47 protein-coding genes are annotated in these 49,848 nt (G+C 72.7%); 15 read left to right on the plus strand and 32 right to left on the minus strand.

The window, feature by feature from the left end; all coding sequences use genetic code 11:
• The 3 genes from AB8Z75_RS02270 to AB8Z75_RS02280 all read left to right on the plus strand — a co-directional run.
• Nucleotides 1-1,382: MFS transporter (locus tag AB8Z75_RS02270; RefSeq protein WP_369199629.1), on the plus strand; the 1,382-nt coding region annotated here is incomplete at its 5' end.
• Nucleotides 1,383-1,544: 162 nt separating this feature from the next.
• Nucleotides 1,545-2,756, plus strand: coding sequence for an MFS transporter (locus tag AB8Z75_RS02275; RefSeq protein WP_369199630.1), 1,212 nt, complete (start codon nt 1,545-1,547; stop codon nt 2,754-2,756).
• Nucleotides 2,757-3,069: 313 nt separating this feature from the next.
• A complete protein-coding gene (locus AB8Z75_RS02280) occupies nt 3,070-3,630 on the plus strand; it encodes a TetR/AcrR family transcriptional regulator (RefSeq protein ID WP_369199631.1) in 561 nt (186 codons plus the stop codon).
• Here the strand turns inward: AB8Z75_RS02280 and AB8Z75_RS02285 are convergent.
• Together AB8Z75_RS02285 and AB8Z75_RS02290 are read right to left on the minus strand one after the other, a co-directional pair.
• Nucleotides 3,599-4,861, minus strand: coding sequence for an MFS transporter (locus AB8Z75_RS02285; RefSeq protein WP_369199632.1), 1,263 nt, complete (start codon nt 4,859-4,861; stop codon nt 3,599-3,601). The two genes, AB8Z75_RS02280 and AB8Z75_RS02285, sit on opposite strands and share 32 nt — an antisense overlap.
• 36 nt (nt 4,862-4,897) lie before the next feature.
• Entirely contained in the window at nt 4,898-5,320 is a 423-nt protein-coding gene (locus AB8Z75_RS02290; protein ID WP_369199633.1) for a MerR family transcriptional regulator, read from the minus strand.
• A gap of 511 nt (nt 5,321-5,831) precedes the next feature.
• On the opposite strand from AB8Z75_RS02290, the gene AB8Z75_RS02295 reads away from it, so the two are divergent.
• Complete coding sequence (locus AB8Z75_RS02295; RefSeq protein WP_369199634.1) at nt 5,832-7,460, plus strand: BCCT family transporter; 1,629 nt, start codon at nt 5,832-5,834, stop codon at nt 7,458-7,460.
• 563 nt (nt 7,461-8,023) lie between these two features.
• Here the strand turns inward: AB8Z75_RS02295 and AB8Z75_RS02300 are convergent.
• Nucleotides 8,024-8,464 (minus strand): MarR family winged helix-turn-helix transcriptional regulator, encoded by a 441-nt coding sequence (locus AB8Z75_RS02300; RefSeq protein ID WP_369199635.1) that lies wholly within the window; start codon nt 8,462-8,464, stop codon nt 8,024-8,026.
• A 70-nt stretch (nt 8,465-8,534) separates the two neighbouring features.
• On the opposite strand from AB8Z75_RS02300, the gene AB8Z75_RS02305 reads away from it, so the two are divergent.
• Nucleotides 8,535-8,909, plus strand: a complete 375-nt coding sequence (locus AB8Z75_RS02305; protein WP_369199636.1) for a cupin domain-containing protein — start codon at nt 8,535-8,537, stop codon at nt 8,907-8,909.
• A 109-nt stretch (nt 8,910-9,018) separates the two neighbouring features.
• Here the strand turns inward: AB8Z75_RS02305 and AB8Z75_RS02310 are convergent, their stop codons facing one another.
• Together AB8Z75_RS02310 and AB8Z75_RS02315 are read right to left on the minus strand one after the other, a co-directional pair.
• Nucleotides 9,019-10,473 (minus strand): MFS transporter, encoded by a 1,455-nt coding sequence (locus AB8Z75_RS02310; protein ID WP_369199637.1) that lies wholly within the window; start codon nt 10,471-10,473, stop codon nt 9,019-9,021.
• A complete protein-coding gene (locus AB8Z75_RS02315) occupies nt 10,470-11,417 on the minus strand; it encodes a nucleoside hydrolase (RefSeq protein WP_369199638.1) in 948 nt (315 codons plus the stop codon). The genes AB8Z75_RS02310 and AB8Z75_RS02315 overlap by 4 nt, the downstream gene beginning before the upstream one ends.
• A gap of 220 nt (nt 11,418-11,637) precedes the next feature.
• Here AB8Z75_RS02315 and AB8Z75_RS02320 point away from each other — a divergent pair, with 220 nt between their 5' ends.
• Nucleotides 11,638-12,714 carry a LacI family DNA-binding transcriptional regulator gene (locus AB8Z75_RS02320; RefSeq protein ID WP_369199639.1) on the plus strand — a complete coding sequence of 359 codons (1,077 nt, stop codon included), beginning with the start codon at nt 11,638-11,640 and terminating at the stop codon, nt 12,712-12,714.
• Nucleotides 12,711-13,616, plus strand: a complete 906-nt coding sequence (gene rbsK, locus AB8Z75_RS02325; protein ID WP_369199640.1) for a ribokinase — start codon at nt 12,711-12,713, stop codon at nt 13,614-13,616. The genes AB8Z75_RS02320 and rbsK overlap by 4 nt, the downstream gene beginning before the upstream one ends.
• A 25-nt stretch (nt 13,617-13,641) precedes the next feature.
• Here the strand turns inward: rbsK and AB8Z75_RS02330 are convergent, their stop codons facing one another.
• Entirely contained in the window at nt 13,642-14,016 is a 375-nt protein-coding gene (locus AB8Z75_RS02330; RefSeq protein WP_369199641.1) for a hypothetical protein, read from the minus strand.
• Between AB8Z75_RS02330 and AB8Z75_RS02335 the strand changes: the two genes are divergently transcribed.
• Complete coding sequence (locus tag AB8Z75_RS02335) at nt 14,015-14,158, plus strand: hypothetical protein (RefSeq protein WP_369199642.1); 144 nt, start codon at nt 14,015-14,017, stop codon at nt 14,156-14,158. The two genes, AB8Z75_RS02330 and AB8Z75_RS02335, sit on opposite strands and share 2 nt — an antisense overlap.
• Before the next feature lie 104 nt (nt 14,159-14,262).
• On the opposite strand, the gene AB8Z75_RS02340 is transcribed toward AB8Z75_RS02335, so the two are convergent.
• Complete coding sequence (locus tag AB8Z75_RS02340; RefSeq protein WP_369199643.1) at nt 14,263-14,670, minus strand: pyridoxamine 5'-phosphate oxidase family protein; 408 nt, start codon at nt 14,668-14,670, stop codon at nt 14,263-14,265.
• 109 nt (nt 14,671-14,779) lie between these two features.
• Nucleotides 14,780-16,183: a sugar porter family MFS transporter gene (locus tag AB8Z75_RS02345; RefSeq protein ID WP_369199644.1), complete on the minus strand. Its 1,404-nt coding sequence runs from the start codon at nt 16,181-16,183 to the stop codon at nt 14,780-14,782.
• 163 nt (nt 16,184-16,346) lie between these two features.
• Between AB8Z75_RS02345 and AB8Z75_RS02350 the strand changes: the two genes are divergently transcribed.
• The 4 genes from AB8Z75_RS02350 (at nt 16,347) to AB8Z75_RS02365 (ending at nt 19,608) form a co-directional block, all read left to right on the plus strand.
• The gene (locus AB8Z75_RS02350) at nt 16,347-17,060 is read left to right on the plus strand and encodes a GntR family transcriptional regulator (RefSeq protein WP_369199645.1); all 714 of its coding nucleotides are present in this window, start codon (nt 16,347-16,349) and stop codon (nt 17,058-17,060) included.
• Complete coding sequence (locus AB8Z75_RS02355; protein ID WP_369199646.1) at nt 17,057-18,085, plus strand: ROK family protein; 1,029 nt, start codon at nt 17,057-17,059, stop codon at nt 18,083-18,085. The genes AB8Z75_RS02350 and AB8Z75_RS02355 overlap by 4 nt, the downstream gene beginning before the upstream one ends.
• A gap of 163 nt (nt 18,086-18,248) precedes the next feature.
• Nucleotides 18,249-18,935 carry an N-acetylmannosamine-6-phosphate 2-epimerase gene (locus AB8Z75_RS02360; RefSeq protein WP_369199675.1) on the plus strand — a complete coding sequence of 229 codons (687 nt, stop codon included), beginning with the start codon at nt 18,249-18,251 and terminating at the stop codon, nt 18,933-18,935.
• Between the two features lie 187 nt (nt 18,936-19,122).
• Entirely contained in the window at nt 19,123-19,608 is a 486-nt protein-coding gene (locus AB8Z75_RS02365; protein WP_369199647.1) for a hypothetical protein, read from the plus strand.
• A 64-nt stretch (nt 19,609-19,672) separates the two neighbouring features.
• On the opposite strand, the gene AB8Z75_RS02370 is transcribed toward AB8Z75_RS02365, so the two are convergent.
• From AB8Z75_RS02370 to AB8Z75_RS02385, 4 genes are all read right to left on the minus strand, one after another.
• Entirely contained in the window at nt 19,673-20,257 is a 585-nt protein-coding gene (locus tag AB8Z75_RS02370) for a TIGR03086 family metal-binding protein (RefSeq protein WP_369199648.1), read from the minus strand.
• Between the two features lie 62 nt (nt 20,258-20,319).
• Nucleotides 20,320-20,640, minus strand: coding sequence for a ferredoxin (locus AB8Z75_RS02375; RefSeq protein WP_369199649.1), 321 nt, complete (start codon nt 20,638-20,640; stop codon nt 20,320-20,322).
• Nucleotides 20,640-21,821, minus strand: coding sequence for a Rieske 2Fe-2S domain-containing protein (locus AB8Z75_RS02380; RefSeq protein ID WP_369199650.1), 1,182 nt, complete (start codon nt 21,819-21,821; stop codon nt 20,640-20,642). Before AB8Z75_RS02380 ends, AB8Z75_RS02375 begins: the two co-directional genes overlap by 1 nt.
• A 139-nt stretch (nt 21,822-21,960) precedes the next feature.
• On the minus strand, nt 21,961-23,478 hold the full coding sequence (locus tag AB8Z75_RS02385) for an FAD-binding protein (protein WP_369199651.1): 1,518 nt from the start codon (nt 23,476-23,478) through the stop codon (nt 21,961-21,963).
• 182 nt (nt 23,479-23,660) lie between these two features.
• On the opposite strand from AB8Z75_RS02385, the gene AB8Z75_RS02390 reads away from it, so the two are divergent.
• A complete protein-coding gene (locus AB8Z75_RS02390) occupies nt 23,661-24,275 on the plus strand; it encodes a TetR family transcriptional regulator (RefSeq protein WP_369199652.1) in 615 nt (204 codons plus the stop codon).
• A gap of 161 nt (nt 24,276-24,436) precedes the next feature.
• On the plus strand, nt 24,437-25,222 hold the full coding sequence (locus tag AB8Z75_RS02395; RefSeq protein ID WP_369199653.1) for an SDR family oxidoreductase: 786 nt from the start codon (nt 24,437-24,439) through the stop codon (nt 25,220-25,222).
• 3 nt (nt 25,223-25,225) lie between these two features.
• Here AB8Z75_RS02395 and hsaA read toward each other — a convergent pair whose 3' ends face one another.
• The 13 genes from hsaA to AB8Z75_RS02460 form a co-directional block, all read right to left on the minus strand.
• A complete protein-coding gene (gene hsaA, locus AB8Z75_RS02400; protein WP_369199654.1) occupies nt 25,226-26,392 on the minus strand; it encodes a 3-hydroxy-9,10-secoandrosta-1,3,5(10)-triene-9,17-dione monooxygenase oxygenase subunit in 1,167 nt (388 codons plus the stop codon).
• A gap of 71 nt (nt 26,393-26,463) precedes the next feature.
• Entirely contained in the window at nt 26,464-28,083 is a 1,620-nt protein-coding gene (locus AB8Z75_RS02405; protein WP_369199655.1) for a FadD3 family acyl-CoA ligase, read from the minus strand.
• A 4-nt stretch (nt 28,084-28,087) separates the two neighbouring features.
• Complete coding sequence (locus AB8Z75_RS02410) at nt 28,088-28,882, minus strand: SDR family NAD(P)-dependent oxidoreductase (RefSeq protein WP_369199656.1); 795 nt, start codon at nt 28,880-28,882, stop codon at nt 28,088-28,090.
• A 165-nt stretch (nt 28,883-29,047) separates the two neighbouring features.
• The gene (locus tag AB8Z75_RS02415) at nt 29,048-29,980 is read right to left on the minus strand and encodes a 3-oxoacyl-ACP reductase (protein WP_369199657.1); all 933 of its coding nucleotides are present in this window, start codon (nt 29,978-29,980) and stop codon (nt 29,048-29,050) included.
• A gap of 182 nt (nt 29,981-30,162) precedes the next feature.
• Nucleotides 30,163-30,975, minus strand: a complete 813-nt coding sequence (locus tag AB8Z75_RS02420) for a MaoC/PaaZ C-terminal domain-containing protein (protein WP_369199658.1) — start codon at nt 30,973-30,975, stop codon at nt 30,163-30,165.
• Complete coding sequence (locus AB8Z75_RS02425) at nt 30,972-32,153, minus strand: lipid-transfer protein (RefSeq protein WP_369199659.1); 1,182 nt, start codon at nt 32,151-32,153, stop codon at nt 30,972-30,974. The genes AB8Z75_RS02420 and AB8Z75_RS02425 overlap by 4 nt, the downstream gene beginning before the upstream one ends.
• A gap of 16 nt (nt 32,154-32,169) precedes the next feature.
• Nucleotides 32,170-32,607, minus strand: a complete 438-nt coding sequence (locus AB8Z75_RS02430) for a MaoC family dehydratase (RefSeq protein ID WP_369199660.1) — start codon at nt 32,605-32,607, stop codon at nt 32,170-32,172.
• Nucleotides 32,604-33,713 (minus strand): acyl-CoA dehydrogenase family protein, encoded by a 1,110-nt coding sequence (locus AB8Z75_RS02435; protein ID WP_369199661.1) that lies wholly within the window; start codon nt 33,711-33,713, stop codon nt 32,604-32,606. The genes AB8Z75_RS02430 and AB8Z75_RS02435 overlap by 4 nt, the downstream gene beginning before the upstream one ends.
• On the minus strand, nt 33,713-34,744 hold the full coding sequence (locus tag AB8Z75_RS02440) for a bifunctional MaoC family dehydratase N-terminal/OB-fold nucleic acid binding domain-containing protein (RefSeq protein ID WP_369199662.1): 1,032 nt from the start codon (nt 34,742-34,744) through the stop codon (nt 33,713-33,715). The genes AB8Z75_RS02435 and AB8Z75_RS02440 overlap by 1 nt, the downstream gene beginning before the upstream one ends.
• Nucleotides 34,741-35,907: an acyl-CoA dehydrogenase family protein gene (locus AB8Z75_RS02445; RefSeq protein WP_369199663.1), complete on the minus strand. Its 1,167-nt coding sequence runs from the start codon at nt 35,905-35,907 to the stop codon at nt 34,741-34,743. Before AB8Z75_RS02445 ends, AB8Z75_RS02440 begins: the two co-directional genes overlap by 4 nt.
• Before the next feature lie 205 nt (nt 35,908-36,112).
• On the minus strand, nt 36,113-37,780 hold the full coding sequence (locus AB8Z75_RS02450) for an AMP-binding protein (RefSeq protein ID WP_369199664.1): 1,668 nt from the start codon (nt 37,778-37,780) through the stop codon (nt 36,113-36,115).
• A gap of 11 nt (nt 37,781-37,791) precedes the next feature.
• Nucleotides 37,792-39,027, minus strand: a complete 1,236-nt coding sequence (locus AB8Z75_RS02455) for an NADH:flavin oxidoreductase (protein WP_369199665.1) — start codon at nt 39,025-39,027, stop codon at nt 37,792-37,794.
• A 142-nt stretch (nt 39,028-39,169) separates the two neighbouring features.
• A complete protein-coding gene (locus AB8Z75_RS02460) occupies nt 39,170-39,931 on the minus strand; it encodes an SDR family NAD(P)-dependent oxidoreductase (protein WP_369199666.1) in 762 nt (253 codons plus the stop codon).
• A 249-nt stretch (nt 39,932-40,180) separates the two neighbouring features.
• On the opposite strand from AB8Z75_RS02460, the gene AB8Z75_RS02465 reads away from it, so the two are divergent.
• Entirely contained in the window at nt 40,181-41,827 is a 1,647-nt protein-coding gene (locus AB8Z75_RS02465) for a class I adenylate-forming enzyme family protein (protein WP_369199667.1), read from the plus strand.
• A gap of 90 nt (nt 41,828-41,917) precedes the next feature.
• Here AB8Z75_RS02465 and AB8Z75_RS02470 read toward each other — a convergent pair whose 3' ends face one another.
• From AB8Z75_RS02470 to AB8Z75_RS02500, 7 genes are all read right to left on the minus strand, one after another.
• Complete coding sequence (locus AB8Z75_RS02470) at nt 41,918-42,535, minus strand: PaaI family thioesterase (protein ID WP_369199668.1); 618 nt, start codon at nt 42,533-42,535, stop codon at nt 41,918-41,920.
• 47 nt (nt 42,536-42,582) lie between these two features.
• Nucleotides 42,583-43,455 (minus strand): MaoC/PaaZ C-terminal domain-containing protein, encoded by an 873-nt coding sequence (locus AB8Z75_RS02475; protein ID WP_369199669.1) that lies wholly within the window; start codon nt 43,453-43,455, stop codon nt 42,583-42,585.
• Nucleotides 43,456-43,470: 15 nt separating this feature from the next.
• Nucleotides 43,471-45,675, minus strand: a complete 2,205-nt coding sequence (locus AB8Z75_RS02480) for an acyl-CoA dehydrogenase (protein ID WP_369199670.1) — start codon at nt 45,673-45,675, stop codon at nt 43,471-43,473.
• Between the two features lie 5 nt (nt 45,676-45,680).
• A complete protein-coding gene (locus AB8Z75_RS02485; RefSeq protein WP_369199671.1) occupies nt 45,681-46,841 on the minus strand; it encodes a steroid 3-ketoacyl-CoA thiolase in 1,161 nt (386 codons plus the stop codon).
• Between the two features lie 178 nt (nt 46,842-47,019).
• On the minus strand, nt 47,020-47,796 hold the full coding sequence (locus AB8Z75_RS02490; RefSeq protein ID WP_369199672.1) for an SDR family oxidoreductase: 777 nt from the start codon (nt 47,794-47,796) through the stop codon (nt 47,020-47,022).
• A gap of 54 nt (nt 47,797-47,850) precedes the next feature.
• Complete coding sequence (locus tag AB8Z75_RS02495) at nt 47,851-48,600, minus strand: SDR family NAD(P)-dependent oxidoreductase (protein WP_369199673.1); 750 nt, start codon at nt 48,598-48,600, stop codon at nt 47,851-47,853.
• A 230-nt stretch (nt 48,601-48,830) separates the two neighbouring features.
• On the minus strand, nt 48,831-49,848 hold a 1,018-nt coding region (locus tag AB8Z75_RS02500; protein ID WP_369199674.1), incomplete at its 5' end, for an FAD-binding protein.

The raw sequence follows: 49,848 nt of genomic DNA on the forward strand, positions 1-49,848 counted from the left end.
CCCCCGCCCTCTTCCAGGGTGCCGCCGCCGCGCCCGGCGGCGGCCGGCCGCCTCGGCTGCGCGCCCGCTGGGCGATACTCGCCGCCGACTTCATGGTCCTGGGCCTCAACTACGCCGACCGGGCCGCCATCGGTGTCGCCGCGCCGTACATCATCAGCGAGTTCGGCTTCTCCGAGACCGCGTTCGGCTGGATCCTGAGCATCTTCGCCCTCTCCTACGCGCCCTTCGGCTTCCTCGGCGGCTGGGCAGCCGACCGCTTCGGCCCCCGCAAGGCCATGGGCTGGGCCGCCCTGGCCTGGTCGGTGTTCACCGCGGCGACGGCCGCAGGAGCAGGACTCGTGAGTTTCCTGGTCATCCGGATCCTGTTCGGCGCCGCCGAGGGCCCGCAGGCGACGGTCACCGCCAAGCTCATGAACACCTGGTTCCCCAAGCGGGAGTTGGGAACGGCGGTCGGTGTCGCCAACGCCGCCACGCCCCTGGGGGGAGCCATCGGTACGCCTGTCGTGGTCGCCGTCATCGAGGCGACGGACGGCAACTGGCGGGTCCCCTTCATCATCTTCGGCGTCATCGGAGTGCTGTTCACCGTCGGCTGGTTCGCCGTCGTACGGGACACCCCCGAGCGGCACCCCTGGGTGCGGCCCGCGGAGCTGCGCGAGATCCGGGGCACGCGAAGCGAAGGGGTCGCTGAGGACGAGAAGGCCGCGGGCGGCGAGGAAGACCGTGCCGGAGACGGACCGGCGGAGCAGGTGTCCTCCGCACTGCCCGGCATGTGGCACTACGTCGCCCGGCCGGTCATCTGGGCCACGGCGCTGGCCTACTTCGGCTACGCCTGGATCCTCAACGTCTTCCTGACCTGGTTCCCGACCTACCTGGTCAGTGAGCGGGGCATCGATCTGGACCAGTTGGCCGTCGCCGGTGCCATCCCCTGGGTCGGCGGCTGCATCGGCATGATCGCGGGCGGGGTCGCCACCGACTGGCTCGTGCGCCGGCTCGGGGCCGCGGCCACCGTGCGCCGCTGGACGATCGTGGTGTGTCTGATCCTCACCGCCCTGCTCTTCGGCTGCATCGCACTCGTCGGGAGCGCCGGCGAAGCCGTGGCGCTCATGGCCGTCATCGTCTTCCTGCTCTACTTCACCGGCGCGCAGTACTGGACGGTGGTCGCCGAGGAGGTTCCCGGGCCGCGCTACGGCTCGGTCGCGGGGGTCGTGCAGTTCATCGCGGGGTGCGCCGGTTTCCTCGCCCCGCTCGTCACCGGGGCCGTGGTGGAGCACGCGCGCTCGTGGACCACGGCGTTCGCCATCGCCGTCGTCATCACGGTCACCGGAGCGCTGCTGCTGGCCGTGGCCGGACGCGCGAGGACGGTACGCGGGTCCGCACGCTGACGCGGGTCCGTAGGCGGACGCGGGTCCGTAGGCTGACGCGGAGCCCGGCGCTGACCGGTCATCCAGCGGCGTCCCGAGCCCCTCGCCGCGCCTCGCTCCGACCGCGGGCACGGAACAAAAATAGAGTGTACGTTCGTACGCTCCGCCGATAGGGTTCCGCGCATGACTGTCGACGTACTGCGCAGACCTGCCCAGGCCGAACGGCGGGCACGCGTAGCCGTTGCCGTACTCTTCTTCACCAACGGAGCGCTGTTCGCCAACCTTCTGCCGAGGTATCCGCAGATCAAGGCCGATCTGCAGATGGGCAACGCCACCTACGGGCTGGCCATCGCCGCGTTCCCGACAGGCGCCATCGCGGCCGGCCTGGCTGCCGGAATACTCATCCGCCGGCTGGGCTCGGCCCGGGTGGCCGTCGCCAGCACCCTGCTGACCGGTGCGGGGATTCTGGCAGCGGCCCTGGCCGACTCGGTGGTGCTCTTCGCCGGAGCACTGTTCCTGGCCGGAGCGATGGACGCCATCACCGATGTCGCCCAGAACGCCCACGGCCTGCGGGTGCAGCGCCGCTACGGACGCTCCATCATCAACTCCTTCCACGCCATCTGGTCCATCGGGGCCGTCACCGGCGGAAGCATGGCCGCCGGTGCCATCGCGCTCGGACTCCCCCGAGGGCAGCACCTGTTGGTCTCGGCGGCCGTGTTCGCCGCCGCCGCATGCGTCGCCCTGCGGTTCTGTCTGCCAGGCCCCGAGACGGAACCGGTCGCGGACGCGGAGACCACCGACAGCCGCGACCCGCGGCCGGCACGGCGTACGACGACAGGTGCCCGTACCGCTTATGTACTGGGCGCACTCGTTCTCATCGCCACGGCAGGCACGCTCGTCGAGGACGCAGGCAACTCCTGGGCCGCGCTCTACCTCTCCGGCTCGCTGCACGCGTCGGCCGCGCTGGCGGCCTCCGGTTACATCGCGCTCGTCGGAGCCCAGTTCGTCGGCCGCCTCCTCGGCGACCGCCTCGTCGACCGGTTCGGCCAGCGGACCGTGGCCCGCACCGGCGGACTGATCACCGCGGTGGGCATGGGCACCGCGCTCGCCGTGCCCACGGTCCCCGGCACCGTTCTCGGATTCGCCGCGGCCGGGCTCGGATCGGCGACGCTCGTCCCCGCCGCCATGCACGAAGCCGATGAGCTGCCGGGACTCAAGCCCGGCTCGGGGCTCACCGTCGTCTCCTGGCTCATGCGGCTCGGCTTCCTGGTCTCCCCGCCCGTCGTCGGACTGGTCGCCGACGCGGCGAACCTCCGCGTGGGCCTGCTGGTCGTACCTCTGGCCGGACTTCTCGTCCTCTCGCTCGCCGGAGTCCTGCAGGCCCGGCGCCGCTGAGCGGCGCCGGGAAACCTCCGGCCCTTCGACCGGGACGTACAGGGCGGCCGGGACGTACACGGCGGCCGGGACGTACACGGCGGCCGGGACGCACGCGGCGGCCGGGACGCACACAGCCCTCCATATCGGCAGGCTACGATCGTGGCCACGCGGCGCAACGCCCCGCTCCGCCGGCGCTTCGCCCTCCCGCCAGGTGCGGACATCAGCAACGCTGCTGTCCCGGCGCCGCTCCGGAGGCGAGGAACGTCGCCGGCCACGTCGTCGCCGTCGGGAAAACCCACCCGGTCGGCCCGGAACCTGTGAGCCTGCTGCCATGACGACCGGACGCACAGACCCTCAGCGGCGCGAGCGCATCATCGCTGCCACCCTCGACCTCATCGCCGAGGAGGGCATCGCGCGCGTCTCCCACCGCAGGATCGCCGCGCGTGCGGGCGTCCCTCTGGGTTCGATGACCTACCACTTCAGCGGCATCGACCAGCTGCTCCGGGAAGCCTTTCGCAGCTTCACCGACCACATCGTCGCCGTCTTCGACACACACCTCGCCGCCGCGGCCGACCGCGACCAGGCCAGGGAGGCGGTGGCCGACCTCGTCCACGCGCTGTCTGAGGAAAGCCAACGCGACCTCGTGCTCACCCAGGAGCTGTACACGCTCGCCGCCCGCCAGCCGTCGTACCGGGAGCTCACCCACGCGTGGATGCACCGCAGCCGCGTCCACCTGGAGAAGCACTTCGACCCGGGCACGGCCCGCCAGCTCGACGCGCTCATCGAGGGGATGACACTGCACCGCGCGCTGGCCCGTGAGCCCCATGAGCGCGCACTGACCCTGGAAGCCGTCGTCCGCATCACCTCTCCCGCCCGCCGGCGGGAGCGGTAGGGCAGCCCGGCGGCTCGGGAGAGGCGGTCAGCCGAAGCGCGCCGGGAACAGGAGCCCTCCCCGGAGAGAAGCAGCTCACGGCGAAGGACAGCCCCATCAACAGCATGGCCGCCAGCGGGAGATACCGGGCGCCAACCGCGTTGATCACCGCGCCGCCGGCGGCTCCCGCGACCCCGGTGCCCAGGTACAGGCCGCAGATGTTCAGTGCCAGCGCGGTCATCCCCCTGGACGGCCCTGCCGCCGCGAGGATGCCTCCTTGCACGGGAGGGGTGAGGCCCCAGGCGAAGACGGCCCAGCAGCCGACCACCGCAGCGAGCACGAGGGGGCTCTCCACGCCGGTGAAGACCAGCACGGCGGCCGGCCCCAACGCCAGCGCGTGTCCGCCGACCACCAGCCGCAGGCTCCTGGCGGGACCCCACACGTCGGTGGCACGGCCCGCCAGCAGCGCGCCGGCCAGACCCGCGAGCCCGACCACGAAGAGGAGGAACGAGAGCAGACCGCCGGGGCGGGGGACGACCTGGGCGGTGTAGGCGCCCAGATAGGTGTAGAACATCAGCCCGCCGCCGGCCGCCAGGAAGGTGACGGCGACGAGCCGCAGCACCCCGGCGTTCCTCAGCGGCGCGAGCCGCTCACGCCAGGGTGCGGGGGCGGCGCCCGGCACGGTCGGCGCGGTCGTCAGCACGCCCACGAGGGCAGCCGTGCCCACCGCGGCGATCAGCCAGAAGGTGGCCCGCCAGCCCATCGCGCCGCCCAGCCACGAGCCCACGGGGACGCCGGTGAACAGGGCGGCCGTCATGCCCGCCGTCACCACCCCCAGATACCGGCCCTGCTCTCCCTCGGGCGCACCGGCCGCCGCGGTGGCGAAGGCCGCGGAGGTGACCACCGCGGCCCCCAGCGCGGCGACGACCCTGGCCGCCAGGAGTGCGTAGTAGCCGGGCGCAACGGCCGCGGCCACGTTCGCCAGCACGAAGACCGCCAGCGCTACCGCCATGACCGTACGGCGGGGAAACCGCTCGCACACCACCGCCAGGGTCGGCGCACCGACCGCGTACGCCACGGCGAACGCGGTGACCAACTGCCCGGCAGCCGCGACACCCACTCCGAGGTCGCCGGCCACGGCGGGCAGCACTCCGGCGATGATGAACTCGTCCGTGGCCGTGGCCAGCGCAGCCAGGAACACCACGTACAACCAGCCCGGCAGCCCGGGCCTCTCTGCGGAAACAGCACTCATGTGTCCGCACGCTAGGTACTGACACCGGTGTCACCTTCAAGTCCCGGAACCCGCCTGGACACGGCGCAGCACCTCGCCGAGTTCCTCGCCGGGCCGGCCGGCCCGCAGCATCGCGATCCGCTCGGCCAACTCCGTCCGGTAGCGTGCCAGCTCCGCCGCCCGCGCCTCCACGGCGGCAAGCCGTCCCTCGTACATCGCGAGCACTTCGTCGGGGCTGTCCCGGCAGGCCAGGAAGTCCTCGGTCTTCATGTCCAGACACGGAACCACCTGGCGGATGTCCTCGATGGTGAGCCCGGCACCGAGCAGCTCCCGCACGTTCAGCACCCGCTGCACGCTTCTCTCCTCGTAGACCCGCCATCCACTGGCGGTACGCTCCGCTTCCAGCAGTCCCTGCTGCTCGTAGTAGCGAATCGACCGTCGGCTCGCACCGGTGCGCCGAGCCAGTTCCCCGATCTGCATGAGCGACCACTCCCTGTACGACCGACTCCTCGTACGGGCCGCTCCCCGAGCGGCCCGCTTGGTGAAAGAACCGCTCCCCGAGCGGCCCGTCCCTTGAACGACCGCGGCCCGGCCCGCCTTCCCTCCACACGCCGGCGCGATGCGGCCAAGGGTGATCCTTCTCAACCACCGACTCCCCACCGGGACGGAAAACCGCACGTCAGAAGGGGGGCCCGGGGGGCTGCCGTACTGTCCGAAATTTGACCGCGTCGCCGTGTGGATAGCAGCCTGTGCCACTGACCCGCGCACCGAGCGGTCCTGCGTCTCGAGAGCGCGTGCGTCCATGCGGTGCGTCATGTCCCCACCCCGACTGACCCCTCCCGCAAGGAATCCCATGCCGACTCCGAATGCCCGAACCGCCACCGGTGCGGCTGTCCCTGCCGGGACTGAGCCGACCACGGACGGTGAAGAAGGGTGTCATACGGCGGCGGCCACGCCGCCGTCCGGTGACCGCTCACGCACCGACGTGCCGGTGCTCGCGATCAGCGGCGGGCTGCTCCTCGCCTTCGTCCTCGCCGCGCTGATCGCGCCCACCGCCACGGGCAACGTCGTGAACGCCGTCTTCACCTTCGCCGCGCGCTGGTTCGGCCCGCTGTGGCAGGTGCTCCTGCTGGCGACGTTCGGCGTCGCGCTGTGGCTGGGCTTCTCCCGGTTCGGCAGGGTGCGGCTGGGCGGCAGCGGGGCGCGCCCGGAGTACGGCAGGTTCCAGTGGGTCGCGATGATCATGTCGACGCTGCTCGCGGGCGGCGGCGTCTTCTTCGCAGCGGGTGAGCCGGTACAGCACTACGTGGAGACGCCTCCGTTCTACGAGGGCGTCAAGAGCGGCACCCAGCAGGCGACCAACGCGGCACTGTCCCAGAGCTTCGCGCACTGGGGCTTCCTCGCCTGGGCCGTCCTCGGGACCCTCGCCTCGATCGTGATGATCCGCGGCCAGGAACGCGGCATGCCGCTGCGCCCCAGGACGCTGCTGTACCCCTTCCTCGGCGAGCGCATCCGGCACTCCAAGCTGGGAGCGGCCGTCGACATCGTGTGCGTCATCGCCGTGGTGGCCGGGACCGTCGGACCGATCGGTTTCCTCGGGCTCCAGGTCTCCTACGGGCTCTCGAAGGTGTTCGGCATCTCCGGCGGCTACCCCGTACAGCTCGGTGTCATCGTCCTGCTGACCGTCGTCGCCGTGCTGTCCGTCGCCAGTGGCGTCAGCCGCGGCATCCAGTTCTTCAGCAAGGCCAACGTCTGGCTCGCCGTCGCCCTCATGGCCGTCTTCCTCGTACTCGGCTCCCTGGGCTTCGTGCTCGACTCCTTCCTCGGCGGGCTCGGCCAGTACGCGCGGGACTTCGTGCCGCTGGCCCTCAACCGGGGCGACCACACGTGGCTCGGCTCCTGGACGGTCTTCTTCTTCGGCTGGTTCCTCGGGTACGGGCCGCTGATGTCGATCTTCGTGGCGCGCATCTCCAGGGGTCGCACGGTGCGCGACCTCGTGGTCTCCACCGCCATCATTCCCCCGCTGGCCACCATGTTCTGGTTCACCGTGTTCGGCGGCACCGGCATCTTCCTGGAACAGCGCAGCCCCGGCACCATCTCGGGCCCGCTCAAGGCCGTCGGCATGGACGCCGCCGTCATCTCCATGGCCGAGCAGCTGCCGATGGGCGCTGTCGTCGCGGTCGCGCTGCTCCTGCTGACCATCACGTTCGTGGTGACGACCACCGACTCGATGTCGTACAGCATCGCCGCCGCCGGAACGAAGTTCGGCGAACCCACCCGGGCGGTACGCGCCTTCTGGGCCCTGCTCATGGGTGCGGCGGCGGCTGTGCTCATCGTCGTCGGTGACGGCGGCATCACGGCGCTCCAGTCGTTCATCGTCGTCACGGCCGTGCCCGTCGGCTTCATCATGCTCCCGACGCTGTGGACCGCTCCCCGTGTGGCCAAGGAGATGGCTCTGGAGCAGGGCATCCTGGCGGCCGGGCCGCCGTCCGCCGCTGCCCCGCCGCCCGAGTCGCGGGCGGCGGAGGACGCTCCGGCGGCCCCGGAGGCCCCGGCGTCGCAGGCGTCGAAGGCATCGCAGGCGTCTGAGGACGCCTTGGTGGCCTCCGACCGCGAGTGAGTCGCCCCGGCCGCCCGGGGTCGCCGCGGTCCTGCGTGCCGAGCGCGGGGCGCCGCGGGGGTGCCCGGGCGGTTGTATATGCCACACATCACAGGCGGAGCGGCGGGCAAGGCGGAACAATCCGAGGCGAGGTCCCGTTGACATCGGTGTGGCTGCGGGAGGGGACAGTGTCCCCGGGCCTCACCCATAGCCCGTGGGGAAGATCGTTCGGCTGAAGCCCCACGGAGCCACTCGCCGAGAGGCGACCGCCCTCCCGCACGCCACCCCAAGCAGGCCCCGGCTGGAATCCCCCCCTCCAGCCGGGGCCGTCCCCTGTCCGCATGTCCGACTGCTGCCGGCAGGCGTCGGTACCGGTAAGCCCAGCCTGGGCCGATACGTCCCAGCCGCACGGGCCACACGCCTTGGCCGTCCTGCGCATGTCCGTAGCACGGCGTCGGCGAGCGTGCCGCCGACGCCCGGAACTGCGATCACGATCTCGCTGATTGCCCTGTTCACACTGCCCCCGGTTGCCCGGGCGGACGGTTCGTTCGCGGCCGGCGGTCACCGGGAGGTGGGCCATCGGCTCACCAGGCAGGGCGGATCGGTCCCGACGGTGCAAGGAGTGTCAGGTCGGCGACGAGTGCGCTGAAGCGCGCCTGGCCAAGTGCCTCTCGCCACGGTGCGACGGCAGCCCGGGCTGCCTGGTCGGCGCCGCGCGCAGCGGCCCAGCCCGTCTCGGTCAGTCCCAGGAGGCGGGCGCGGGCATCGTATGGGTGTGGATGCCGCACCACGTAGCCCTTTCGGACCAGCTCCTCGACCAGTTGAGCGGCGGCCTGCTTGGTCACCCCCAGGTGCTCGGCCAGGTCGGACGTGGTGGCGCCGCCTGCAGAAATGCGGGCGAAGGCGAAGCCGTGTGCTGGTCGTAGGTCCTCGAATCCCTGCTGGGACACGCTGGTGTGGATTTCCTGCACCAGCTGTCCGGAGAGTGCCAGCACGAGCGCGGAGAAGGCCAGGGCGTCGTCCATGGTCTTGACTATAACTCGTCAAACCGCTTGTCTATCTAGACAAGTAGCTTGTCTAGAGGAAGGCCGGAGCATGCCGTTCATCCGCAGTGACGAGGCCGTCGTACACAAGGTTCACGGTGGCCGTTTCGTTTCCTACGTCCGTCCGGACACCGGCAGCCGGGACCTCGCCGCCTGGCGCGTCGAGATCCCGGCCGCAATGACGGGGCCGACTCACACGATCAGCGAAGAGGAGGCCTTCTACGCCCTTTCCGGTCGCCTCCGACTCACCATCGACGGTGAGAGCGCCGAACTCCGCGCAGGTGACGCAGCAGTGGCACCTGCGGGCTCCGCAGTGGCGGTCGCCAACACCACCGACCAGCCCGCCCACATGTGGGTCACCACACGAGTCGGGCTCACCGCCGAACTGGCTGACGGCAACACCATCACACCGCCCTGGGCTCACTAGTGTGCTCGTGACCGCGTAGGTCCGCCGGGTTCTACAGGCTGCGGTGGCGAGGGGGCGTCCGCCCCAGCGGATGCCCTGGGGCCCGCCGAGCCGTCGGCCGGGCCCCGCGTCAGCGCGCCTCCGCCTCCACCGGCTTCGGGATGAGGAACGAGGTGCCGACCGCGACGGCGATGAGCACGACACCGGCGATCATGCCCGCCTCGTATCCGGCGGGGGACGCCTGGTCCGCGGGCTGGGCCGCCGTCTTGACCGCGTAGAGCACCGCGAAGCTGAGGCCGGAACCGAGGTTGAAGGCGCCCGCGTTGAGCCCCGGCAGGAAGCCGGGGTTCTCGCGGGGCGAGTGCACGATGCCCAGCCCGTTGAGGACAATGTTGCCGACGCCCGCGTAGGTGACGCCCACCAGCAGCGAGGCCACCAGCAGCATCGCCCGCGACTCACCGTGCAACGTGACGATCATCAGCACGACGGTCGCGGCGGCGCCGATCAGACCGAAGCGGAGCACGCGCCCGTACCCGAACGTGGCCGCGAGCCGCCCCGCCACGGGCCCCATGGCGAGCCCGGCCAGCGCGTACGGAGTCAGCGTCCACCACGCCGACTGCTCGGCGGACATGCCCAATCCTGCCGCCGCGTCCTGGGCGAAGGCGGGGATCAGCCCGTTCATGACGGCGAACACGCCGGTCATGGTGAGCACCGTGGTCAGCAGGGTCGCCCAGGTGGCACGCCGCTTGAGGTGGTGGGTGGCGACCAGCGGGTGGGAGCTGCGGCTCTCCGTGCGCCAGAAGAGCGCGAAGGCCGCGGCGGCGACGACCACGAGCAGGGCGACGAGCGGCCAGTGCGCGGCGGCCAGCTTGCCGGCCTCGTTCAGCGCGATGAGCAGGGCGCCGACGGAGACGACGAGGAGGACCACACCCGGCCAGTCCATGCGGGCCGCGGCGCGGGTCCCGTCGCCCGTGGCGGTCTCCGCCTTCGACTCCGGGGTCATGGTGACGGCCAGGACGGTGGCGAGGGCGGCGACGATCGCCATGGCCCAGAAGACCGACTGGAAGCCGTGGTGGTCGGCGAGGTAGCCGCCCACGAGGGAGTCCACACCGGCGATGCCGCCGTTGACGGCCGTGATGACGCCGAGCAGGGTGCCGTACTTCTTCGGGTCGCTCACCTCGACCCGCAGCATGATCAGGCACAGGGGTACGGTCGGCCCGGAGACGCCCTGGATGATGCGGCCCGCGAAGAGCATCGGAACGCTCTGCGACAGCGCCGCGACCACGCAGCCGACGGCCATGAGGGCGAGCATGCCGGCCAGCACTCTGCGCCGCCCGACGAAGTCGCCGAGGCGCGGGAGGAAGAGGGAGAAGAGCGCGGCGGAGGTGAAGAACGCCGTCTGCGTGAGGCCGATCTCGGCCGAGCTGGCGTGCAGCGTCCGCTCGATGCTGCTCAGCGCCGGGCTGAGCATGCTCGCGTTCAGCTGGAAGGCGAAGCAGGCGACGAGGAGTGCGGTGACGAGTACGCCGACGCGCACCGGCCGCGCCCGCGTGCCGCGGGCGCCGGCCGAGGTCGGCGCACTCACGGGGCCACGTCGCCGATCCGCTCGAGGGCGTCCACCACGAGGGCCCAGAAGCGGTCGCGGTCCAGCTCGACGGCGACCTGCGTGTGGCAGTCCTCGGGGGCGGGCGCGCGCAGGTCGGTGACGGTCATGCCGAGCGTGAGGCCGCCGGACAGTTCGATGTCCACGGGGGCCTTGCGCACGGTCATCACGTCGGGGTCGATGACGTAGGCGACGGCGCACGGATCGTGCACGGGCGGGTGCGCGAAGCCCTGGGCCTCGCGGTAGGTGGCGCCGAAGAAGTCGAGCAGCTCACCGACGAAGCGGGCGGGCCGGGTCCCGACACCGGCGATCTTCTCGACGACGTCGGGGGTCGCCAGCGCCTGGTGGGTGAGGTCGAGGCCGACCATGGTGACGGGCCAGGGCGCGTTGAAGACGATGTGCGCGGCCTCGGGGTCGATGATGATGTTGAACTCGGCGACCGCGCTCCAGTTGCCCTGGTGGTAGCCGCCGCCCATCAAGACGACCTCGCGGACGCGGGAGGCGATGCGGGGCTCCTTGCGCACGGCGAGGGCGATGTTGGTCAAGCCCGCCGTCGGGACGAGGGTGATCTCGCCGGGCTCGTGCGCCATGACCGTGTCGATGATGAGGTCGACGGCGTGCCGCCGGTCCAGTTCGAGCCGCGGCTCGGGCAGCAGCGGGCCGTCGAGGCCGGACTCGCCGTGGATCTCCAGCGCCGTCTCGACGTCGCGTACGAGCGGGCGCGGGCATCCTGCGGCGAACGGCACCCCGGTGATACCGGCGATGCGCGCCACGGACAGGGCGTTGCGGGTGACCTTCTCCAAGGTCTGGTTTCCCACGACGGTGGTGACGGCGACGAGTTCGACGTCGGGGTTGCCGTGCGCGAGGAGCATGGCGATCGCGTCGTCGTGTCCTGGGTCGCAGTCGAGAATGATCTTTCTGGTCACGGGGGCCCTTCCATGGCAAACGTTCTCCGACGACTGTGCGGACTCTTCTCTTCCGCTGTCAACGGGTGTATGACCTGTCTCACCATGTCCGCAGGCCAGAGGCGGTGATCTGTGCTCTGGGCACCGTGCAGGCTTGCTGATAACGTTTGCCGCCCGTATCCGGGGAGGAAGAACCGTATCCGGGGAGGAGAGCCCGTATCCGGGGAGGAGAGGGGGAGAGATGACCGATGTGACGCTCCACGATGTGGCTCGCGCCTCCGGCTGCTCCGTCTCCACCGTCTCCCGCGTACTGGCAGGCAGCCGCCCGGTCGGCGCCGCGACCGCCGCGCGCGTGCGGAAGGCCGTCGAGGACCTCGGCTACCGCCCCAACCACGTCGCCCGCGCCCTGCGCAGCCGCTCGACCGGCACCATCGGCCTCGTCCTGCCGCAGATCACCAACCCCTTCTACCCCGCACTCGTGCGGGAGTTGACGTACGCGCTGCACGCCGACGGACGGGCCGTGCTGCTGGCCGACTGCGACGACGACCCGAAGGCCGAGGCCGGCCATATCGCCGCCCTGCTCGACAGGCAGGTCGACGCGCTCCTGGTCATCCCCGCCCACGAGCAGCACAGCCGGACCGCGGTCGCCGCCGCGGCGGCCCGCGTGCCACTCGTTCTGCTGGACCGCGGCTGCGGGCCCGGGGTCGCCGACTCGGTGGCTGTCGACAACTCCGCCGGAATGGCCCTCGTCCTCGACCACCTGGCCGCCGAGGGGCGCCGCAGGCTCTGCTTCGTCGGAGCGTCGGGAACCGCCTCGGCCGCCGCCGAACGCCGCGCCGCCTACGAGGCCGGCGCCGGCGCCCTGGACCCCGAGGCCCCGGGGCGCGTCGCACTCGGTGACTTCTCGGCGGCGTGGGGGCGGGCGGCCGTGGACCGGGTCTGGACCGGACGGCCCGCCGCCCAGCGGCCCGACGCGCTCGTCTGCGCCAACGACCTCATCGCCGTGGGGGCGTTGCAGCGGCTGCGCCAGCTCGGCGCCGACGTGCCGGGCGAGGTCGCCGTCACGGGATTCGACGACATTCCGCTCGCGGATCTCGCCGACCCCGCGGTGACGACCGTGCGGCAGCCGGTGGCCGAGCTGGCCGCCGAGGCGGCGCGGTTGCTCGACCGGCGGCCGGTCGGCGAACAGGCGGGGCCGCGGCGGTCGATACGCCTCGCGCCCCGGCTCGTCGTGCGCGCCTCCACGAGCCGGCCGAGCGCCCCTCACACACCGAAGTCAGTCCCCAGAACGCGCCCGGAGACGGAGACAGTCCAGTGATCGCAGTCGTCGGAAGCCTCAACCTCGACCTCGTCGCCCCCGTGCCCCACCACCCGGTGCCGGGCGAGACGGTGCTCGGCGGCGACATGGCCCAGCATCCCGGCGGCAAGGGCGCCAACCAGGCCGTCGCCGCCGCCAGGGCCGGCGGTGAGGTCGCCTTCGTCGGGCGGGTCGGCGACGACGACGCGGCCACCGTCATGCTGGAGGCCGCCCAGGGCCAGGGCGTCGACACCACGCACATCCGCCGCACGCCCGGGACACCGACAGGACGCGCGCTGATCGCCGTCTCGCCCGCGGGCGAGAACACCATCATCGTCAGCCCCGGAGCCAACGCCCGCCTGGCCGCCGCCGACTGCGAGGCGGCCGGCGACCTGCTGCGGGGCGCCGCCGTCACCATCCTCCAGCAGGAGGTTCCCGACGAGGCCAACCACGCGGCGGCGCGGCTGGCCGGCGGCACCGTCCTGTACAACCCGGCGCCCGCGGTCGAGGGCGCCCAGCCCCCGCCGCACGTCGACCTGCTCGTGCCCAACCGCACCGAGCTGGCCGCCCTCGCGGACACCGCGGCGGTCCCCGAGACGCTGGACGAGGTGGCCGCGGCGGCCGGAAAACTCACCGGCGCGGGCGCCGTCGTCGTCACGCTCGGCGGCGAGGGGGTGCTGCTGGTGGAGGGCACGGCGAGCCTGCACATCCCGGCCTTCCCCGTGCGCCCCGTCGACACGACAGCGGCCGGCGACTCCTTCTGCGGGGCGCTCGCGGTCGCCCTTTCAGAGGGGCGCGCCCTGGCGGACGCCGCGCGCTGGGCGTGTGCGGCAGCCGCGATCAGCACGACGCGCGCGGGCGCGCAGCCGTCCCTGGCCGGGCGCGACGAGGTGGAGGCCCTGCTGGCGGGGCACACCCCGTGACGCGCGCGTGGCCGCGGGGCCTGCCTCACTGGTCGGAGTAGCTGAGGTCCCCCATCGTCCAGGCGCTCACGTCCTTGATGGCGATGCGGTACATCCCGCCGGTTTCCGGGATGCCCACCGTCCCTTGCAGGATCCTGGCGACGTGGAAGTGCAGATAGGAGGGGGGCTGGGCACGCTGCGGCCCAGTCCCCTCGGATGCCCGCAGGAACGGGGCCGCGAACGGGGCCAGCCGGTCCGAGTCCCGCAGGACCTCCGCCACCCGTTGCCTCCACATCGCCTCCGGCGCCAGTCGCCCCGTGATCACTGCTCCGTGGGCGACGACGGTCAAAGACATCTGATTTGTTTGCTCCGACTCCACCATGGCGGCGATGTCCACGAGCAGCTCATCAGCGTTCGACATGAACGTTGATGCTATACGGCACCGGAACGACTCGGCGACCGACGAGGCTGCCTGCCGACCCGTCACCGGTCTGACCGGTGACGTCCTGACCGCCGCGCACGACCAGCGGAAACGCCGGTGTCCCACGACCCAGGCCGACTGAGGGAACGCCTCCCGGCCGGCGGGGCCGATCGCGTCTACCGGCGTGGGGCCGGACGCGGAGCCGGCGACGGTGTGCCGCACCGGCTGCGCGCGTTCATCGCAGTCTCACTGGGCCGCGCCGGCGAGCAGCCAGCGGCGCACAGGGACTTCGAGCAGCACCCGGTTTCCGCCCGGCCGGCGCGGGGCAGAGACGTCCCATCCGTACTTCGCGGCGAAGGCCTCGGTGACATGTGCGGGGAACGGGCCGCGATGCAGCACGGCCTCTCCCTCGGCCACGGCGGGGAACCGCCCGTCCTCCAACGAGAGGGAGACACGTGGGCTCTTGACGACGTTGCGTACCTTCACCGCGTCCGAGTCCGCACCGACCCACCAACAGCCCTGGAGAAAGACGAACCAGACAGGGGTCACGTGGGGCGACCCGTCAGGACGCACGGTGCACAACCAGACGTTCGCCTCACGGGCCAGGCGGTCGCGTACGGCAGTCGGCGGAGGGGGAGGTGGGGCAGCACGCATGCGGCCATCTCACCAGCTCCTCCGGCTCAACGCCTCGGTCCGGCGGACCACACGTGCCGGACCACGGGTCCTACGTCCGTGCTGTCAGTGCGAAGCCCGCCCCCGCGTCTCAGGCCGTGCGCGCGGCGAGTTCGCGTTCGATCTCTTCCAGGCTCTTGCCACGCGTCTCGGGGATGCGCCGGATCGCGAAGAGGGTCAACAGCGCGCACACGACGGCGTACAGGGCGAAGGTGTTCGGGCCCCCGAGCGCGTCGAGCAGGGTCAGGAAGGTGAGGGAGACCACGAAGTTCATCGTCCAGTTGGAGAACATCGTGGCGCTCATGGCCGTGCCGCGGATGTGCTGCGGGTACAGCTCCGAGGGGATGATGAAGACCACCACGTTCAGTGTGGTGGCCACCGCGGCGACGAAGACGACGACGCACAGCACGGCGAGCCAGGCGTAGGAGGAGTCCTGGCCGCCGGCGGCCAGCGTGGCGGCCAGCCCGGCGAGTGCGGCCGTCATCACGGCGGCGCCGCTCGCCAGCAGTTTCTTGCGGCCGAAGCGGTCGACGGCGGCCATCCCGACGGGCGTCATGAGCAGGTTCACGACCCCGACTCCGACGGTGGCCAGGATGGCGGAGGACGACCCCAGACCGCTGCTCTCGAATATCTTCGGCGCGTAGTAGATCACCGTGTTGACCCCGGACGCCTGGCCGAGGATCTGCAGACCCACACCCGCGACGATGGCAGGGCGCACCGAGCGCGCGGCCAAGGCCCGCCACCGCCCCGCACCGCGTGCGCGGGACCCGGTCGTGGTGGGGGCGGCGGCCATGTCGGCCAGTTCGGTGTCGAGCGCCGCCGTGTCCTGGTGTCCGCGCAGTCGGCCGAGGACGGCGCGGGCGCGTTCCTGGCTGCCGTTGAGCGCCAGCCAGCGCGGTGACTCGGGTTGCAGCACCATGCCGATGCCGAAGAGGAGCGCGGGGAGCGCGGCGAGCCCGAACATCCACCGCCAGCTGTGGGTGACGTCCTCCAGCGCGTAGTTGGCGACGTAGGCGAGGACGATGCCGAAGGTGATCATCAACTGGTTGAGCCCGACGAGCCGTCCCCGGTAGCGGGGCGGCGCGAGCTCGGCGATGAAGACCGGGACCAGGTTCGAGGCGACGCCGATGCCCAGGCCGAGCACCACGCGGGCGGCCGTGAGGACCACCGCCGAGGGCGCCAGGGCCGCGAGGACGGCGCCGGCGGTGAAGATCGCGGCGGCGGCGACGAGGACCGGGCGGCGCCCGTGGCGATCGGCGAGGCCGCCCGCACCGGCGGCACCGGCCATCGCGCCGACCAGGAGGGAGCTGACGACGACGCCGGAGCTGAACGCGGACAGCCCGAAGTCCGACTCGATCGCCAGCAGCGCTCCGGAGATGACGCCGGTGTCGTAGCCGAACAGCAGCCCGCCCAGCGCCGCCACCAGTGTCACGCCGAGGACCGGCCTCAGGGCGGCTCCGTCGCGCTGTGCGACCGTACCGCTGGGTGACGTCATGACGCGTCCCTTCTCGACATCCCCCGGAACACCCCCAATTGGACGGTACCAATCTGGCACCTGACTTGGCTCTACACAAGATCTCTCGTAAAATTTCCTCTATTGGTTGGTACCTTTAGTCGTCGAGGTGCCGTGCACGACGCACACCACAGGAGGGGCGAGCGTGGCCAGACAGGCGAAGTACGAGGAACTGCGGATGACGCTGCTGACCGAGATGGCCGGCGCGCCCCCGCACACGCCGCTGCCCACCGAGCGGGAGATCTCCGCCCGCCACGGCGTCTCCCGCAACACCGTGCGCCAGGCCCTGGACGCACTGGAGGCCGCCGGCGGTGTCTACCGCGTGCAGGGCGCCGGCACGTTCGTCGCACCGCCGGTGGTCTCCAAGTCCCTCGCCCTCACCTCCTTCTCGGAGGACATGCGCGACCGCGACCTGGAGCCCGCCTCGCGCCTCCTGGCCGCCGGGACGGTACGGGCGGGACGGCAGGTGGCCGGGTTGCTGGAGATCGACCCGGAGGCGGAGGTCGTCCGCGTCAGCCGGCTGCGGCTGGCCGACGGGGCGCCGATGTGTCTGGAGACCGTCCACCTGCCCGCCGAGCGGGTCCCCGGGCTGGCCGAGGAGGACCTGAGCGGGTCGCTCTACGAGCTGCTGAGCGACCGCCACGGTCTCCAGATCAGCTCCGCCGAGCAGGTCGTGCGCGCCGTGGATCTGGCCGAGACCGAGTCGGCGCTGCTGGGCGTGCCGGTCGGCAGCTCGGGCCTGCGGGTGCAGCGGGTGGGGCTCGACCGCCGCGACAGCCCCGTCGAGGCGACCACCACGCTCTACCGCGCGGACCGGTACGACATCCGCTTCACCGTCCGCAGGGGGGCGCGCTCATGACCGTCCGGGAGACCGCGCCCCCGGCACACCGCACGCGCGTGGGCGCCGACGTCGGCGGCACCAAGATCGCCGTGGGCCTGGTGGCGGAGGACGGCACCCTGCTGGAGTCGGCCGTGAGGCCCACCCCGGCCGCCCAAGGCCGGGTGGCCGTCCTGGACGCCATCGCCCAGGCCGTCCGCGAACTGCCAGGACACGAGCGTGCTTCGGGACTCGGCGTGGGCACCGGAGGCGTCATCAACCGGGACGACGGCACGGTCGTCTCCGCCAACGACCTGCTGCCCGGCTGGGCCGGCACCCGGCTGGGCGCGGAGTTGGAGGCGCGGCTCGGCATGCCGGTGGCGGCCGACAACGACGCCAACGTCTTCGCCCTGGCCGAGCAGGTCCACGGCGCCGGCGCCGGTTGTACCACCGCGCTCTACGTGAGCGTGGGAACCGGCATCGGTGGCGGCATCGTCACCGGGGGACGCCTGCTGCGGGGAGAGCACTGGACGGCCGGCGAGTTCGGCCACATCGCGGTACCCGAAGCCGCGGGGCGCCCCTGCAACTGCGGACGCGCAGGCCACCTGGAGGCCATCGCCTCCGGCCCCGCCATCGCCGCCCGCTTCGCGGAAAGGACCGGGGCGGCGCACCCCGTCGACCTGCGGCACGTGGCGGCACTGGCCGAGGAAGCGGGGGAAGCCGAGGAAGCCGGCGAGGCCGGGGAAGGTGGCGGAGCGGGCGGTGCGGAGACCGCCGTCGCCCGCGACGTGCTCGCCCAGGGGGCGGGCGCGCTGGGTCGCGCACTGGCAGGCCTGGTCAACACCCTCGACCCCGAACGGGTGGTGATCGGCGGCGGAGTCGCCTCCATCGGCGCGCCGTTCTGGCGCCCCCTGACCGACGCGTTCGCCGCGGAGCTGCTGCCAGGGCCCTCCCGCCTCCGTCCCGTGCCGGCCGCCCTCGGCCCCCGTGCGGCCGTCGTCGGCGCCGCCGCTCTCCTGCGGGAGGACCGCCCGCGGGCGGCCGGTTTCGGTGGCACGCGCAGGTGAGCACCGCACAGGTAAGCACCGCACAGGTAAGCGCCGCACAGGTAAGCACCGCGCAGGTAAGCACCGCACCCGCACGCACCGCACACGTACGCACCCCCTCGTCGACAAAGGACGCACCATGAGCGAGTCCGCGACCGGCGGCGAACTGCCGAGCCGCACCACGATGCCCACCGCACGCGCCGACGCACTGCTCGCCGGGCTGCGGGGCCGGCTGGTCGTCTCCTGCCAGGCACCGCCCGGAGACCCGCTGCGCTCCCCCGCCCACATCGCCGCGATCGCCGCCTCCGTCTGCGCGGGCGCCCCCGTGGCGGGGGTCCGCATCCAGGGCGTGGAGGACGTCGAGGCCGTCCGCGCCGTCGTGGACCTGCCGCTCATCGGACTGTGGAAGGACGGCGCCGACGGCGTCTACATCACCCCGACCGCCGGCCACGCGCGCGCGGTCGCACGCGCCGGTGCCGACGTCGTCGCCGCCGACGCCACCGCGCGCCCCCGCCCGGACGGGCGCCCGCTCGCCGAGACGATCCGCGCCGTCCACGCAGCGGGCAAGCTGTTCATGGCCGACGTCTCCACGCTCGACGAGGGCCTACGAGCCGCCGCGCTCGGTGCCGACCTGGTCTCCACCACCCTCTCCGGCTACACCGCCTCCAGCCCGCAGCTGCCCGGACCCGACCTGGACCTGGTCCGCGATCTGGCGGCCCGCGCGGAGGTGCCCGTCTGCGCCGAAGGGCGACTGCGCACTCCCGCGGACGCGCGTGCGGCCCTCGACGCGGGAGCCTGGGCGGCCATCGTCGGCACCGCCATCACCGCACCCGCCGCCCTGGCCACCCGCTTCGCGGCGGCTCTGACGTGAGCGCGCGCCGCCGCACCCGGTGGCGCGCCCACCGGGCCTCCCGCTGAGCGGCTTTCCGACGGCCCGCTGGTCGGGTGAGCCCGGGGGGACGGGACATACCGCTTGGGCCGCGGGGGAAGTCAGCCAGCGGTGCCTCACCACCGTGCAGAGGCCACCGTCCGCGACCTGAGAGCTCCAGGAAGGTGCCATGCCGCCCCCGCGTACGCTCCTGAGCATCTACCTCAACGACCACCTCGCCGGGGCCACCGCGGGCACCGAGTTGCTGCGCCGCACGGCGAGGACCCACCGGGGCCGGGCGGCCGGCGCGGAGCTGGCGGAGCTGGCCCGTGAGGTCGCCGAGGACCGCGAGACGCTCATCGGCATCATGGCGCGGCTGGGCCTTCCCGTACGGCAGTCCCGGGTGCGCGCGGGATGGCTGGCCGAGAAGGCCGGGCGGCTGAAGCTCAACGGCAGCCTGACGTCCCGCTCGCCGCTCAGTGACGTGCTGGAACTGGAGGCGATGCGGCTCGGCGTGCAGGCCAAGACGTCCTGCTGGCGGACGCTGGCCAAGCTCGCCGACAGCGAGCCGGGCCTGGACGCCGAGGCGCTCGCCGCCCTGCTCGACCGGGCGGACGCGCAGGCCAGGAGGCTAGAGGCCCTGAGCGGGAGCGCCGTGTCGCGCGTGTGGGGCTGACGCCCCGCGCTCCCCGTCGGGTGCTCGACGGGTCACGGGGCGGCAGCGCCCTTCTCGGGCGGGGTCACGGGTGGCGGCCGGTGACGGCCACCAACCGGTCGAGGAGCGGGGCGTCGGCGGGCGCTTCGACGGCGGGGCCCCACAGCCCGTCGAGGGGCGCGTTCGGGACGAACGCGCGCACGTGCTCGAAGCAGGCCTGGAGCGTCTCGTGGGGCAGGTCGTAGAGCTGCCCCGTCGCCTTGGCCAGGTCCCAGCCGTGCACCACCATCTCGGTGAGGGCGATCCGGCCCCACAGCTCGTTCGTCTGCTCGACGCCCAACGCTTCCGTCACCCCGGACCACGCCGCCGGGTCGCCCCAGGCGTCACCGAGCGCCCGCACGCTCTGGGCCGTGCTCTCCCTCCGCGCGTCGCCGAAGCGCCCGCCGTCGGGCTGCGTCGCGCCCGACTCGGCGGCGGGGGCCGCCGCGGCGCCGTCGGAGCCGGCACTTCCCCGGGCGATGCCGGCGAGCGCCTGAGCGGCCTCGTCGATGTGGTCGATGAGGCCGCGGACGGTGTACTCGGTGCAGGGGGTGGGATCGTTCAGTTGGGCGTCGTCGACCCCAGCCAGCACGTCGGTCATCCGACGGCAGGCGGGCTTCAGGTCGATCACGGGCTCTCCTCAGTCGTGCGGTCCGGCTCTTTCACAGGACTGACGACCGGGGAGCCGGAAACTCATCGGTTCTCCGGGCGGTTCTCCAGGAGGATTTCTGTGCCGTTCTCCCCGCCCTCGGACTGCACGCGGACCTCGCCGAGGACGGCGGCCTCGCGGATCGCCGCCGCGAGGGCCCGGCATCCCGCGAAGACCCGCCCGCCGGGGCCGGGTCCCGGGCCGCAGGACCGGCGCTCCGTGCAGGAGGCCAGCGCCTCGGCGTCCCACTGGACGCTGGTCTGGTCCCAGGTGCTCTTGCGGACGCGCACCACCGCGCCGCACGCGCGGCAGCCGACGGGCACCATCGGGGCGTCGAGGAACCGGCTGTCGGACCGGACGGCCATCAGACCGGCCGGCTCTCTGCGGGGGCGGCGGTCGCGTCGGTCCCGGTGCCGCCGCTTCGCTGCGCGAGGTTCTCGGCGACCTCCGCCCGCCACGCCGCGTTGGGTTTCGTCGTGTCGATCTCGAACTCGAACCGGTCGGTCATCTCGGGGCGCACCTCGGCCGCGTCGACGTAGAACTGCTCGTACCAGCGGCGCAACTGGTAGACGGGACCGTCCTCCTCGCACAGCAGCGGGTTGTCGATCCTGGCCTTGTGCTGCCAGATCGTGACGTCCTGCTCGAAGCCGATCTTGATGAACTCGCCCATCCTCGCGGCCACGTCCTCCGCGGTGTCGCCCAGGTGTCCGGCCTTCTGCACGACGATGCCGTACTGCAGCATGAAGGAGTCGGCGGTGATCGGGTAGTGGCAGTTGACCAGCACGGAGTCCACGTCACCGTCGCTGTAGTGGTAGGTGAGGTCGTCCGTCATGAAGGACGGGCCGTGGTAGGTCGCGACCGAGGACTGGCCGAGCACGGTGGGGGCTCCGCTCCCCTCGGCCTGCGGCCGGCGCACGTCCTCGCGGGCGACGCCCTTCATGATCTGGGTCGCGGTATGGCCCTCGAAGATGTTCTTGAAGTACGTGGGGAACGAGTAGTGCACGTAGAAGAAGTGCGCCATGTCCACCACGTTGTCGATGATCTCGCGGCAGTTCGCTCCCTTGATCTCGACGGAGTACCAGGACCAGTCCGTCCACTCGTCACTCGTCGCGCCCGCGATCCGGGGAACCGTCACGTCCTCGGGGGGCGGCTTGCCCTCCGGGTCGTTCCAGACGAACAGCAGGCCGTCCTGCTGCACGGTGGGAAACGCCGCCGTCCGTGCGCGCAGCGGTACGCGGCGGGCGTACGGAACGCGGGTGCAGCGCCCGTCTCCGCCCCAGCGCCAGGCGTGGAACGGGCAGGCGATGTCGTCGCCCTCCACCGTGCCGCGCGAGAGGTCGCCGCCCATGTGCCGGCAGTAGGCGTCGAGCACGTTCAGGGTGCCGTCCGAGGCGGCCCAGACGACCAGCTTCTGCCCGAACGCACGGACGGTGTGCGGCTTTCCGTCGGTGAAGTCCCGGGCGAGTCCCAGGCAGTGCCAGCCACGGGCGAAGCGCGTCGGAAGGGCGTCCGCCTCGATGGAGCGAACGTCGTCCGCAGTGGTCATGGTGGCCTTCCCTTCCGCCGAAGCGACCGCTTCGGCACGGTGTGCGGTCGAGTTGAACAGTGCGGTCCCCCAGGCCGCGGAAAGATCCCACTCAGCGGTACCGGACGGCCGCGCGCCACCCGCCGGTCAGCGGTTCCGCTCAGCCGATGAGGTCCTTGGCCGCCAGCGACCCGAAGACCATGGAGGTGCCGATCGGCATGCCGGGCCCCGGGTAGCAGGACCCGGTGAACGACGCACTCGTGTTGCCCGCGGCGTACAGGCCGGCGAGCGTCGTGCCGTCCGTTCTGCGCACCCGGCCCGCCACGTCCGTCACCAGGCCGCCCTTGGTGCCCAGGTCGGAGAGGACGAGCCGCGCGGCGTAGTAGGGCGGCTTGCGGACCGGTTGCAGCACGGGCTCGCCGAACCAGTGTCCGTACTCGTCCCGCTCGCGGCCGAAGTCCTCGTCCTCGCCGCTGTCGGCGAACCCGTTGAACCGCTCGACGGTGGCGGTGAGCGCGTCGGCGGGCACCTCGATCAGTCCGGCCAGCTCCTCCAGGGTGCCGGCCTTGACGAGTGTTCCGGCGGCGAGATGCGCGGCGGCCTCCCCCGGCGGCGGCAGCGCGACACCCGGCAACCGCCCGCCGGTGCGGTCGTCGAACAGGACGTGGGAAGGTGTCCGAGCCGGGTCGGCGGCCATCTGCCGCCCGAACTGGTCGTACGGCAGTGACTCGTTGGCGTACCTGGTGCCGTGCGCGTCGACGACGAGGCCACCGGTGAGACCGCAGACGAACGCGGGCTGCCCGTCCGGCATGACGATGCCCGGGCAGAACCAGCCCTCGTCGAGCAGATCGGTCGCCGCACCGAGAGCGAGAGCCGCGGTCAGAGGCTCGCCGGTGTTGGTTCCGGCCGGAGCCATGCTCCAGGCGGCGCTGCCCGGTACGCCGTGGTCGCGCCGCAGCTCGTCGTTGTGCTCGAAGCCACCGCCGGCGAGCAGAACGCCTCGCCGCCCCCTGATGCGCAACCGCCGGCCGTCCTGGCGGGTGGCGACGATCCCGGTCACCCGGTCGCCCGTCGTGACCAGGTCGTCCATGCGGGTGCGTGTGCGGACGGTGCCTTGGCCGGTGCGGTGGTACGCCAGCAGCAGCCGGGCGATCAGCGCGCGGCCACCGGCCAGTGGCACCGACGCGTCGTTCCCCTGGCCGGCCCGGTCGCGGTCCACCGGGGGCCGGACGAGGCGGAGCAGGTCGCCGAGCTCCCCAGGGTCGAGGTCCACGGGAACGACCGAACGTCCTCCCGGTACCCGCCCGGGCCGCTCGTAGTAGTCGGGGAAGACCTGGTGTCTGAACGCGATGGCGGGGTCGTCCTCCAGCCGGCGGACGAGGGCCGGGGCCTCGGCAAGGAAGGCCTCCCGCTTCTCGGCGTCGTCCTCGCCCAGGAGCGCGCGCAGGTAGGTGCGTGCCGACTCCGTGGAGTCGTCGACGCCCTCGCGTCGCTGCACGTGCGAGCCGGGAAGCCACAGCGCTGCCCCCGAGTACGCGGCCATCCCACCGATCCGGGAGGTCTTCTCCACCACGGCGGTGGAAAGACCGGCGTGGGCGCACAGATAGGCGCAGGTCAGGGCTCCGCCGGCCGATCCCACGACCACGACGTCGTACTCCTCGTCCCATTCCCGCGCCACGGCCCGACCTCCCGGAATCGCCGACTTGTGGCGCCAGAAAACAGCAGGCTTCCCCCCTCGCCCACGCCGGTCCCACTGAGCGGTACCGGCCTGCGTGCCTCACAGGCTCCCGGCGCCGGCGCGACGGCACGCCGTTAACATGAGGTGCTGGAAGTCGCGATCACGAGCCGGGAAGAGGAACCGTGCCCCGAATCGCCGAGGACAGACCGGCAGCGGAACCCCAGTCGCCCGGGCAGAAGGCCCGGCACGAACGCATCCTGTGCGTGGCGGCCCGTCTCGGGGCCGAACGCGGCCTCGAGCATGTGCAGATGCACGACGTGGCCAAGGAGGCGGGCGTCGCCATCGCCACGCTGTACCGCTATTTCCCCTCCAAGACACATCTGTTCACCGCCATCATGGCCTCCCAGGTCGAGCGGATGAGCGAGGGTTCGCCGCGGGTCGACGCCGCAGGGGACCCCGTCGACGCGGTCGCGGAGACGCTCTTGCGGTCGACGCGGCACATGCTGCACACGCCGCGGCTGGCCGGCGCGATGATGCAGAGCAACTTCGCCGCGCACGCCGCCACCGTCACCGAAGCCGCCGGCATCGAGGCCAAGGTGCACCACACGGTGCTGGGTCTGCTCGGGCTGACCGAGCCGACGGACCGGGACAACCGCCTCATCCGGCTGCTGATGAAGAGCTGGCACGGACTCCTGGTCTCCGCCATCAACGGTCATTCGTCGATGTCCGAGACGGAGACCGAGATCCGGCTCGCGTGCGAGGTGCTGCTCGGCGCCCGCTCGAACGCCCCCGGGTGACCTTACGTGCGCCGGGGCCGCCGCCGCTGACCGTCCCGTGGGCACGCCTGTCCCCCGCTCCTCCCGTTCACCGGGAGTCCCGCGCCCCTGGGCGGCCTCGGGGATTAGGTTCGCGCGTGCACCGAGGGGATTCCCGGCGGACGCAAGCGGAAGGGCGGGACATGGAGCTCAGCAACCCGGTGGACTTCTCCGGGCGTTGTGTGGTGGTCACAGGCGGCACCAAGGGGATCGGGCGCGCCATCGCCGCAATGTTCCTGAGCGCCGGCGCGGACGTGGTGGTCTGCGGGCGCGGTGCGCCGCGGGAGCTGCCGTCGGCCCACGGGCGCCGCGCGGTGTTCGTACCGGCCGACGTACGGGACCCGGCCGCCGCCGCCGCGCTGGTCGACAGCGCGGCCGACAGGTTCGGGCGCCTCGACGTCCTCGTCAACAACGCGGGCGGCTCCCCCAGCGCCGACGCGGCGAGCGTGTCGCCCCGGTTCGTCGAGAGGATCGTCGCGCTGAACCTGCTCGCTCCCTTCCACGTCGCCCAGGCGGCGAACCGGATCATGCAGCCACAGCGCGACGGCGGCGCGATCGTCAACATCGGCAGCGTCTCCGCGCACGACCCGCAGCCGGGCACGGCGGCGTACTCGGCGGCCAAGGCCGGGCTGCTCGGCCTGACCCGCGCGCTGGCGCTGGAGTGGGCACCCCGGGTCCGCGTCAACCACATCACGACGGGGCTGATCCGCACCGAGGCCGCCGCGTCGGTCTACGGGGACGACGGCGGTCGCAGCGTGGCGCGGGTGATCCCCATGGAGCGGATGGCCGTCCCCGAGGACGTCGCCCGGGCCTGCCTGTACCTGGCCGGCGCGTTCGGCTCGTACGTCAACGGTGCCGACCTGGCGGTCCACGGCGGTGGCGAGTTTCCCGCCAGGTACCTCGCCGCGGCGTCGGCCGGGCTCCCGTAGGGCTCAGACCAGGTTGTCCTCGACGGTCAGTCCGAAGGCCCCCCGGCCGTACATGGCCAGGGTCCGCTCGATGTCGTTGGCCACGTGCACGCTGCCGGCGTGGGCGTCACGCCAGGCGCGTTCGATCGGGTTGCCGCGCCGCAGCGAGTTGCCTCCCGCGGTCTTGAAGAGCAGATCGATCGCCGCGACGGCCCGTTCGGTGCCGCGCACCTGGTCCCTGCGGGTCCTCAGCCGCAACTCCATCGGGATGTCACGGCCTTCGGCCGCGTGGGTGGTCAGCTCCTCGATGTTGCGGTCCGTCTGCAGGATCGCCGCGTCGATGTCGGACGCCGCCCGGGCGAGGGCGACCTGGGCGTAGGGGTCCTCCGCGAACCGGCCGCCACCGAGGCTGAGCCGCACGCGCTCGTGCATCAGGGAGAGGTAGGACTCGTACCCGCCCGCCGCCGCGCCGAGGACGGGGGCGGTGACCGCTGTGGTGAACACGGCCGCGAAGGGGATCCGGTACAGCGGCCCCGGGTTGACCTGCTGTCCTGGGCCTGCCAGTTGCGCCTGTTCGTAGTTGCGTATCACCCGGTGCGCGGGGACGAACGCCTTGTCCACCAGGATGTCGTTGCTGGCCGTGCCGCGCAGTCCGACGACGTCCCACACCTGGTTGATCCGGTAGTCGGTGCGGGGGACGAGCACCGTCATGAAGTCGACGGGCCTGCCCTGGTCGCCGACCACCAGGGCGCCGAGCAGCGCCCACCGGGCGTACTCGCACCCCGAGGAGAAGCTCCAGTGCCCTGTGAGCTCGTACCCGCCCCTTGCCGGGGTGAGGCGGCCCACCGGTGCGTAGGCGGACGAGAGCAGCGTGTCGGGGTCGCTCCCCCACACGTCGTCCTGGGCTTGCCCGGTGAACAGGGCGAGGTGCCAGGGGTGGACTCCGAGCACGGAGGCGAGCCATCCGGTGGAGCAGCAGGCGGCCGAGACGGCGCGCACCGCCTCGTAGAAGGCCACCGGATCGGCTTCGAGGCCGCCGTGGAGGCGGGGCTGGAGCATCCGGAAGACACCGGCGTCGGTCAGTTCCCTGACCGTCTTCTCGGGAACCCGCCCTGCCGTGTCGGTGTCCTGTGCCCGGTCGGCGATGGCCGGGACCAGGCCGCGCACCGCCTCCACCACCGTGTTCCCCACCGTGCCGTCCTCCTTCTGCCGTGTGTGCGGGCCTGCTGCGTGCGCGGTTCCGTGCGCCCCGGCGCCCCGGGTCATCGGGAGGGACCGCCCAGTTCCGTCTTGCGGATCTTGCCTGAGGCGTTGCGCGGGAAGGTCTCGACGAGAACGACCTCGCGGGGGACCTTGAAGTTCGCGAGCCGCTCGCGGCAGTGGCCGACGAGTTCCGGCTGCGTGGCCTCGGCGCCCGGGCGGAGCCGCACATAGGCGCGGCCGACCTCCCCGAGGCGGGTGTCGGGCACCCCGATCACGGCGGCCTCCGAGACGGCGGGGTGCCGGGTGAGGGTCGCTTCGACCTCAGCGGGGTAGACGTTGAAGCCGCCGACGACGAACATCTCCTTCGACCGCCCGGTGAGGACGAGTCTGCCGTGCCCGTCGAAGTGTCCGACGTCTCCGGTGGCCAGCCACCCGTCACGGTCGACGGCCTCGGCGCTCGCCTGCGGGTCGTCGAGGTAGCCGCGCATCACGTTGTAGCCGCGCACGAGGATCTCGCCGTCCTGCCCCGGCGGCAGGGGGCGGCGTGCGGCGTCGGCGACCACCACGTCCACGCCGTCGAGTGGGCGGCCTGCGGTGCCGGCGACGGCGTGGTCGTCGTCCTCGATGGAGCAGGCCGTCACCGTCCCGCAGGACTCGGTGAGCCCGTAGGCGGTGAGGACGACGGGGAACAGCTCGGTCCTGATCCGCTGCACCAGGGCGACCGGCACCGCGGCGGAGCCGGTGACCGCCAGGCGCAGCGTGGAGAGGTCGTACGCGGCGCGGTCGGGCGCGTCCAGGAGGGAGACGTAGACCGTGGGCGGTCCCGGCAGGACGGTGACGGCCTCGTCCTGGACGAGGCGCAGCGTCTTTCTCACGTCGAAGACCGGTTGCAGGACCATGGTCGCCGCCCGGAGGAGGCAGGCGAGGACGCCCGCCTTGTAGCCGAAGCAGTGGAACATCGGGTTGATGATCAGGTAGCGGTCGCCGCGCCGGACCCCGGTCCGCTCGCACCAGGCGCGGTAGGTCCGCACGTTCTGACCGTGTGTCGTCCTCGCGCCCTTGGGTCTGCCGGTGGTGCCCGAGGTGAACAGCACGTCGGAGACGTCGTCCTCCCGCACGGCCGCCGCCCTCGTGACCGCCTCCCGTTCGGAGACCCGGGCGCCGTGGCGCAGGAACGCCTCCCATGTCATCGCGCCCGCCCGCTCCCCGTCCCCGTGGTCGAGCGCCACCACGTGCCGCAGAGCGGGCAGTCCGGGTGCGGGCCGAGCGCTGCCGGCGCCGGCGCCCGTATCGCTGCCTGTCCCGAGCCCGATCATGGCGAGGTAGCCGTTGCCGAGGAAGCCGTCCTCGACCAGCAGCAGCCGTGCGCGACTGCGCCGCAGCACCCAGTGGGCCTCGTCGCCCTTGTAGCGGGTGTTGACGGGGACCAGCACCGCTCCCGCGCCCGCGACGCCGAGTGCCGCGGCGATCCAGCGGGCGCTGTTGGGCGCCCACACAGCGACGTGGTCCCCGCGTTCGATGCCCAGTGCCAGCAACGCTCTGGTGACCGCCAGCGCCTCGTCGTGCAGCTGCCGGTAGGTCAGGCGCACCCGGCCGTCGACCACCGCCTCCGCCTGGGGGTAGGTGCGCGCTGCGGAGGCGAGGACGCCGGGGATGGTGGTCGCGGCGCTGTCCGGCATGCCGTCACTCCGCGGGCAGGAGACGCCGGGAGGCCTCCTGGGCGCCGAGGACCAGTGCGGCACGGTCGTGGAGGGTGCTGCGCTGTTCGGCCGCCGCCCCGTTCCCACCCGCGACCCACACGGGTCCGTCCGCCAGGTGCTCCAGACCTTCACCGGCGACATCGTCGGGTTCGGCGACGTTGAGCCCCGGCAGGTCCATGCGCAGGCCCGCACGCTCCATCGCCGGGGTGCGGGTCACCCCGAGGACGAGTTCGAGGACGTGCACGCCGAACGGCCTCAACTCCAGCCAGAGCCCCTCGGAGAAGACCCGGCTGAAGGCCTTGGCCGCCGAGTAGACGCTCACCTGCGCCTGGCCCATGTAGCCCGCCAGGGAGCCGACCAGCATGATGCCGCCGCTGCCGCGTTTCCTCATCCGTGCGCCGAAGTGGTGGGTGAGGGCGAGCTGTGAGGCGATGTTGAGCCCGAGCACGCCCTGGAAGCGGTCGAGGTCGCCGGTGACGAACTCGTGGCCGTAGGTGTTCGCGCCCGCGTTGAAGATCAGGAGTCCGACATCGAGGTCGTCGGTCACGGCGCGGAGCGAGGCAGGCGCGGTCTCCTCCAGGAGGTCGAGCTGGAGGGTGCGTACCTCGACGCCACGGGCGCGGGCCTCGCGAGCCGTCCGCTCCAGGGGCTCCGGCTTGCGGGCGATGAGCACGAGGTTGAGGCCCGCGTCGGCGAGCCGGTGGGCGAAGGCGGCCCCCACGCCCTCGGAGCCGCCGGCGACGACCGCCCACGGTCCGTACACGTCCTTGTCGATCATCGGCTTCCTTCCTGTGGTGCTGCGTGGGCTCCCGGGGCCCGCCGGGACCGGTGGACCGGGGCGCTGGCCGGGCGGCGGCTTGGTGCTCCCCTCACGAGACCGTGCGGGCCGCGCGTCCCGGGCGGCCCGTCCCGGTGAGCGGTACGACGGCGGGCTCGGCAAGGGTCATCGCGGTGTGGGCGGCTGCTGTGTGCCGGTGGTGTCGAGTTCGGAGACGCTGTAGGCGGCGAAGGTGCGGTACGGGTCGCGGCCGGCGAAGTACGGCGTCAGCTGGGAGTCGAGCTCCTCCGGCGTGAAGGCACCGTCGGCCGCGGTGAACTTGCGTTCCACGGTGGGCGGGGCCAGCAGTGCCACCATGTCGCCGTAGACGACGAACACCTGCCCGTTGACGCTGTCCGAGGCGGGTGAGGCCAGGTAGCTGACGAACGTGGCGACGCGCTCGGGGGCCATGATGTCCAGTCCGCCGGCGGTCTCCCCCGCACCGAACGCGTCCGCCGTCATCGAGGTGCGGGCGCGCGGGCAGAGGGCGTTGGCGCGCACGCCGTAGCGGGCGAGGCCCTGGGCCGTCGCCAGGGTGAGTGCCGTGATGCCGGCCTTGGCCGCGGAGTAGTTCGGCTGGCCGGGCGCGCCGAAGAGGAAGGCTTCGGAGGAGGTGTTGACGACACGTCCGTAGACGGGCCCGCCCGCGGCCTTGCTTGCGGCCCGCCAGTGGGCCGCCGCCGCACGGGAGAGGGCCGCGTGGCCTTTGAGGTGGACGCGGATGACGTCGTCCCAGTCGGACTCGGTGAGGTTGAAGACCATCTTGTCGCGCAGCACGCCGGCGTTGTTGACGACGATGTCGAGGCTGCCGAAGCTCTCCACGGCCGTCCTCACGAGACGGTCTCCCATGGCCCAGTCGCCGACGTCCCCGGTCACGGCGACCGCGTCGGAGCCCAGGTCCTTGATCTCCCGCACGACCTCCTCCGCGCCGGTACCGACGTCGTTGACCACGACCCTGGCGCCGTGCGCCGCCAGTGCGAGCGCCTCGCTCCTGCCCAGGCCCGCGCCCGCGCCGGTGACGACGGCGGTGCGGTCCGCCAGGTTGATCTTCGAGCTCATCTGTCCTCTTTCCCGTCGTGCGTGGTGGGCACAGCGAGCGCGAAACTAGTATGAATTCTGGTTCTGCCGTGCGGGTGTCCCGCTCAGTGGTGGACCGCGCGGGTGTCATCGCTCAGTGGTGGGCCGCGCGGTGTCCCGCCCAGTGGCGAACGGCGGCGCCCTCCCTCGCGCAGGCGCGCTGTCTACCCGGGCCCGAACCGCGCACGACCGCCCGAGATCACCGTCCGCTCGGGCCCCGACGCCTCGAACCGCACGGCCGTGTCACCGTCGCTCCAGCAGTGCGCCACCAGACGGTCGCCCGGAAAGGCGGGAGCGGCGAAACGCCCCTCCAGCTCCAGCAGATCGGCCGGATGCGCTCCCAGCGCCCCGGCCACCGGCAACGTGAGCGCCGCCAGTGTGCACAGCCCGTGCAGGAACGGCCTGGAGACACCTGCCGCCCTGGCCGCCTCGGGGTCGACGTGCATGGGGTGGCGGTCCCCCAGCAGCCGGTAGAGCGCGGCCTGTCCGGGGTGGGTCGCCACGGTCAGCCGGCGGTCGGCGGGCTGACCGGGCTCACCGGGCCGCGGCGGCGCGGCGGGTCCCCGCGCGCCGCCGAAACCCCCGCGCCCGGGAGCGAACAGCGACCACGTCGCCACGAAGCAGTCGCTGACCACCTCGATCTCGAAGACGGCGGCCGAACCCTTGTCCCACACCTCGGTGACGCGCGCGCTCATCGCCACCTCCCCAGCGCGCGCCAGCGGCGCCCGCACTGCCAGCCGCTGCGCGCCGTGGACGGCCGTCGTCACGTCGAAGGCGCCCAGCGAGCCGAGCGCGTCGGGAGCCCACTGCGCGAGTGTCAGCGCGAACGTCGGCAGCACCCGCAGCCGTTCCTCGTACACCAGGTCGAGGTCGCCCGCGTGGGCGCCGACCGCGAGCGCGTACAGCATCGCGTCGCGTTCGGTGTAGGAGACGGTGCGGGCCCCCAGGTCGTACCCGCGCCACGGGGACGCGGTCACCGGTCGGCTCCCAGGACGAGGCCGCTGGTCGGCACCCCGGTGCCCGCGGTCACCAGGACGTGGGCGACTTTCTCCGGCTGGTTCACCGAGGTGCCGCGCACCAGCCTGACGCCTTCCGCGATGCCGTTCATCCCGTGCAGATAGGCCTCACCGAGCTGCCCGCCGTGCGTGTTCACCGGCAGCCGGCCGCCGACCTCCAGATGGCCGTCCGCGATGAAGTCCTTGGCCTCGCCTCTCGGGCAGAAGCCGAGTTCCTCCAGCTGCGGCAGGACCAGCGGCGTGAAGTGGTCGTAGAGGATCGCGGCGTCGACGTCGGCGGGACCGAGGCCGCTTTGCGCGTACAGCTGCCGCCCCACCAGGCCCATCTCCGGGATGCCGCTGATGCTCGGCCGGTAGTAACTGGTCATCATGTGCTGGTCGGCGCCGAATCCCTGGGCGGCGCCGTGGATCAGGGCGGGCGGATGGGGCAGGTCGCGGGCGCGTTCGGCCGAGACGACCACCAGCGCCTGGCCGCCGTCGGTCTCCTGGCAGCAGTCCAGCAGGCGCAGCGGTTCGGCGATCCAGCGTGAGGCGCGGTGGTCCTCCGGGGTGATGGGGCGCTGGTGGAACCAGGCCGCCGGGTTGGTGGCGGCGTGCTTGCGGTCCAGCACCGCGACCCTGCCGAAGTCGTCGCCGCAGGCGCCGTACTCGTGCATGTAGCGGCGGGCGAACAGCGCGACCCACTGGGCGGGGGTGTTGAGGCCGAACGGGGTCATCCAGGCGTAGGCGGCGCGGTCGGCGCTGGTGTCCATCGGCCGGTCGGCCTGCCCGAGCCCGTAGCGTTCGCCGGAGCGCTCGTTGAAGGCGCGGTAGCAGACGACGACCTCGGCCGCACCGGTGGCGACGGCCATCGCGGCCTGCTGCACGGTGCCGCAGCCGGCGCCGCCGCCGTAGCCGACGCGGGAGAAGAACGTCACCTCGCCCATGCCCGTGTTGCGGGCGACGTGGATCTCGGAGTTGGTCTCCGCGGTGAAGGTGACGAGGCCGTCGACGTCGGCGGGCCGCAGCCCGGCGTCGGCGAGGGCCGCCAGTACGGCCTCGCAGGCGAGTTGGAGCTCGCTGCGCCCCGAGTGCTTGGAGAACTCGGTGGCCCCGATCCCCGCGATGGCCGCGGCCCCGCGAAGCGTGCCTGCCCTCATGACGCGACTGCTCCCTTCATGACGCGACTGCTCCCTTCGGCAAGCGGACGGCGACGGTTCCGGTGACGTGGGCACCGAGGCTGTTGGTGCCGCGCACGGCGATCTCGACCCGGCGGCGTCCGTCGGACTTGGCCGTCACCGCTCCGGTCAGCAGCATCGTGTCGCCGGGGTGGTTGGGGGCACCCAGACGGATCCGGATGGCTTCGACGACGGCGGCAGGGCCCGCCCACTCGGTGACGTACCGGTCGACGAGTCCGTTGCTGGTGAGGATGTTCATGAAGATGTCCCGGGAGCCGCGCGCCCGTGCGAGGTCGGGATCGTGGTGGACGTCCTGGTAGTCCCGGCTCGCGAGGGCGGTGGCCACGATGAGCGTACGGGTCACCGGGATCGACAGGCCGGGGAGCGCTTCACCGACGCGCACCTCGTCGTAGGTCCTGGTACGCGGCACCGTCACGAGGCCGCTCCCCGGTGTGCCAGTTCCTCACCGAGCCGGTAGAGGCCGGCGCCCGCGCCACCCAGCGTCGTCGCCAGCTGTCTGCCCCACAGGAAATGGCGGTGCACCGGGTAGTCGGTGTCCACCCCGATGCCGCCGTGCACGTGCTGGACGCGGTGGACGACGTTCGCTCCCCCCTCGTCGGCCCACCACTTGGCGACCAGCGCCGCCCGCGTCACCTCTTCGCCGTCCTCCAGGGCGGTCACGGCCTGCCAGAGCGTCATCCGCATCGCCTCGATGTCGATGTAGCAGTCGGCCAACTGGTGCCGGACGGCCTGGAAGGTGGCCAGCGGGCGTCCGAACTGCTCGCGCTGAGTAAGGTGGCCGGCCGCGTGCCGCAGCGCGCCTTGGGCCACACCGAGTTGTACGGCGGCCACGGCGACACGCGCGTGGTCGAGGACCCATGGCACCACGCCGGTCCCCGGCTCGCCCACCGCTTCGGCGGCGACGCCGTCGAGCCCGAGGTGGGCGCTGAGGTCGTGGCTGGTGGTCTCGGCCCCCTCCCAGGCGAGGCCCGCCGCGTTTGCCGCCACCAGGAAGAGGCCGGGGCCCGCGCCGGTGGCGGCCGTGACCAGCACGTGGCCCGCCCCGTACGGCGAGGGCACGGCGGCCTTGGTGCCGCTGATCCGCCAACCGTGCTGGTCCGCGACGGCCGTGGTCAGCGGCGCGCGGGGCTCCGCCGGACCGAACTCCTCCAGGGCCAGAGCGATCCGGGCGCTACCGTCTCCGGCCGCCGGGAGCAGCGCCGCGCGCTGTTGCGCGGAGCCGTGCGCGGACACCGCCAGCGCGGCGACGAGGGCGGACCACAACGGGACGGGCGCCACGCACCGGCCCTGCTCCTCCAGCAGGAGGCAGAGCCCGGCGGGCCCCAGGCTCGCGCCTCCCGCCTCCTCGGGCAGTACGGCGCCGAGCAGACCGGCCGCCGCCAGGTCGTCCCAGAGCCGCTCGTCGACGCGGGCCCGGGACGTCTCGACCGTGCGCAGCCGCTCCGCGGTGGCGCGGTCGGTGAAGATCTCCCGCGCCAGATCCCGTACTGCTTCGAACTCTTCTCCCCAGGAGAAATCCATCAGCTTTCCTCCGTAGCGGCGGGCCGGAACACCGGCAGCGACAGGTCGGGATCGGCGTCGAGCCAGTCGAGGACGAGGGGCATGCCGATCCGCACGTCCTCGGGCGCGACGCCCTCCAGGTTGGTGATCACCCTGGTGCCCTCGGCGAGCTCGACGACCGCCACGACCAGCGGATAGGTGAAAGCCGGGTGCCGGGGGTGGTGGTTCACCACGTAGCTGTAGAGGTGGCCGCGTCCGCCGGACTCGACGGTCTCCCACCGCAGCGAGGCGCACTCCGGGCAGCAGGGTCCCGGCGGGTGCCGGAGCGTGCCGCAGGAGGCGCAGCGCTGGATCACCAGCCGGTGTTCCCTCGCCGCTTCGAACCAGAAGGCGTTGTCCCGGTTGACGGCCGGGCGGGGGCGCCGCGCCGGGCGCTCGGCGGAGGGCTCCCCCGTCTCCTGCGCCGGGCGTGGCCCGCCGGCGTTTCCCGGGCGGAACCGCAGCGTGCGCCAGCGTTGTGTGGCGACGACCTCACCGGCTTGGTCGCGGTAGGTCCTCAGGGTGGTGACGAAGCGTCCCGCGCCGAGTGCGGTGTTCTTCTCCGGGGAGATCGACTCCACGGTCTCCTGGACGGCGATGTGGTCACCGGGCACCAGCTCGCGCCGGAACTCCAGCTCGGAATCGGTCGCCACCACCGAGGTGTAACCGCCCTCGTCCAGCAGCGCGACCAGCTCCGAGAACCCGCCGCGCCCGGTGTCCCGGGCGGCCGGTGAGGCCGTGGCCGCGTAGCCGCGCATCGTCCACGCCTGCACCATCGAGGCCGGCGCGACCACGCCGGACCGGCCCGTGGCGCGGGCCGCCCGCTCGTCGGTGTAGACCGGGTTGCGGTCGCCCATCGCCTCGGCCCAGTGGCGGATCATCGGCTGGTTGACCGGGTCCTGGCCCGGGCTGGGTCCGGTCAGCTCACGCCCGGCGAAGGCACGCAGACGTTCCTCGAAGGCCTCACTCGCCAGGGCGTCGGCCGCGTCCTTGGCGCCGCTCGTCTCGTTCACCGGTCACGCCCCGCTCGGGGCAGGCCCAGGCCCTGGGTGGCCACCATGTCGCGGAGGACTTCGTTGACGCCGCCGCCGAAGGTGTTGACGATGCCCTGCCGGGAGAGCTGCTCGACCTGGCCTGCCAGCGCCGCCCCGGGCGACCCGGGCCGGATTCTGCCTGCGGCGCCCAGGATCTGGCTCAGGCTCCGCTGTACGGCGATGTGTGTCTCGGTGCCGTACGTCTTGGCCGCGCCGGCGTCGGCGCCGCTCAGTGAGCCGTGGGCGACGGCGTCGGTCATCTTCCAGTTCATCAGCCGCATGGCTTCGAGCCGCGCGTGGGAGTGGGCGAACTCCCGTCGCACCCACGGCAGCTCGGCGGCCCCGTTGCTCTCGGCCCAGGCCCGTACCTGTTCCCACAGCTGGATCATGCGACCGCCCAGCGCCGCGAGGCCGACGCGCTCGTGGTTGAGCTGCGCCGTCATGAGCCGCCAGCCGCCGTCGACCTCACCCACCACGTCCGAGGCCGGGACCCGGACGCCGCTGTAGTAGGTGGCGGTGACGACCATGCCGCCGACGGTCTTGAGGGGACTCCAGGAGAAGCCCGGTGCCGCGGTGGGAACGGTGAGTACGGAGATACCCCGGTGCTTGGGCGCGTGCGGATCCGTCCGGGCCGCCAGCCAGATGTGGTCGGCCGTGTTGGCGCCGCTGGTGAAGATCTTGCTGCCGTCGATGACGAACGCGTCGCCGTCCCGCACCGCGCGGGTGGTCAGGGAGGCCAGGTCCGTGCCCGCGGCGGGCTCGGTGTAGCCGATCGCGAAGACGATGTCGCCGGAGAGGATGCCGGGCAGGAAGCGCTTCTTCTGCTCCTGCGACCCGTACTCCATGAGGGTCGGCCCGACGGTGTTCACGGTGACGAAGGGGAAGGGCAGGCCCGCCCGCTGCACCTCGTCGAAGAAGACGTACTGGTCCTCGACAGGGCGGCCCTGGCCGCCGTACTTGCGTGGCCAGCCGATGCCGAGCCAGCCGTCGGCGCCGAGCCGTCCCACGATCTCGCGGAAGCGTGGGCCGCCCACGCCCTCCTCGCCGGCCCGGCGGCGCTCGTCCTCGGGCAGCAGGCCCGCGAAGTAGGAGCGCAGCTCGCGGCGCAGCTCACCTTGCGCGGCGGTCTCGCGCAGTCGCATGTGGTTCTCCCGTTCTCCACGTGTCGTCGCCACCGGGCGCGGCCGGCTCATCGTCGGGTGCCGGCGGTCCGGCCTGGTCGCGGGACGCGGTACGGCTTGTCGCCGGGTCGCCGGGCGCCGTCCGGCCTGGTTGCCGGGCACCGGGCGCGGTCCGGCCTGGTCGCCGGGTGCCGTCGGGCCGTCGGGCCGCCGGACCCGGGTGGGGTCAGGTCAGGAAGCGTCCGCGCCCGTGGGCGAGGAACTCCTCCCGCAGCGCCGCCTTGTCGTCCTCGCTCATCGGGGCGTAGTCGGGCCGGCCGCGCCCCACCCAGCGGTGGACCGGTTCCTCGGTGCGCCAGCCCGCGAGCTGCATCTCCTTCTTGCGCAGCTTGCCCGAGCCGGTGGCCGGCAGTGCGTGGGAGACCCGGACGAAGCGGGGCACGCCCTTGGGGCCCAGATCCTCCTGAGCGGCCAGGAAGTCCGGCAGGCCCAGGTCCTCGAAGCGTGTCCCCGCGGGGAGCTCGACGGCGGCCATGACCTGGTCTCCTGAACGGGGGTCGGGAACGCCGAAGACGGCGGCGGCGACGACGAGGGGGTGTCTGCGCAGGACGCGTTCGGTCAGCAGCGCGGAGGTGTTCTCCCCGTCGACGCGGATCCAGTCGCCCGAGCGGCCGGCGAAGTAGAAGTAGCCGGACGCGTCGACGTATCCGAGGTCGCCGGTCCAGTACCAGCCGTGGCGTACGCGCTCGGCATTCGCCGCCTCGTTGTTGTAGTAGCCCTCGAAGCGGGCGGCGCCCTCGGTGTCGACGATCTCCCCGATGGCCGCTTCCGGATTCGTCACCCTTCCGTGCTCGTCCAGTTCGGCGGGCGGACAGGTCTCGCGCGTGGTGGGGTGGACGATCCGCACGCTCGGGCGCGCCGGCACACCGAGCGTGCCCGCAGGCCCGCCGGACACCCGTTTGAGCAGGCCGCCGCCCTCGCTGGAGCCGTAGCCCTCGATGAGCCGGCAGCCGAAACGGCGCAGGAAGGCCGCCCTGTCCTCGGGTGAGGCCTCCGTGCCGAAGGCGTGCGTCAACGGGTTGTCGCCGTCCGTCTCCTCCTCGGGCTGCGCGAGGACGTAGGCGATCGCCTTCCCCACGTAGGTGAAGAAGGTGGCGCCGAAGAACCGCACGTCGGCGAGGAAATGGGACGCAGAGAACTTCGGCGGGAGGGCGAGGGTGGCGCCTGCGGCGAGTGCGGGCGCCCACAGGGCCATCAGCGCGTTGCCGTGGAACAGCGGCATCGGGCAGTAACACACGTCGTCACGGCCGACGTGGTACTTGGCCGCGTTGCTGTGGCCGAGCGCGGCCAGCCTGCCGTGCGAGCAGATCGCCGCCTTGGAGGCACCGGTCGTACCCGAGGTGAACAGCAGCAGCATCCGCGTGTCGGGGGTGACGGCCGGATCGCGGGCGGGTGCGCCCCCGGGTGCCTGCGCGTGCGCGGCCAGCCGGGCGGCGTACTCCGGCTCGTCCACGACCAGGAACCGGTCCGGTGCCACGCCGATGTCCAGCCCGTCGAGGAGTGCGAGCCCGGCCAGGTCGGTGACGAGGAGCTGGCAGTCGGTGTGCCGCACCTCCTGCTCCAGGTACGCGCCGCGCCGGGTCGGGTTGATGCCGACGACGGTCGCCCCGCTGAGGGCCGCGCCACCGAGCCAGAAGACGTACTCGGGCACGTTCTCCAGCAGCACCCCGATGTGGAAGGGCCCTTCGGTGCGCAGCGACCTGGCCAGCGCGGCGCGCGCCGCGCTCTGGGCGACCACCTCGTCCCAGGTGAAGTTCCGCTCGCGGGTCAGCAGCCCCGGATGCCGGTCGCCGGCGCGGGCGAGGAGGAGGTCGGCGATGGTCTCGTGTGGCACTGTCGGCCCCCTCACCCGGTGATCGGGGTCGTGCCGCCCGCGGCCCGGCCGCCGGAGTCGTCCACCAGGACGCAGCGGATACCGCCGTGGAAGGTGACCATGCACTTGTTGCAGTGGATGCACAGTGACGGTGTCGCGGCGTCTTCCCGGATGCGGTTGACCAGATCGGGTTCGCGCAGCAGCGCGCGTCCCATGGCCACGAACTGGAAGCCCTCGCGCATCGCCAGGTCCATGGTCCGCCGGTTCGTGACGCCGCCGAGCAGGATCAGCGGCATCTCGACCGCGGCGCGCACCTGCCGGGCCTGCTCCAGCAGGTAGGCGTCCTCGTACGGGTAGCTGTGCAGTACCCGGCTGCCGACGAGTTTGACGCCCGTCTTGACGGGCTGGGGCATGACCTGGGCGAACTCGCGCAGCGGCGCGTCTCCCCGGAACAGGTACATGGGGTTGAGCAGGGAGCTGCCGACGGTCAGCTCCAGCGCGTCCAGCGAGCCGTCGCTCTCCAGCCGTCGGGCGACGGGGATCGCCTCGTCCAGCCAGAATCCGCCTGGCACGCCGTCGTCCATGTTCAGCTTGGCGATGACGGCGATCCGCTTGCCGACGGCGGCGCGCACCGCGCGGGCGATCTCGCGCGGGAAGCGGGCGCGGTTGTCCAGGCTGCCCCCGTACTCGTCCTTGCGGTGGTTGATACGGGGGCTCAGGAACGAGCTGGCCAGGTAGTTGTGGCCCAGGTGGATCTCCACGGCGTCGAACCCGGCCTCGACGGCCATGGTGGCGGCCTCCGCGTGGTTGCGCACGATGCGTTGCAGGTCGGCGCGGGTGGCCTCCCGCGCGAAGCTCAGCGTCGTCTTGTGGAAGTGCCGGCTGGGCGAGAGGGCCGGGGCACCGTTGGACTTCGGGTTGGCCACGGGACCGGCGTGGCCGATCTGCGCGGAGACGGCCGCGCCTTCGGCATGCACGGCCTCGGTCAGCTTGCGCAGTCCGGGAAGGGCAGCGGGCCGCCACAGGATCTGGTGCGCTCCGGTCCTTCCCTCGACAGCCACCGCGCAGTAGGCGACGGTGGTCATGCCGACCCCGCCGGCCGCGTGCCGCACGTGGAAGTCGATCAGCTCCTGGGTGACCAGTCCTTCGTGGCTCAGGCCCTCGTACGTGGCCGCCTTGATCGTGCGGTTGCGCAGCGAGACGGGGCCGAGCTTCGCGGGAGCCAGCACGTCCGGATTCCCGGGCGCCTGGTGCGCTGTCTGGTTCAAGGGAAACCTCCGTTTGCACACCGGTCCAGGTGGCGATCGGGACGTTAGGCACCCGCGCCGCCGAGGGCCGGTGCGGTCCCGCTGACCGGGAGCGGCCGAACGGCCGTTTCCCGGCCGTTTCCCGCGGGCCGCCCGTCGGCCGTCAGTCGAAGTTGGCCTGCCCGCCGTCCAGCGGCACCGTCGCTCCGGTGAGGTAACGGGCGTCGGGGCCGCAGAGCATCACGACGGCGCGTCCGATGTCCTCCTCGCAGTCACCGACGCGGCGCAGCGGTATGGAGGCACGGAACTCCTCCGCCTCCTGGGGGTTGGCGGCCTCCCACCTGAGGTAGCCGGGCGAGGTGGCGTGCGGCGCGATCGCGTTGACGCGGATGCCGTCGGGGCCCCACTCGCCTGCCGCCGTGCGGGTCAGGGAGCGGATCGCGGTCTTGGCCGCCGCGTACGCGCCGTAGGTGCGCAGGTCCCAGCGGACCATGGCCGAGCTGACCAGGTTGACGACGACGCCACCGCCGCGCCGCCTCATGTGGGGGTGGCAGGCCTTCATGAACGCGAAGGCGGCGAACGGTCCGCTGTCGAAACCGCGCCGGAAGTCGGCGCCGCTCATCGCCAGCAGGGGCCCGTAGGCCCCGCTGTAGGCGTTGTTGACGAGGATGTCGACGCCGCCGAAGCGGCCGGCGACCTCCTCCACCACGCCCGGTACGCGCTCGGTGTCCGCCACGTCGCAGGCCAGGGCCTCCGCCCTGCCCCCGCGCTCCGCTACCAGCCCGCACGTCGCCGCCAGCTTCTCGGGGGTACGCCCGAGGACGGCGACCGACGCTCCCTCGCCGGCGAGCGCGAGAGCGATGCCCTGCCCGACACCCGATCCCGCACCGGTGACGATCGCGACCTTGCCCTTCAGCTGTCCCATCGCGTTCCCTCTTCCGTCGTCCGTGGGCACTGTCCTTGGCCAGGGGAGGCGCCCGGGATGGCGGCCGAACGCCTCGCCCCCGTCAAGTCTTCGGCGGGTCCGCGCCCGGCCTGTGGCCGAGTCCCACTCAGCGGTGGGGAGCGGGGCACCGGCCATCCCGGGTCCCGGTCACCGGGAACCGGCTGGTTCCCGCGGACGCGGCGAGAAAAATGACGCGCACACCACCCACCCCCGGCGAGAGGGAGGCCTATGAACGCGGCAACGGAGCAGCAGAAATCGGCCGCGGACATCCTGCGGCGGCTGACCGGGCCCGGGGGCGCGTTCGAACTGGTCGAGGAGGACGTGCTCGGCTCCAGCATGCGGGTGTTCGCTCACCGGGGCAGGTCGCTGGCCCAGGTGGTGGCCGACTCGGTGCGGCACGGTGACCGCGACTACCTCGTCACCGAGGAGACGCGCGTCTCCTTCACCGAACACGCCCGCCGGGTCGCGTCCCTGGCGCAGGCCTTCCACGACGAGTACGGGGTACGCCCGGGGGACCGGGTCGCGATCCTGGCCGCGAACGCGCCGGGCTGGATCACGGCGTTCTGGGCGACGGTCTCGCTCGGGGCGATAGCGGTCGGCTACAACTCGTGGTGGTCGGCTCGCGAGGTCGCCTACGCGATCGGCCACACGCGGCCGACGATCGTCGTGGCGGACGATCGTCGGGCCCCGCTGGTGGACGACTCCCGCGTACGCCTGCTGACTCTCGCGGACGACGTCGAACGGCTGTCGCACGCGTACCCGGACGCGCCCCTGCCCGCCCCTCGGATCGACGAGGACGACCCTGCCGTCGTCATCTACACCAGCGGCACCTCGGGCCGCCCCAAGGGCGCCGTGCACACGCACCGCAACCTGCTCGCCGTGATCGACTTCCACCGCCTCAACGAAGCCGTGGCCGCCGGGCTCGGCGATCCGGGGAGCCCGGCGGTCCGGCGCCACCTGCTGGCACTGCCGCTCTTCCACATCGCGACGCTGCACAATCTGGCCGTTCCCCAACTCGCCATCGGCGGCACCGTCGTCATGCACCAGGGGAGGTTCGAGGTGGACCGGGTGCTGCGCCTCATCGAGCGCGAGCGGGTCACCAACTGGGGGGCCGTGCCGACCATGGCGCACCGCCTGATCGAGCACGGCAACCTGGAACGCTACGACCTGTCGTCGCTGTCGGCGTTCGCTCTCGCCTCCGCACCGTCCTCCCCCGCTTTCCACGAACGGCTGCGCCGGGCCCTCCCCGTCGCGCGCCGGTCGCTCGCCAACAGCTACGGGCTCACCGAGTCCGCCACCGGCGCGACCCTGGCCACCGCGGCCGACCTCGCCGAGTCGCCCGGGACGCTGGGCCGTCCCAACATCACGGTGCGACTGGAGATCCGCGACCCGGACGGGCGTCCGCTGCCCGAAGGCGAGGAAGGGGAGATCTGCCTGCGCAGTCCGTTCAACATGCTCGGCTACTGGGAGGACCCCGAGGCCACCGCGCAGGCGATCCGCGCGGACCGCTGGCTGCACACCGGCGACATCGGCGTGCTGGAAGGGGGCCGGATGCGGCTCACCAGCCGCCGCTCCGACCTGATCGTGCGCGGTGGGGAGAACGTCTACCCCGCGGAGATCGAGGGGGTGCTGGCCGAGTACGACGGGGTGCGCGAATGCGTGGCGCTGGGCGTGGCGCATCCGGACCTCGGCCAGGAGGTGGGTGCCGTGGTCGTGGCCGACGGGAGCGCCGGCGTGACGACCGACGGCCTCGTCGCGTTCGCCCGGGAGCGGCTCGCCTACTACAAGGTGCCGGCCCGCTGGCGGATCACCGAGGAGAGCCTGCCGCGCAACGCCACGGGGAAGGTCGCCCGGCACCTCATCCCGCCGTTGTGACGGCTTCCGCCGCCATCCCGCGCCGGCCGGTTCGGCAGCGCCCCGCCCGGGGGTTCCGGGCGGGGCGCTGCCGTCGTGGAACCGTTCCGTTCAGCGTGGGCGCGGCACCTGTGTGGCGATGAACAGGCCCTCGGTCGTCACGCACTCCCGGCCGCCTGCCGCAATGGCACCGACGGTGCGGATCTTCCTGCCGTCCACGGTCAGCTGCCGCCCCGAGACGGTCAGCGGCTCGAACAGCGGGGCGGGCCGGTGGTAGCGCACGGTGAGCTCCGCGGTCATCCCGACCAGTCCCGCCCAGTGGTTGGCGACTCCGAGTGTGTGGTCGAGCAGCAGCGCGGAGACGCCGCCGTGCACGCATCCTGGCGGCCCCTGGTAGGGCAGGCCGAGAGTGAGGGTTCCCGCCACGGAGCCGTCGTCGTTGCCGGTCAGGTGCAGCGGCGGTGCGAGCGCGTTCTCGGGCCCGGTCACCGGGTCGTGCCGGGTGATGCCGTCACCGCGCCACATGTCGACCATGCGTTCCTCGCGCGCCGGTGCGTGGTCCTGCAGGCCGTCGGCGACCGCGTGCAGTTGCTTGGCCACGCCCGCCATGTCGGCGTCCGTCAGGTCGCCTGCCCGAAGCAGCGCGTCGACGACCCGGCGGGCGGCGGCGACCGCCGCGTCGACCCCGTCCTCGTGGGGCTCGGAGACCAGTTGAGTGGGGCGTGTCATGCCGGGGGTGCTCCTCGTGCCGGTGGGCTCTTCGTGTCGTGCGGGGCTCACGCGCGCACCACCGCGGTGGCGTGCGTGAGCACGGGCGCCTCGTCGCGTTCGGGGCAGGTGGAGCGCAGCAGCAGCCTGTCCGCGTCCCGCCACACCGCCGTGCGGATCGTCTCTCCGGGGAACAGGACGCCGGCGAACCGGACGGACAGCGACGCCAGCCGCGTCACGTCCCCGCCGAGCACGCCGTCGACCAGCGCTTTGCAGGCCAGCCCGTACGAGGCGAGGCCGTGCAGGATCGGCCGGTCGAAGCCGGCCGCGCGGGCGACCTCCGGGTCGGCGTGCAGCGGGTTGAGGTCGCCGTTGAGCCGGTAGAGGAGCGCTTGCTGCGGCACGGTCGGCGTGTCCACCACGAGGTCGGCCCCGCGGTCGGGGACCGACCAGGTCTCCTCGGGCCCCGGCTCCCCCGAGAAGCCGCCCTCTCCTCGTGCCCAGATGCGCATGGTTTCCGTCCACAGCGGTACGCCCCGCGGGTCGGAGGCGGTCGACTCCCGCACGAGGAGCGCGGCCTTGCCCTTGTCCCACACCTCGACGACGCGGGAGCTGACCGTGGCCGAACCGGCTGCCGGGAGCGGCCGGTGCACCGCGAGTCCCTGTCCCGCGTGGAGGATCGCGCGAAGGTCGAGGTCCGCTCCCGGCATGTCCAAGGACGCGGCCGGCAGTTCACCGGACGACACCCCGGTGCCGGCGACCATCGCGAAGGTGGGCAGCACCGCGAGCCCGCGCTCGTAGGTCAGGTGCGGCTGCGGGCCGGCTGTCGGGTCCGCGCCGGCGCCGAGGCTGAGGTGGTAGAGGAGGACGTCACGGGTGGTCCAGCTGATCTCGCGTACGGAGGGAGGCGCGTTCAGCGCCTTGTCCCGGTCGATGGGCATGGTCGGCCTTTCTTCTCACGCACGTGCGGGGGCGGGCTCGGGATCGCGCTCCAACCCGAGCAGGCGCTCCGCGATGATGTTCAGCTGCACCTCGGTGGTACCGCCCGCGATCGACATGCAGCGGGAGTTGAGGAACATCCAGGTGGCGTCCTGACGGGGGCCCTCGCCGGTCAGCGCGGCGCTGCCCGTCCAGTCCATGGCGGTCTCCCACACCTGTTGCAGGTGCTCGACGCCGAGGAGCTTGGCGATGCTGGCCTCGGCGCCCGGCTGCGCCCCGGCGACCGAGCGCAGCGTCGTGCGCAGGCCCAGCAGGCTGCCGGCCTGGGCGTCGCACAGGATGCCGCCGAGCGTCGTGAGGCGTTCGTCGTCCATCTCGTGCGGTCGGTCGGCGGCCCGCTCCAGCAGGGCTTCGCCGCCCGAGCCGAGGGAGGAGTCGTGGGAGAGGGCGACGCGTTCGTTGGCCAGCGTGGTGCGCGCGAGCTTCCAGCCGTCGCCCGGTTCGGCGACGAGCATCGCGTCGGGGACGAACACGTCGTCGAGGAAGACCTCGTTGAACTCGGCCTCGCCGGTGATCTGCCGCAGCGGACGGATGTCGATGCCGGGTGAGGCCATGTCGAGCAGGAAGTACGACAGGCCCCTGTGTTTGGGGGCTTCGGCGTCGGTGCGGGCGAGCAGGATGCCCCAGTGGGCGTCGCGGGCCATGGAGGTCCACACCTTCTGGCCTGTGATCCGCCAGCCGCCGTCGGTCTTCACCGCACGGGTGCTCAGCCCCGCCAGGTCGGAGCCGGCGCCCGGCTCGCTGAACAGCTGGCACCAGGTGAGGTCGCCGCGCAGGGTGGGGCGCAGGAACTTCTCCCGCTGTGCGGCGTCACCGTGTGCGACGAGGGTGGGCACCACCCAGCCGCCGATGATCATGTCGACGGCGGTCAGTCCGGCTGCCCGCATCTCCTCGCCGATGACCAGTTGGGTGACGGCGTCGGCCCCCTTGCCCCACGGCGCCGGCAGGTGCGGCGCGGTGTAGCCGTGGTCGGCGAGGTAAGTGAGACGTTCCCTGCCCTCCAGCGCACGGGCCGCGCCCAGTTCGGCGCGGACGCCGGCACGGACGGTCTCCGCCTCGGGCGGCAGTTCGACGCCGAGGCGGCGGCGGACGCCGTCCAGAGTGAGCCGGGTAACGCGGCGGCGCCACCGCGCGGTGGGACCGAGGGCGAGGCGCAGGGTCTGGGCCCTGCGCAGGTACAGGTGCGCGTCGTGCTCCCAGGTGAAGCCGATGCCTCCGAGGACCTGGATGCAGTCCTTGGTGGTGGCGAAGGCCGCGGCCACGCTGGTGGCGCCGGCGACCGCGGCGGCGAGCGAGGCCTCGCGGGGGTCATCGACGGCGCCCGGGTCACCCGAGCGTGCGGCGTCCCACGCGCAGGCCCGCGCCTGCTCGGCGTCGGCGAGCATCCGGGCGCAGCGGTGTTTGACGCCCTGGAACTGGCCGATGGGCCGCCCGAACTGTTCCCTCACGCGGGCGTGTTCGGCCGCGGTGGTCACGGCACGGTCGGCGATGCCGGAGGCCTCGGCGGCGAAGAGGACCGCGGCCAGGTCGAGCGGCAACGCGGGGTCGAGGGAGAGGACGTCTTCGGCCGGTACCGCCGCGTTCCGCGCGTGGATCCGGGACGAGCGGCGGGTCAGGTCGTGGCTGCGGTGGTCCGTGGTCTCCACCCGGTCCCGCGGCAGCAGCACCCACGCGGTGGTGTCGCCGTCCTGGGCCGCCAGGACGAACACGTCGGCAACATGGCCGCCGATGACCAGGTCAGAATCGCCCGAGACGGACGCCTGCCCGTCCGGCGAGCGGGTCAGCGTCAGGGTGCCGGGCCGCAGTCCCACGGCGCCCGTGGTGGTGCCGTCGGCCAGCCCCGGCAGGTGGGCGGTGTGGCCGGCGCGGTGCAGCACCGCCGAGGCGAGTGCGGTGGGCAGGAAGGGGCCCGGGGCCACGGCACGGCCGAGTTCCTCGACGGCGACGGCGAGTTCGGTGAGGCCGTAACCCGAGCCACCGGCGTCCTCGGGCAGGTGCAGGCCGAGCAGGCCCTGGCCGGCGAGGCCCTGCCAGTAGGGGGGAAGCGTCTCGTGTGCGGCGTCCACGGCCTTGCGGACGACGTCCTGAGTGACGTGCCGGGTGGTGAAAGCGCGGACGGAGTCGCGCAGGTCGCGGTGTTCTTCGGTCAGTCCGATGGTCATGGGTCTCAGATCCGTTCGATGATCGTCGCCGTCGAGTGCGCTCCGCCGGCGCACATGGTGACCAGCGCGGTCGACTTGTCGCCGCGCTCCATCTCGTGGAGCGCCTGGGTGAGCAGCCGGGCGCCGGTCGAGCCCACCGCGTGGCCGAGGGCGATCGCGCCGCCGTTGATGTTCACCTTGTCCATGTCGGCCCCGTGGACCATGGCCCAGGACAGCACCACGGAGGCGAACGCCTCGTTGATCTCGACGAGGTCGATGTCGTCCAGCGTCATCGCGGCCTTGCGCAGGACGTGTGCGGTCGCCTCGACCGGGCCGTCGAGGTGGTAGTAGGGATCGGCGCCGACCATGCCGGAGGCGACGATGCGGGCGCGGGGCCGCAGCCCCAGCCGGGCGGCTCCCTGACGGCTCGTCAGGAGTACCGCGGCCGCTCCGTCGCTGATCTGCGAGGAGTTGCCCGCGGTGTGGATGCCGTCGGGGACCACGGGCTTCAGCGCGGCGAGTGCGTCGGCGGTGGTCTCGCGCAACCCCTGGTCGCGGGAGACGACGGCCGTCTCGCCCGTGGGGCCCTCGGTGCCCGCCACGGGGGCCTGGACGTCGACGATCTGGCCGTCGAAGCGTTTCTCCTGCCAGGCGCGGGCGGCCCTGTACTGGGAGGCCAGCCCGAGGGCGTCGGCGTCGGCGCGGGTGATGCCGCGCTTTCGGGCGATCCGTTCGGCGGCGGTGAACTGGTCGGGCATGTCCAGCGACCAGCTGTCCGGCACGGGGACGCCGGTGTCGGGCGTCTGCGCCTGTCCGAGGAAGACCCGGCTCATCGACTCGACGCCGCAGCCGACCCCCACCTCGATCGCGCCCGACGCGATGAGTCCGGCGACCAGGTGGACCGCCTGCTGCGAGGAGCCGCAGGCGCAGTCGATCGTGGTGCAGGCGGTGGTGTGGGGAAGACCGGTGTGCAGCCAGGCGGTGCGGGTGACGTTGTTGGACTGTTCACCGGCCTGGGTGACGCAGCCTCCGACGACCTGCTCGACCTCCTGCGGGGCCACGCCGGCGCGCTCCAGCAGCTTCTGCTGTGTCAGGCCCAGCAGTTCGGCCGGATGCAGTCCCGACAGGACACCGCGGCGCCGGCCGACCGGGGTGCGCGCGGCTTCGACTATGACGGCCTCGGCCATGGTTCTCCGTAACGTGTGAGGCGGCCCGCGGGGGCCGGGTGAGTGCGTTCCCCCAAGAACTAGAATTCGTTCTCCTTTTCGGCAACGCCAGTCCCACTGAGTGGCCGCCGGCACCTGCCGGGGACGCCCCGCACCCTCCCGGGCGCGGCGCCGGCGCCGCGCCCGGGAGGCCCGCGCCTCAGAATCTCTCCCGGCCCCGGAGGGCCGCCTCCGCGCCTCCGTCCACGTACATCACCTGGCCGGTCATGTGGGTGTTCTCCACGCCGACCAGCCACCGCAGGGCGTGCGCGATCACCTCGGGCTCGGCGTATCCGCCCAGCGGCATCGGGACCGCCTTGTCGACGTTCTCGCGCTGCTCCTCGGTCATCGCGTGGGCCGCGTGCATCGGAGTGAGCACCACCCCGGGTGCGACCGCGTTCAGCGGAATCCCCGCCGCCGCCCAGTCGCCGGTGAGGCAGACACCGCGCATCCAGCGGGCCAGTGCGGCCTTGGACGAGGGATAGATCTTGTTGCCCTCGCCTCGTGCGGCAGCCGCGTCCGCCGCCCCGAGCGCCGCCGTCTCCCTTCCCGAGAGGCAGGCGTCGACCACCTCCGGCACGGTCGCCCGCGTCCCCGCGATGGAACCGACGAAGGCCGCCCGCGGGGTTGTGGAGGTGGCCAGTGCGGGACGCAGGCCCGCCAGGAGCTCGGTGACGCCGAAGAAGTTCACCGCGACGGTGGCCGGACGCGCGGCCGAGATGCCCGCGCAGGCCACCACCGCGTCCAGCGCTCCCCCGGTGCGTGCCAGCACCCCGTCGACGGCCTCGGAGCGCCCGGCGGCGGTGCCGAGGTCGGCACAGACCTCGGCGTCCTTGAGGTCGATCCCCACGACGTCGTCACCGTGGGCCCGCAACAGCCCCGCGAGTGACTTGCCGATGCCTGATGCCGCCCCGCTGACGGCGATACGACGTGTCATGCGTGTGGTCTCCTCAAGTGTGGTCGGCCGGTCCCGCCCGTGCCGCGGGCCAGGTCAGGTGTGCGAGCCCCCGTCGGCCCGGATCTCGGCGCCGGTGAGATAGCTGCCGTCCCCGGAGGCCGCGAAGGCGATGACCCCGGCGATCTGCTCCGGGTCCGCCGCACCGAACAGGGACCTGATCCGCTGGTAGTAGCCGGTGTCCAGCGCTGCGGGCAGCACGTCGCCCCCGGCCGTCAGTGGTGTGGCGACCGTGCCGGGCGAGACGGGCACGACCCGGATGCCCCGGGGCGCCACCTCGGACGCCAGACACAGGGAGAACGCCAGCACCGCGCCCTTGGAGGCGGAGTAGGCGCTCATGTACGGGTTTCCGTGGGTGGCCGCGGACGAGGCCACGTTGACGATGACGCCCCGCTCGTCGGGCAGATGGCGCAGCGCCTCGCGGCAGAAGAGCGCGGTTCCCACCGCGTTGACGGAGAACAGCCGCTGCATGTCGGCCACCGTCAGCGTGTCGACGGGGGTCGTCTTGTGCAGGCCCGCGACATTGATCAGGACGTCGATACCGCCGAGTTGGCGGGCGGCTGCCGCGACGGCTTCCACCACCGCACTCTCTTCGCTCACATCGGCGACGTGCGTCACGACCCGGCCGGGACCCGTCGCCGCCGCCGCGGTCCCGGCGAGGCCGCTCGGGGACAGGTCGACCCCGAAGACGGCGGCGCCCTCCTCCACCAGACGCAGCGCGGTGGCACGGCCGATGCCGGACCCGGCACCGGTGAGCAGGACGCCGACACCCGCGAAACGGTTCATCACGGTCCTTCGGTAGGAGGCCTGGGGCAGGGCGGCCGACGCTATGCGCCGCCGAAGCCCGGGGCGGGCCGCGTCCCACTCATCGGAAGCCCCCACTCGGGCTGCTCCCCCGTGCTCGGGTTGCTCCCCCGCGCTCGGGCTGCTCCCCCGCGCTCGGGCTGCTGCTCTCCCGCGCCCGGCCGCGCGCCGCACCGCGCCCTCCGCGTCCTCCGCGTCCTCCGCGCCTCTGGTCAGCCCGGCGCGCTGCCCGCCGCCGCCTTGCCCGCCTTCCGCCCGAAGAAGGTGCCGTCGCCCAGCGACGTGCCGCTGACGTAGCCCTCCCCGTGGATGCCGGAACTCGCCCGGCCCGCCGCGTACAGCCCAGGAACCGGCGATCCGGCCACGTCCAGCACCGCGCCCTCGACGGTGGTGCGCAGCCCTCCCAGGGTGAAGCCGGCGGCTCCGGGACCGGCCCCCGCGCTGTCCCGGTCCCCGGTGGTGAAGCCGCGCCGGGGATCGAGCGCCGCGAAGGGCGGCTTGAGGGGGCGCAGCCACGCGGGGTCCTTGTGGAAGTACGGGTCCGCTCCCTGCTCGGCGTACGTGTTGTACGTGCCGACGGACGACTCCAGGGCGCCCGCGGGCATGCCGAGGTCGTCCTCCAGCGCCGCCAGGTCCTCTTCGACGAACCGCGGGACCACGCCCCAGCGTTCCGCCTCGGGAACGGCCTCGTAGCCCTCCTCGTCGACGATCACCCAGTAAGGGCCGGGCTGCGTCCGGTGTGCGGCGATGCTGAACAGTCCTGGATAGACGTCCTCGTTGACGAAGCGCTGCCCGTGCGCGTTGACCAGCATGCCGCGCGCGGCCATGGCGGGCAGCGCGGTCATCGCGATCTCGGTGACCGCCATCCGCCGGGTGGCAGCGCCGATCGCGGAGGCCATCCGGATGCCGCTGCCGTCGTCCAGGCCGTCGCTGACCCTGCCCAGTCCGAGGAGGGAGGGCGCGTGGTCGGCCAGCATCTCCTCGTTGTCGGCGAAGCCCCCGGTAGTCAGCACGACGGCCCTGCGGGCGCGGAAGGCCAGCTCCTCGCCGTGCTGCCTGGCAATCACCCCTGCCACCCGCCCGGCGCCGTCCACGACCAGCGCGGTGGCCGCTGTGTCGGCGCGGGTGACGGCGCCCGCCTCGCCGACCGCCGCGGTGAGCTTGTCCATGAGCAGCCAGCCGCCGTAGGAGCCGGTGGCGGGGCGGTGGCCGCGCGGGGCGGGGCGGGCG

This window comes from Streptomyces sp. PU-14G (genome assembly GCF_041028275.1).
Lineage (GTDB): Bacteria > Actinomycetota > Actinomycetes > Streptomycetales > Streptomycetaceae > Streptomyces.

What these genes read in the sequence shown, in the direction of transcription:
- AB8Z75_RS02275 (WP_369199630.1), top strand. Translation starts at nt 1,545, where the DNA reads ATGACTGTCGACGTACTGCGCAGACCTGCCCAGGCCGAACGGCGGGCA.
- AB8Z75_RS02280 (WP_369199631.1), top strand. Translation starts at nt 3,070, where the DNA reads ATGACGACCGGACGCACAGACCCTCAGCGGCGCGAGCGCATCATCGCT.
- AB8Z75_RS02285 (WP_369199632.1), bottom strand. Translation starts at nt 4,861, where the DNA reads ATGAGTGCTGTTTCCGCAGAGAGGCCCGGGCTGCCGGGCTGGTTGTAC.
- AB8Z75_RS02290 (WP_369199633.1), bottom strand. Translation starts at nt 5,320, where the DNA reads ATGCAGATCGGGGAACTGGCTCGGCGCACCGGTGCGAGCCGACGGTCG.
- AB8Z75_RS02300 (WP_369199635.1), bottom strand. Translation starts at nt 8,464, where the DNA reads ATGGACGACGCCCTGGCCTTCTCCGCGCTCGTGCTGGCACTCTCCGGA.
- AB8Z75_RS02305 (WP_369199636.1), top strand. Translation starts at nt 8,535, where the DNA reads ATGCCGTTCATCCGCAGTGACGAGGCCGTCGTACACAAGGTTCACGGT.
- AB8Z75_RS02320 (WP_369199639.1), top strand. Translation starts at nt 11,638, where the DNA reads ATGACCGATGTGACGCTCCACGATGTGGCTCGCGCCTCCGGCTGCTCC.
- AB8Z75_RS02335 (WP_369199642.1), top strand. Translation starts at nt 14,015, where the DNA reads ATGAACGTTGATGCTATACGGCACCGGAACGACTCGGCGACCGACGAG.
- AB8Z75_RS02330 (WP_369199641.1), bottom strand. Translation starts at nt 14,016, where the DNA reads ATGTCGAACGCTGATGAGCTGCTCGTGGACATCGCCGCCATGGTGGAG.
- AB8Z75_RS02340 (WP_369199643.1), bottom strand. Translation starts at nt 14,670, where the DNA reads ATGCGTGCTGCCCCACCTCCCCCTCCGCCGACTGCCGTACGCGACCGC.
- AB8Z75_RS02345 (WP_369199644.1), bottom strand. Translation starts at nt 16,183, where the DNA reads ATGACGTCACCCAGCGGTACGGTCGCACAGCGCGACGGAGCCGCCCTG.
- AB8Z75_RS02355 (WP_369199646.1), top strand. Translation starts at nt 17,057, where the DNA reads ATGACCGTCCGGGAGACCGCGCCCCCGGCACACCGCACGCGCGTGGGC.
- AB8Z75_RS02360 (WP_369199675.1), top strand. Translation starts at nt 18,249, where the DNA reads ATGCCCACCGCACGCGCCGACGCACTGCTCGCCGGGCTGCGGGGCCGG.
- AB8Z75_RS02365 (WP_369199647.1), top strand. Translation starts at nt 19,123, where the DNA reads ATGCCGCCCCCGCGTACGCTCCTGAGCATCTACCTCAACGACCACCTC.
- AB8Z75_RS02375 (WP_369199649.1), bottom strand. Translation starts at nt 20,640, where the DNA reads ATGGCCGTCCGGTCCGACAGCCGGTTCCTCGACGCCCCGATGGTGCCC.
- AB8Z75_RS02380 (WP_369199650.1), bottom strand. Translation starts at nt 21,821, where the DNA reads ATGACCACTGCGGACGACGTTCGCTCCATCGAGGCGGACGCCCTTCCG.
- AB8Z75_RS02395 (WP_369199653.1), top strand. Translation starts at nt 24,437, where the DNA reads ATGGAGCTCAGCAACCCGGTGGACTTCTCCGGGCGTTGTGTGGTGGTC.
- AB8Z75_RS02405 (WP_369199655.1), bottom strand. Translation starts at nt 28,083, where the DNA reads ATGCCGGACAGCGCCGCGACCACCATCCCCGGCGTCCTCGCCTCCGCA.
- AB8Z75_RS02410 (WP_369199656.1), bottom strand. Translation starts at nt 28,882, where the DNA reads ATGATCGACAAGGACGTGTACGGACCGTGGGCGGTCGTCGCCGGCGGC.
- AB8Z75_RS02415 (WP_369199657.1), bottom strand. Translation starts at nt 29,980, where the DNA reads ATGAGCTCGAAGATCAACCTGGCGGACCGCACCGCCGTCGTCACCGGC.
- AB8Z75_RS02425 (WP_369199659.1), bottom strand. Translation starts at nt 32,153, where the DNA reads ATGAGGGCAGGCACGCTTCGCGGGGCCGCGGCCATCGCGGGGATCGGG.
- AB8Z75_RS02435 (WP_369199661.1), bottom strand. Translation starts at nt 33,713, where the DNA reads ATGGATTTCTCCTGGGGAGAAGAGTTCGAAGCAGTACGGGATCTGGCG.
- AB8Z75_RS02445 (WP_369199663.1), bottom strand. Translation starts at nt 35,907, where the DNA reads ATGCGACTGCGCGAGACCGCCGCGCAAGGTGAGCTGCGCCGCGAGCTG.
- AB8Z75_RS02460 (WP_369199666.1), bottom strand. Translation starts at nt 39,931, where the DNA reads ATGGGACAGCTGAAGGGCAAGGTCGCGATCGTCACCGGTGCGGGATCG.
- AB8Z75_RS02465 (WP_369199667.1), top strand. Translation starts at nt 40,181, where the DNA reads ATGAACGCGGCAACGGAGCAGCAGAAATCGGCCGCGGACATCCTGCGG.
- AB8Z75_RS02470 (WP_369199668.1), bottom strand. Translation starts at nt 42,535, where the DNA reads ATGACACGCCCCACTCAACTGGTCTCCGAGCCCCACGAGGACGGGGTC.
- AB8Z75_RS02475 (WP_369199669.1), bottom strand. Translation starts at nt 43,455, where the DNA reads ATGCCCATCGACCGGGACAAGGCGCTGAACGCGCCTCCCTCCGTACGC.
- AB8Z75_RS02480 (WP_369199670.1), bottom strand. Translation starts at nt 45,675, where the DNA reads ATGACCATCGGACTGACCGAAGAACACCGCGACCTGCGCGACTCCGTC.
- AB8Z75_RS02485 (WP_369199671.1), bottom strand. Translation starts at nt 46,841, where the DNA reads ATGGCCGAGGCCGTCATAGTCGAAGCCGCGCGCACCCCGGTCGGCCGG.
- AB8Z75_RS02490 (WP_369199672.1), bottom strand. Translation starts at nt 47,796, where the DNA reads ATGACACGTCGTATCGCCGTCAGCGGGGCGGCATCAGGCATCGGCAAG.
- AB8Z75_RS02495 (WP_369199673.1), bottom strand. Translation starts at nt 48,600, where the DNA reads ATGAACCGTTTCGCGGGTGTCGGCGTCCTGCTCACCGGTGCCGGGTCC.